The 48,942-nt window shown below is 62.9% G+C and carries 54 protein-coding genes and 1 tRNA gene (1 of these 55 running past the window's edge); 35 read left to right on the top strand and 20 right to left on the bottom strand.

Annotation, left to right across the window (positions count from 1 at the left end; all coding sequences use genetic code 11):
* From KEM60_RS02090 to KEM60_RS02075, 4 genes are all read right to left on the bottom strand, one after another.
* On the bottom strand, positions 1-1,213 hold a 1,213-nt coding region (locus KEM60_RS02090; RefSeq protein WP_219105823.1), incomplete at its 3' end, for a S8 family serine peptidase.
* A 23-nt stretch (positions 1,214-1,236) separates the two neighbouring features.
* Complete coding sequence (locus tag KEM60_RS02085; RefSeq protein ID WP_219105822.1) at positions 1,237-1,644, bottom strand: hypothetical protein; 408 nt, start codon at positions 1,642-1,644, stop codon at positions 1,237-1,239.
* A gap of 13 nt (positions 1,645-1,657) precedes the next feature.
* Positions 1,658-3,202: a hypothetical protein gene (locus KEM60_RS02080; protein ID WP_219105821.1), complete on the bottom strand. Its 1,545-nt coding sequence runs from the start codon at positions 3,200-3,202 to the stop codon at positions 1,658-1,660.
* A 43-nt stretch (positions 3,203-3,245) separates the two neighbouring features.
* Positions 3,246-4,040, bottom strand: coding sequence for an ESX secretion-associated protein EspG (locus tag KEM60_RS02075; protein WP_219105820.1), 795 nt, complete (start codon positions 4,038-4,040; stop codon positions 3,246-3,248).
* Between the two features lie 575 nt (positions 4,041-4,615).
* Here KEM60_RS02075 and KEM60_RS02070 point away from each other — a divergent pair.
* From KEM60_RS02070 to KEM60_RS02050, 5 genes are all read left to right on the top strand, one after another.
* Positions 4,616-5,170, top strand: coding sequence for a hypothetical protein (locus KEM60_RS02070; protein ID WP_219105819.1), 555 nt, complete (start codon positions 4,616-4,618; stop codon positions 5,168-5,170).
* Positions 5,171-5,279: 109 nt separating this feature from the next.
* Entirely contained in the window at positions 5,280-5,879 is a 600-nt protein-coding gene (locus tag KEM60_RS02065; protein WP_219105818.1) for an AAA family ATPase, read from the top strand.
* Positions 5,880-5,908: 29 nt separating this feature from the next.
* Complete coding sequence (locus tag KEM60_RS02060; RefSeq protein WP_219105817.1) at positions 5,909-6,670, top strand: hypothetical protein; 762 nt, start codon at positions 5,909-5,911, stop codon at positions 6,668-6,670.
* Between the two features lie 211 nt (positions 6,671-6,881).
* Positions 6,882-8,126, top strand: coding sequence for a hypothetical protein (locus tag KEM60_RS02055; RefSeq protein WP_219105816.1), 1,245 nt, complete (start codon positions 6,882-6,884; stop codon positions 8,124-8,126).
* Positions 8,107-8,508 carry a hypothetical protein gene (locus KEM60_RS02050; protein WP_219105815.1) on the top strand — a complete coding sequence of 134 codons (402 nt, stop codon included), beginning with the start codon at positions 8,107-8,109 and terminating at the stop codon, positions 8,506-8,508. The genes KEM60_RS02055 and KEM60_RS02050 overlap by 20 nt, the downstream gene beginning before the upstream one ends.
* Positions 8,509-8,559: 51 nt before the next feature.
* On the opposite strand, the gene KEM60_RS02045 is transcribed toward KEM60_RS02050, so the two are convergent.
* The 4 genes from KEM60_RS02045 to aspA all read right to left on the bottom strand — a co-directional run bounded on the left by KEM60_RS02045 (position 8,560) and on the right by aspA (position 12,853).
* Positions 8,560-8,643 (bottom strand) — tRNA-Leu (locus tag KEM60_RS02045).
* A 161-nt stretch (positions 8,644-8,804) separates the two neighbouring features.
* Entirely contained in the window at positions 8,805-9,311 is a 507-nt protein-coding gene (locus KEM60_RS02040) for an excalibur calcium-binding domain-containing protein (protein ID WP_255574133.1), read from the bottom strand.
* A gap of 725 nt (positions 9,312-10,036) precedes the next feature.
* Positions 10,037-11,365, bottom strand: coding sequence for an anaerobic C4-dicarboxylate transporter (locus KEM60_RS02035; RefSeq protein WP_219105813.1), 1,329 nt, complete (start codon positions 11,363-11,365; stop codon positions 10,037-10,039).
* A gap of 30 nt (positions 11,366-11,395) precedes the next feature.
* Positions 11,396-12,853 (bottom strand): aspartate ammonia-lyase, encoded by a 1,458-nt coding sequence (gene aspA / locus KEM60_RS02030; RefSeq protein WP_219105812.1) that lies wholly within the window; start codon positions 12,851-12,853, stop codon positions 11,396-11,398.
* 261 nt (positions 12,854-13,114) lie between these two features.
* Between aspA and KEM60_RS02025 the strand changes: the two genes are divergently transcribed.
* From KEM60_RS02025 to KEM60_RS02015, 3 genes are all read left to right on the top strand, one after another.
* Positions 13,115-13,411 carry a hypothetical protein gene (locus tag KEM60_RS02025; protein ID WP_219105811.1) on the top strand — a complete coding sequence of 99 codons (297 nt, stop codon included), beginning with the start codon at positions 13,115-13,117 and terminating at the stop codon, positions 13,409-13,411.
* 79 nt (positions 13,412-13,490) lie between these two features.
* A complete protein-coding gene (locus tag KEM60_RS02020) occupies positions 13,491-13,808 on the top strand; it encodes a hypothetical protein (RefSeq protein WP_219105810.1) in 318 nt (105 codons plus the stop codon).
* Positions 13,809-14,097: 289 nt separating this feature from the next.
* Complete coding sequence (locus KEM60_RS02015) at positions 14,098-14,541, top strand: hypothetical protein (RefSeq protein WP_219105809.1); 444 nt, start codon at positions 14,098-14,100, stop codon at positions 14,539-14,541.
* 10 nt (positions 14,542-14,551) lie between these two features.
* Here KEM60_RS02015 and KEM60_RS02010 read toward each other — a convergent pair whose 3' ends face one another.
* Positions 14,552-16,051 (bottom strand): hypothetical protein, encoded by a 1,500-nt coding sequence (locus tag KEM60_RS02010; RefSeq protein ID WP_219105808.1) that lies wholly within the window; start codon positions 16,049-16,051, stop codon positions 14,552-14,554.
* Positions 16,052-16,083: 32 nt separating this feature from the next.
* On the opposite strand from KEM60_RS02010, the gene KEM60_RS02005 reads away from it, so the two are divergent.
* The 9 genes from KEM60_RS02005 (at position 16,084) to KEM60_RS01965 (ending at position 24,180) form a co-directional block, all read left to right on the top strand.
* Complete coding sequence (locus KEM60_RS02005; RefSeq protein ID WP_219105898.1) at positions 16,084-16,323, top strand: hypothetical protein; 240 nt, start codon at positions 16,084-16,086, stop codon at positions 16,321-16,323.
* Positions 16,320-17,705 carry a TrkH family potassium uptake protein gene (locus tag KEM60_RS02000; protein ID WP_255574132.1) on the top strand — a complete coding sequence of 462 codons (1,386 nt, stop codon included), beginning with the start codon at positions 16,320-16,322 and terminating at the stop codon, positions 17,703-17,705. The genes KEM60_RS02005 and KEM60_RS02000 overlap by 4 nt, the downstream gene beginning before the upstream one ends.
* Before the next feature lie 16 nt (positions 17,706-17,721).
* Positions 17,722-18,381 (top strand): TrkA family potassium uptake protein, encoded by a 660-nt coding sequence (locus KEM60_RS01995; protein WP_255574131.1) that lies wholly within the window; start codon positions 17,722-17,724, stop codon positions 18,379-18,381.
* Between the two features lie 89 nt (positions 18,382-18,470).
* Positions 18,471-19,472, top strand: coding sequence for a dihydroxyacetone kinase subunit DhaK (dhaK, locus tag KEM60_RS01990; protein WP_219105805.1), 1,002 nt, complete (start codon positions 18,471-18,473; stop codon positions 19,470-19,472).
* Entirely contained in the window at positions 19,472-20,107 is a 636-nt protein-coding gene (dhaL, locus tag KEM60_RS01985) for a dihydroxyacetone kinase subunit DhaL (protein WP_219105804.1), read from the top strand. The genes dhaK and dhaL overlap by 1 nt, the downstream gene beginning before the upstream one ends.
* The gene (dhaM, locus tag KEM60_RS01980; RefSeq protein WP_219105803.1) at positions 20,104-20,520 is read left to right on the top strand and encodes a dihydroxyacetone kinase phosphoryl donor subunit DhaM; all 417 of its coding nucleotides are present in this window, start codon (positions 20,104-20,106) and stop codon (positions 20,518-20,520) included. Before dhaL ends, dhaM begins: the two co-directional genes overlap by 4 nt.
* Before the next feature lie 183 nt (positions 20,521-20,703).
* Complete coding sequence (locus KEM60_RS01975) at positions 20,704-21,474, top strand: ABC transporter permease subunit (protein WP_219105802.1); 771 nt, start codon at positions 20,704-20,706, stop codon at positions 21,472-21,474.
* Entirely contained in the window at positions 21,471-22,628 is a 1,158-nt protein-coding gene (locus KEM60_RS01970) for an ABC transporter ATP-binding protein (RefSeq protein WP_219105801.1), read from the top strand. Before KEM60_RS01975 ends, KEM60_RS01970 begins: the two co-directional genes overlap by 4 nt.
* A gap of 154 nt (positions 22,629-22,782) precedes the next feature.
* Positions 22,783-24,180, top strand: a complete 1,398-nt coding sequence (locus KEM60_RS01965; protein ID WP_219105800.1) for an MFS transporter — start codon at positions 22,783-22,785, stop codon at positions 24,178-24,180.
* Between the two features lie 144 nt (positions 24,181-24,324).
* Here the strand turns inward: KEM60_RS01965 and KEM60_RS01960 are convergent, their stop codons facing one another.
* Entirely contained in the window at positions 24,325-25,200 is an 876-nt protein-coding gene (locus KEM60_RS01960; protein WP_219105799.1) for a DMT family transporter, read from the bottom strand.
* 69 nt (positions 25,201-25,269) lie between these two features.
* Here KEM60_RS01960 and KEM60_RS01955 point away from each other — a divergent pair, with 69 nt between their 5' ends.
* The 3 genes from KEM60_RS01955 (at position 25,270) to KEM60_RS01945 (ending at position 27,410) form a co-directional block, all read left to right on the top strand.
* Complete coding sequence (locus tag KEM60_RS01955) at positions 25,270-26,028, top strand: hypothetical protein (protein ID WP_219105798.1); 759 nt, start codon at positions 25,270-25,272, stop codon at positions 26,026-26,028.
* A gap of 81 nt (positions 26,029-26,109) precedes the next feature.
* Positions 26,110-26,586, top strand: a complete 477-nt coding sequence (locus KEM60_RS01950; protein WP_219105797.1) for a LiaF domain-containing protein — start codon at positions 26,110-26,112, stop codon at positions 26,584-26,586.
* 131 nt (positions 26,587-26,717) lie between these two features.
* Positions 26,718-27,410 carry a hypothetical protein gene (locus tag KEM60_RS01945; RefSeq protein WP_219105796.1) on the top strand — a complete coding sequence of 231 codons (693 nt, stop codon included), beginning with the start codon at positions 26,718-26,720 and terminating at the stop codon, positions 27,408-27,410.
* Positions 27,411-27,443: 33 nt separating this feature from the next.
* Here KEM60_RS01945 and KEM60_RS01940 read toward each other — a convergent pair whose 3' ends face one another.
* Positions 27,444-27,608, bottom strand: coding sequence for a hypothetical protein (locus KEM60_RS01940; protein ID WP_219105795.1), 165 nt, complete (start codon positions 27,606-27,608; stop codon positions 27,444-27,446).
* A 566-nt stretch (positions 27,609-28,174) separates the two neighbouring features.
* Between KEM60_RS01940 and KEM60_RS16370 the strand changes: the two genes are divergently transcribed.
* The 7 genes from KEM60_RS16370 to pknB are packed head-to-tail and all read left to right on the top strand — an operon-like array spanning position 28,175 to position 37,421.
* The gene (locus KEM60_RS16370; RefSeq protein WP_255574130.1) at positions 28,175-29,371 is read left to right on the top strand and encodes a DUF3662 and FHA domain-containing protein; all 1,197 of its coding nucleotides are present in this window, start codon (positions 28,175-28,177) and stop codon (positions 29,369-29,371) included.
* 4 nt (positions 29,372-29,375) lie between these two features.
* Positions 29,376-29,858, top strand: a complete 483-nt coding sequence (locus KEM60_RS01925; RefSeq protein WP_219105794.1) for an FHA domain-containing protein — start codon at positions 29,376-29,378, stop codon at positions 29,856-29,858.
* 3 nt (positions 29,859-29,861) lie between these two features.
* The gene (locus tag KEM60_RS01920; protein WP_219105793.1) at positions 29,862-31,112 is read left to right on the top strand and encodes a PP2C family serine/threonine-protein phosphatase; all 1,251 of its coding nucleotides are present in this window, start codon (positions 29,862-29,864) and stop codon (positions 31,110-31,112) included.
* On the top strand, positions 31,109-32,485 hold the full coding sequence (locus tag KEM60_RS01915) for an FtsW/RodA/SpoVE family cell cycle protein (protein WP_219105792.1): 1,377 nt from the start codon (positions 31,109-31,111) through the stop codon (positions 32,483-32,485). The genes KEM60_RS01920 and KEM60_RS01915 overlap by 4 nt, the downstream gene beginning before the upstream one ends.
* Positions 32,482-33,951, top strand: a complete 1,470-nt coding sequence (locus KEM60_RS01910) for a penicillin-binding protein 2 (protein WP_219105791.1) — start codon at positions 32,482-32,484, stop codon at positions 33,949-33,951. Before KEM60_RS01915 ends, KEM60_RS01910 begins: the two co-directional genes overlap by 4 nt.
* Positions 33,948-35,480, top strand: coding sequence for a serine/threonine-protein kinase (locus KEM60_RS01905; RefSeq protein WP_219105790.1), 1,533 nt, complete (start codon positions 33,948-33,950; stop codon positions 35,478-35,480). Before KEM60_RS01910 ends, KEM60_RS01905 begins: the two co-directional genes overlap by 4 nt.
* A 57-nt stretch (positions 35,481-35,537) precedes the next feature.
* Entirely contained in the window at positions 35,538-37,421 is a 1,884-nt protein-coding gene (gene pknB / locus KEM60_RS01900) for a Stk1 family PASTA domain-containing Ser/Thr kinase (RefSeq protein WP_219105789.1), read from the top strand.
* A 71-nt stretch (positions 37,422-37,492) separates the two neighbouring features.
* On the opposite strand, the gene KEM60_RS01895 is transcribed toward pknB, so the two are convergent.
* The 3 genes from KEM60_RS01895 to KEM60_RS01885 are packed head-to-tail and all read right to left on the bottom strand — an operon-like array spanning position 37,493 to position 39,216.
* Positions 37,493-38,149 carry an aminodeoxychorismate/anthranilate synthase component II gene (locus KEM60_RS01895; RefSeq protein WP_219105788.1) on the bottom strand — a complete coding sequence of 219 codons (657 nt, stop codon included), beginning with the start codon at positions 38,147-38,149 and terminating at the stop codon, positions 37,493-37,495.
* Positions 38,146-38,331 (bottom strand): hypothetical protein, encoded by a 186-nt coding sequence (locus KEM60_RS01890; protein ID WP_219105787.1) that lies wholly within the window; start codon positions 38,329-38,331, stop codon positions 38,146-38,148. The genes KEM60_RS01895 and KEM60_RS01890 overlap by 4 nt, the downstream gene beginning before the upstream one ends.
* A gap of 15 nt (positions 38,332-38,346) precedes the next feature.
* A complete protein-coding gene (locus KEM60_RS01885) occupies positions 38,347-39,216 on the bottom strand; it encodes a class E sortase (protein WP_219105786.1) in 870 nt (289 codons plus the stop codon).
* A gap of 162 nt (positions 39,217-39,378) precedes the next feature.
* On the opposite strand from KEM60_RS01885, the gene KEM60_RS01880 reads away from it, so the two are divergent.
* Complete coding sequence (locus KEM60_RS01880) at positions 39,379-39,648, top strand: cell division protein CrgA (RefSeq protein WP_219105785.1); 270 nt, start codon at positions 39,379-39,381, stop codon at positions 39,646-39,648.
* A gap of 283 nt (positions 39,649-39,931) precedes the next feature.
* On the opposite strand, the gene KEM60_RS01875 is transcribed toward KEM60_RS01880, so the two are convergent.
* Both KEM60_RS01875 and KEM60_RS01870 read right to left on the bottom strand, forming a co-directional pair.
* Positions 39,932-40,765: a rhomboid family intramembrane serine protease gene (locus KEM60_RS01875; protein WP_219105784.1), complete on the bottom strand. Its 834-nt coding sequence runs from the start codon at positions 40,763-40,765 to the stop codon at positions 39,932-39,934.
* Positions 40,766-41,095: 330 nt separating this feature from the next.
* Complete coding sequence (locus KEM60_RS01870; protein ID WP_219105783.1) at positions 41,096-41,614, bottom strand: peptidylprolyl isomerase; 519 nt, start codon at positions 41,612-41,614, stop codon at positions 41,096-41,098.
* 256 nt (positions 41,615-41,870) lie between these two features.
* Between KEM60_RS01870 and KEM60_RS01865 the strand changes: the two genes are divergently transcribed.
* Both KEM60_RS01865 and KEM60_RS01860 read left to right on the top strand, forming a co-directional pair.
* Positions 41,871-42,743: a hypothetical protein gene (locus KEM60_RS01865; protein ID WP_219105782.1), complete on the top strand. Its 873-nt coding sequence runs from the start codon at positions 41,871-41,873 to the stop codon at positions 42,741-42,743.
* Between the two features lie 102 nt (positions 42,744-42,845).
* Positions 42,846-43,529: an HAD hydrolase-like protein gene (locus KEM60_RS01860; RefSeq protein WP_219105781.1), complete on the top strand. Its 684-nt coding sequence runs from the start codon at positions 42,846-42,848 to the stop codon at positions 43,527-43,529.
* An 85-nt stretch (positions 43,530-43,614) separates the two neighbouring features.
* Here the strand turns inward: KEM60_RS01860 and KEM60_RS16365 are convergent, their stop codons facing one another.
* The 3 genes from KEM60_RS16365 to KEM60_RS01845 form a co-directional block, all read right to left on the bottom strand.
* Positions 43,615-43,929, bottom strand: coding sequence for a hypothetical protein (locus KEM60_RS16365; RefSeq protein ID WP_255574128.1), 315 nt, complete (start codon positions 43,927-43,929; stop codon positions 43,615-43,617).
* Entirely contained in the window at positions 43,926-44,276 is a 351-nt protein-coding gene (locus KEM60_RS01850) for a metalloregulator ArsR/SmtB family transcription factor (protein WP_219105780.1), read from the bottom strand. The genes KEM60_RS16365 and KEM60_RS01850 overlap by 4 nt, the downstream gene beginning before the upstream one ends.
* Positions 44,277-44,484: 208 nt before the next feature.
* Positions 44,485-44,664 carry a hypothetical protein gene (locus KEM60_RS01845; RefSeq protein ID WP_219105779.1) on the bottom strand — a complete coding sequence of 60 codons (180 nt, stop codon included), beginning with the start codon at positions 44,662-44,664 and terminating at the stop codon, positions 44,485-44,487.
* Between the two features lie 556 nt (positions 44,665-45,220).
* On the opposite strand from KEM60_RS01845, the gene KEM60_RS01840 reads away from it, so the two are divergent.
* From KEM60_RS01840 to KEM60_RS01820, 5 genes are all read left to right on the top strand, one after another.
* Entirely contained in the window at positions 45,221-45,766 is a 546-nt protein-coding gene (locus KEM60_RS01840; protein ID WP_219105778.1) for a TetR/AcrR family transcriptional regulator, read from the top strand.
* Between the two features lies 1 nt (position 45,767).
* Entirely contained in the window at positions 45,768-46,484 is a 717-nt protein-coding gene (locus tag KEM60_RS01835; protein WP_255574127.1) for an ABC transporter ATP-binding protein, read from the top strand.
* Positions 46,484-47,236, top strand: a complete 753-nt coding sequence (locus KEM60_RS01830) for an ABC transporter permease (protein ID WP_219105776.1) — start codon at positions 46,484-46,486, stop codon at positions 47,234-47,236. Before KEM60_RS01835 ends, KEM60_RS01830 begins: the two co-directional genes overlap by 1 nt.
* Before the next feature lie 257 nt (positions 47,237-47,493).
* The gene (locus KEM60_RS01825; RefSeq protein ID WP_219105775.1) at positions 47,494-47,649 is read left to right on the top strand and encodes a hypothetical protein; all 156 of its coding nucleotides are present in this window, start codon (positions 47,494-47,496) and stop codon (positions 47,647-47,649) included.
* 360 nt (positions 47,650-48,009) lie between these two features.
* On the top strand, positions 48,010-48,312 hold the full coding sequence (locus tag KEM60_RS01820; RefSeq protein WP_219105774.1) for a hypothetical protein: 303 nt from the start codon (positions 48,010-48,012) through the stop codon (positions 48,310-48,312).
* A gap of 480 nt (positions 48,313-48,792) precedes the next feature.
* Here the strand turns inward: KEM60_RS01820 and KEM60_RS01815 are convergent, their stop codons facing one another.
* Positions 48,793-48,942, bottom strand: the 3' end of a protein-coding gene (locus KEM60_RS01815) for a helix-turn-helix domain-containing protein (RefSeq protein WP_219105773.1). Its footprint extends 288 nt past the window's final position; only the last 150 of its 438 coding nucleotides appear in the window; its start codon lies beyond the right edge, outside the window; its stop codon occupies positions 48,793-48,795.

Here is a 48,942-nt window from a genome sequence, read left to right as displayed (position 1 = left end):
CGGGGCTGCGGGGTGCGGCGGCGGTGATGGGTCCTTGGGGTGTGTTTGTGGGGGGTTGGGGCATGGCGGAGGAATATTCAGGGTCGGGTTGATAGGTGGGGTCCCACAGCCCCATGGATTTCACTCCGAAAACGTCTCGTGAGGGGTTGTCGTATCCTTCGCCGATTTGCCCGAGGGGGTTGTCGGTGACGGCGGGGACGTCAGCGGTCAGCGCAGCATAAGCGTCGACGAGGCCCCAGCCGCAGTCAGCGGTGGGGATGTCTCCAGTGCCGGTTTTTTTAGCGGTTTTCAGCACCCGGTTGATGACGCTGGCGGCGTTGAGGTTGGGGTGTTTCGCGCGGATTGCGGCGACGATGCCGGTGACGACGGAGGTGGAGATGGACGTGCCTGCGCCGTCGCGGTAGCCGCCGCCGGGCCAGGCTTGCGGGACTCCCGTGTCCGGGGTGGTCGCGAACGGGCCGCACACGGCCACGCCGGGGGAGCTCACATGTTTTTTCACGTTAATTTGAGGCCTACCCCAGTTGGAGCGAGGGTCGCGGGTAAGGTTTTGATCAAGCCCTGCTACTGAGAGAACGCCGAACATTCCGGAAACTCCCAAGACCGGATCCGACCCATTATTTCCGGCTGCGGAAACTATGACAACGTCTTTTTTTTGGGAGCGAAGGACTTCGCTCTGAGCTTTTTGGCTGTTCGTGCCGAGTGATAAATTGATGACTTTAGCGCCGTGATCAGTGCAGTATCTAATGCCAGTGGCAATGGGATCTTCCACTGAAGAGGCGTTGACTCCGTAGGAGACGCTGGTGATGGTTGCGTCGGGGGCGGCGCCAATGATCCCGGCTTCATCCCCGGGGCGGTGGCCGCGCCCAGCAATGTTGGCGGCCATGGATGTACCGTGATCGAAATCATATTCTCCAGCGACAGGTTTCAATCCGTCGGAAGAGCCTTTGCCAGACAGATCTTTTCCGCCAGTAAATCGGACCCCAACTAGGTCAGGATGGGTGGCGTCAACACCACTGTCAATGAGGCAGACCGTGACGCCAGCACCTCGCGATACTGAGAGGCCGCGGTCGATGCCCATCGGGGTGATCCACCATTGCCGGTCCCGGACCTGGTCCCCTGCATGAGCCGGGACCGCTGCGCTGCACGCCAACCCGCCACTGAGGAGCATGACAGTAGCGACCTGCCACCGGGAGTGGTGGCGTCTCTGAGGCATAGTGGCGGACATCCTTCTCGCAGTCATTTCTGACGAGTGTCAATCTGAGTGAAATCGACCCGGGCTTGATCGTCGCTAGCCAGATAGGACCGATAGGTCTGCTCCATCGAATTCAAATAAGCGCACACCTGTTGATCTAATAGCCTCATGGTTTCCAGGGAAGTTTTGCTCTGAGCGATGACCTTGTCCCAGGCGCATTGAACTTCTAACATGTCGCCTGGAATTTTAGTCATTCCAAAACTATTGACCAAGGATTTCGACCGTTCGATCTGTACAGTCAGGCGTTGATGAGTGGCATATAGTTCGGCGTATGTGGTGCGAAATTGCTCTGGGTCGAAGGTGAAATCGGCGGCGGCAGTAGAGGGGATTCCATCGCGTATGTTCTTTACCAGCGCAGTAATTTCAGCAGGGTTCCTGACGGGTTTTTCCATGGTGGTCTGCTCCTCAGTAGTCGTCATCGTCGTCGTCGAGGAGGTACATGGCTCCTTCGTCGCCGATGATGGGGGGTACGGCGTGGGTGGGTACGCCCCATAGTTCGTCGCTGGTCATGCGGTAGCGGTCTTGGCGGCGGAGGTGTTGTTCTTGGTCGCTGCGGCCGGTGCCGCCGCCCATGGGTCCCATTCCGGTGCCGCCGGTGCCGGTGCGGGTGTGGGGGTCACCGAATCCGGCGCCGTTGCGCAGGTTGGTGGTGCCGCGGGCGGGTTCACCGAGTCCGGGGCCTCCTCGTGGGGTGGCGCCGCCTCCCACACCACCGCTGCCGGTGTTTCCGCCGCCTGCGCTGTAGCCGCCGTTGCTGTAGCCGCCTGCGCTGTAGCCGCTGGTGGTGCTGCCGCGTCCGGCGCTGGGGGTGTTGCCGGGGGAGGGGGTGAGTCCTCGTGTGTTCCAGGAACCAGTGCTTCCGTTACGCGGAACACGTCCACTGCTGTCGGGGGAGCCAGCGGTTCCTGGGGACCACCATCCTCCGGAGGCACCGCCGGGGCCGGGTATGGCACCGCTGGGGTTTGTGGGGATGCTGCTGCCGGGATTGCCTGGGGTTCCTGGGATCGTGGTTCCACCGGGGAAAGAGGGCGCTGCTGGTCGGGTTCCGGTGCCGGGTGTGTTGGGGTCGACTCCGGCCGGGGAGAACCGTGACCCGTCATCAACGCCACCGCCACTGCCACTGCCACTGACGTGACCATCAGGGCCGGTGCCAGGACCACCAGGGTGGCTGCCAGCAGGATGCCCGCCCCCAGTGCCGCTACCGGACCCGGCACCACCGGTGTTTCCTGGCGTGGCGACTCGACCCCCAGGAACGCTCCCCCCACCACTGACATGACCACCGCTGCTAGGGACGCCACCACCAGCACCGCCACCACCCGTGGTGCTGGAGCTACCCCATCCGCCATGACCTCCTGGTCCAGTACCTCCCTCCAGGGCTTCAGGTAGTTTCTCTACAGGAGGTTCGACCTTGATATCTTTAGGAATTGTCGGCCAGGTGATCCCACCGACCTGATCCCGTGACGCCTCCGCCGAGCGCGCCATCTCCTGGACCTTCTTCACAATCTCCTGGCGTTGGCGGTCCGCTTTGTCTTGAGCTTCCTTGTACGCATCCCGTAGTGATCCCATCCCCGGATAGGTCGAGGCACTACCCACTAGGAGCTTCCCCGCAGGATCGTCGTACGGCATGGCGAGGATCCCCTCACGGGAAGTCCCCAACGTCGTCGCCATCACCGCGAGACCGCCACCGACAGATGCCGACGAAATCGCTGTTTTCCCACCGAAATCACCAGCTTTTAAGTTTTCTTCTAAAGCGGCATTCGCGGCGGACCCGGACCAGCCCTCCCCGTTGAGTGACGCCATGGCCTGTTGGAATGACATGAACGCCTTGACTAGATCGTCACGAGATGCCCGGAAATCCCGCATGGCCGTGGCCATATCGTCAGGTTTGACTGACCCCACCAGATCCTTGAGATCTTTGACTTCCATCGCCTCGTACGGGGGCTTTCCCATGCCTACCATCCTCCTCGTCGTACGTCCTGGACCAGATCACTCGTCAGCCGCGCTGGGGCATCGTTCGCGGCACCGTCCCCGGGCAGGTCCGTAAGAGGCGGGACACCACAGCCGCAGTTAACGGTGCGAACGTGATTTCCGGGCCCTGCACCGATCGAATAAAACCGCCGCGCGGCGAGGTGACGAAATCCGCAGACAGCGCACTGGGCTGATGGCCGTGCGCGTCCTCCCGAGCAGCGCCGAGGAAACCTCGCACCTCGGCACGTTCGCCGATATCAACGACGTCTCGGTACAGCTCTGGAGGCATCCCGCACTGGGTGAACATCCGAGCGACGGTGCGAGGGGGTGCGCCAGCAGCGGCTTCACGGCAAGCCCGCTGCAACTCCGCTGCTCGAACGCGGACCGGATTAAACGGCCATGGCGTGGCGGACGGCATGAACTGCATCAGGGTATTTTCGGTGTCCTGCCACGGTACGACGGCGACCTTGACATCCTGAGGCTGGTCGGCAATCACCACCACGGTGTCTGCACCGGTCAAAGCCACTGCTGTTAGCTGTGACTCCGGCTCACCGGAATCGTTGGTCACGGCATGCACATACACCGTGGTGGAGCAGCTGCGTACAGCCTTAGCGAGTTCGCTGAGAGCAGCCGCTGTGTCGCGACCCCAGGTGCGCAGCAGCCGTGGACGATCGTTGAACACCGACACATCTGAACGGGCCCACTGCGGATGCACCCCCACCGGCCCGACCGGGCCCAACCTCAACGGAAACGGCAAGCAAATGCCGTAATCCCACAAGAAGTCCTTGACATCGACGCGCTTCAGTGTGACCCCCACCACGTGCGGCAACCTCTTCCCCGAATCTGGACAGATGACCAGCCACCATCATGGCATGACTGGTCACTCGTTCAAGGACGATCCACAAGACAGCCGCAGGTACGCCGCCAGCTGCTTTACCGTCACAGCGGCGGGTGGCATCACCCACATTGAAGGGAAGCTGTCGAAAAACACACAGCCTCCACCATTCCCAGATTGCGAATCGGCATCGACGATCCAGACGGCATAGGGCATCACTGCCCTCAGACACCCCCCACGACGTACGACGTCCTCGACCCCACCAACCCGACCCATATGTCACTCACGCCAGCCTGACACCAACCAACTGTCAACACACCCCCACATGACCAGAACCGCGACCGGCGCAGCGTTCCCAGAAAGCATTCAGCGACGTCCAGTGAAAAGCACTGGAAATATCCTCCTGGCGCCCAGCTCATCCCCTGCTGACACAGGTACGGTCCCCACATGGTCACAGGGCTACACGGGGACTCAAGGTCAGCACGAGAGCGCCATCAGCGCATCCACGTCGCAGATCACGCCCGACGTGCCACCCGCACCAGCCCCCCTCCATGTCTCCGGTGAGACGACCACTCGCACTCCTCCTCGCCGTAGCGATCGCCGGACTGAGCGCAGGATGTGCAGGAGAAGACCCACCCGAACATGACAACACCCCCGTGGCGACCCGCTCACGATTCGTGGCACCCGAAGGCCGAAACCTCATCGCCGCAGGATCCGTCAGCCACGACGAGACTGCACTGCGAACCCTGATCCCCGCGCTCCCCGACGCCACCCACGTCTCCTGGCTTGCCGGTCGGCTTGAAGGAAAAGGCTTCAAAGGTGACCTGTCACCTGCCGCCACCCACGGACTCATCGCCGTCGTCAGATTGACCCCAGATGCAGCCCGACACCTTCGTGCAGCCACCCTCTCCAAAGGGAGCGTGATGAAAACCCCCGCGCCCTGGGTCCCCGCTGACCTGCAACCACAACTCCCCGCTGGCACATTCCTCCGGCATTATCGGCTCTCCGAATATCTCCGCAAAGACGCCGGAAATCTCACCGTCACCGGTGAAATCGCCGCCAATCAAGACATTCTTGTCGTCACCATCGGCAGCACCCGCGAGTTGGAACTCTGACCACCACCGGCACACCGCAGCACGCGAGCTAGGCACACGCCAGACGAGTCCATGGGGTGTACCCGTGCCAGCTCCAACGTCGTGCTGGATTCTCCGATGTCAGGGGACAGTGACACGCTGCGTGCGTCAGCAGCTACTCCGGGAAGGGACCCTGATGGTCGTCTGGGTCACCGGCCCGTTCGGGGTGGGGAAGTCGACGGCCGCGGCCCTCGCCGTCGCGGCGCGCCCGGCGTGGCGCGTCTTCGACCCGGAAGAGGTCGGGTTCATGCTCCGGGCGAGCCTCGGCGATATTGCCGTCAACGACTTCCAAGACCTCCCGCCGTGGCGCACCCTCGTCCCCGTCTGCATCGACGAGGTCGCGCGGTTCACTAGGAGCGGGGTCCTCGCGGTGCAGACGGTGCTGCGCGAGGAATACTGGCGAGAGCTACGGGCGGGGCTCCAGGCGGCCAGGCAGCAAACCCGCCTCGTCGTCCTGACGGCCGACGAAGCGGTGCTGCGCGACCGGATCCGTCGTGACACCACGCAGCCGCCGGGGGTCCGGGCCTGGCGCGAGGCACACGTCGACGCGTTCCTCGTAGCGGCCGACGCCCGGACCGGCTGGCTGTCGACGGCGGCTGACCTTGTCATTGACACCTCTGCACGCTCCCCGGAGGAGACGGCCGCCGCTCTGCTCCCGGTGCTGGACCGAGAGACGGTGAGCCAGCAGTAACGGCTGGCCGCGAACAGCCCACCCGTCCCGTGTCCTCGAGCTGCCAGAAATGCCAAAAACACAGAGAAGCCTCCATCCTCAACATCAAGCTTGACGAACCGGATGCGCTGTTCGCGGCACTGACTGCCGAGCGGGACCGATCCGAGGACTGGGAAGAGGACCACCGCATCAGAGACGAAGAGCTCGACCGAGCCCTCGCGCCCTACCTCGAACAACCGCCCAGCATCCTCATGCGCTGGCTCGTGGACCACGCCGACGACCTCACGATCATCAATCACGGCTCCACAGCATGGAAGATCATGGTCCGCCTGGCCAGGGGTCCCCACCCCGACACTTGGCTCCGTGCAGCACTTGACCATGGCTTAACCCACTCAACGAGTCCCCTCATCAGCACGTGCGTCAACAACGACGTCATGACTGTTCGTCTTGCCACCGAGCTTCTAGGCGACACAGAAGGTTACGACGACTTCGACGAGTGGGAGGAAAGCGCACGCGAGCTAAGCAACGAGCACCGGTTCGAATTCTGGGAACGTGTGTGGCGGAGCCCGATGGCCAGGAACCTCTTCTGGGGCATCTCAAGCGGAGAACCCGAATGGATAACTGAAGCCGTATCCGACCCGACCTTCCCGATGTCCCTCCCCACACTGTTGCACGCGCCACGCTTCCAGTTCGGCAAGCGAGGTATCGAGACCTTGGAGCCGCGATTGGCTCTGACCAAGACAACAGTGAACCCGAGGGCTGAAGCCGAAACTCTGCTACTACGTGGGAGGAGGAACCTTGGCGAGCGATGATGGTCATGTGCTTGATGACGCTGAGATTCGCCGACGCCTGATATCAGCCAGTGCGTCCGCCTTTGCCGACGACCCTGCTGGCTTGAATGCGGCAGGCGTTTGGCTTTCGGGGCTGACGGCAGCCCAGCTGCTGCGCGTCGACGGCTTGGCCCGGCAGCGGCGGTGGGAGGGCTCTGCCCTTGGAAGAGCGCAGGAGTGGACAAAGGAGGTCATGAACGACCCCACACCTGTGAGCGCCGCCTTAGCGAGCATGCACGCTGATGGCTTCGTGCGAGAGCGGGCCGTGGCCCGACTGGCCGCTGCTGAGGGCTTGCTCGCCGATCGGGCTCTCGCACTGCGGCTGACGGACCACGTGCCAGCCATCCGGGAAGCGGCAGCACGCGCCGTCTTGGTTCGCACTACACAGGCCTCAGCGATGCGCATCATGCCCATCCTCGAGCTCATCCGTGATCGCCTTCGCGCCGGCGATGTTCGAGTCCTGTACCTGCGTCAACTTATCGACGAACATGGCGAAGCGGTCGTATTGGCAGCAATGCGAGAGTCGGAGGATCGAGATCTCAGGCGCGCGGCCTTCCGCCAGAGCTTGGCCAGCGGCCTGCTCGCGGTCGAGGACGCTGTCCCCGCCCTGCGGACCGAGTCCGATCAGGTGGTCCGCAGCCTCTTGAGCCGGGTGATCGCCGAAACCGCTCCTCCGGACATCGTGATGGACATCCTCCTCACGTGCGGGACTGCCGAGGCGCGGGCCCTGGGCCTCGTTCGGCTGACGGCCGAGGAGATCAACCCGGCATTACTGAAGGAACTGCTGGTCGACACCTCGGTGTTGGTTCGAATGTGGGCTCGGACCCGCTGGGCCGACCTTGACCGCGAGGCACTTCCTACATATCGAGCGATGGCGAGTGACCGTGATCTGTCACCCCGACTCCGGGCGCGCGCGTACACAGGCGTCCTCGAGGCAGGCGGGACTATTGACCACGATGAAGCGATCGAGCTCGTACGCCTGGGAAAGCCAGCACTCGCGAAGGTGGGGCTCAAACAGCTCGCGGACGTCGCGGAGCCCGAAGACGTCGTTGAACTCTTCGACGTCATGCGATTCGGATCCAACAAGGAGGCACGGCTCGCTTCCTCTGGCCTTATTCGTCTCCGGCGATTCTGGGCTATCGACGACTTGGCTACGATGAAGCAGTCAGGTGACAGTCGACTCAGGCGTCGAGCATGGTGGCTGCATCGCGGTCTCGGCGGATGGGAGGAGACCTTGGCCGACCTCGAGATCCTGCTAGACCACGACGTCGAGCTCTCCCGATATGGACGAGCTGCATCGCCGCCGATGTACGACCAGCTCGACGAGGAACAGCGGATGCGCCTTCGATCGCTGATTGCCCGCGCCGAGTTGCCGCATGCTCGACTTCTCGACATCGCCGTCGCCGGTGGAGTACGAGATGTGGTTCCCGACAGGTGACCGGCAGCCCAACACGATGACCACCTTCGGCGTGTGCCGATCCATCAAGCGCGTGGTCGAGCGCGGAGTCCTGGCCAAGCACGACCACGCCCTCGACGTTGACCCAGACACCTGCGAGGTGCTCGCCTGCCCTCAAGGTTGCCCCTTCGACGAGGTCGGCCTGGCGATCCGACCGGGGATCCGTGACCGAGCCTGCCTGAACATTGTCGACGCACTGCCGCGACTCGAAGACATCCTGCTCGACCGCGGCTACACAACGGCCAAGGGCAGCCAGCTCACCGGCACGCGAAGATCTCCACGGCCAACCCCGAACAGCCCAGCCCACCCGTCCCGTGTCCTCGAGCTGCCAGGAATGACAAAAACCCCGGCCAGAGTGCTCTGACCGGGGACTTTCGGGAAGAGATGACCCCGATATTCGGGAGCCATCTAAGAGTGCGCGAGGGGGGAGTTGAACCCCCATGCCCTTTCGGGCACACGGACCTGAACCGTGCGCGTCTGCCTATTCCGCCACTCGCGCGCGCTCCCTCATCATGCCAGGACATGCGAGGATCGCCAAACTGAGGTGAAGGGATCACGACGCTGCGGACTCGTGGGCTCGCCTGGTGCCCAGGTGCGGTGAGGCTCCTGGGTCGTCACCGCACCTGAACACTCAGAGGGTCGCCGTCACTGGGCTGGCTATCATTCGCAGGCGATGCCGTCGTTGTCGCGGTCCAAACCTGACCGATAACCAGGCTGTCCACGGCGGATCGGTGCCGCACCTGCCGCGCGGGCTTCCTTGCAAGAGCGGTAATACACCCCTGAAGGGTGTTGCTGATTTGCGCCCGAATGTCCTCCACCCTGTGAATCGGCCTCCTCGTCAGGAGCAGGAGCCGGAGCTGGGGCTTCCGAAGCGGCTGGCGCGGGTGCGGCTGGCGCGGCAGATGTAGTGCTGGCCGCTGCTGAAGAAGCTGTCATCGTCGGAGACATCGTCACGGTACTTGTCACTGTTGCGGTCGATGTCACGGTCACGGTCTGAGCGGCGGACGGTGTCGCTGCCGCCACCTGCCCGGGCCGTTGCTCACCTGCGCCTTGGCTCAGCGACACACAGGACACCAACCCCAACACCGCGAATGCGCCGACTATCCCGATGCGTTTTGCCCGATGGCTGGTGGATTCGCCGCCGTACCTCCCGTAGGGTCCGCGCACCGGCGTACCCTCATCGTCCACCCAAAATCCCCATCCAGCAGGCGCATCCGGCCAATCCTCCGGCGGGACCCAGCCTTTCGGGGGGATCCATTCCGGTGAAGGAGGGCGCGACCATCCAGGTGCCGGATTGAAATGTGCAGCCATGACAACACCCCGTCGTGTGCAGCGAAGGCGAGGATCGCGGCGGACGCCGTACGGCGACCAACGCGACACGTAACCCCCATGCCCAGCCCGCCCCGGACGGTCCCCACGTCCCTCTTGACAGGTGCCACCGTAGCCTCCTGGCTGGGGCTGATGGGGCGAATATGGCCGGTGATTCCAGGGCGACTTTCCTCTAATGTCGCCCGTGGGCGGGATGGCGGGTGAGGTGTTGCGCCCGTGGGCGGGTTTGGTGGGAGTGGTCCTGGGGTTTTGTGCCGGGAAGTCGCCCGTGGGCGGGATGGCGGGTGAGGTGTTGCGCCCGTGGGCGGGGCGTGGTGCGGGGAGAGTCGCCCGTGGGCGGGGTCGGCGGGAGGCAAGAAGAAGCACGTCTCAGGACCAGGGGGTACGACGACCGTGCGGGTAGCCATCGGGCCGACGTCGCCTCACAACGTCGGCCCGATCAGATGCCGCTACCCGATGCGGCGAGACCCAATCTTGGCGTGGGCCTCACCCCGCACCCAGATTGGTATGCACAGGTCATCTGCGGTCTCAACCGTCGCCGACGACCGTGCATGTCTGAAAGATCAGTGGATGATCAACCCCCCGAACAGGAACCCCAACGCGACCGAGAACCCAATCGCGAGCACCCCTGGGACGAGGAACGGATGGTTGAACACGGCTTTACCGATCCGAGTGGAGCCGGTGTCGTCCATTTCTACCGCTGCCAACAACGTCGGGTACGTCGGCAGCACGAACAACGCTGACACAGCCGCAAATGAAGCGACGACTGCGACATTAGACACCCCCAACGCAATCGCGGTGGGCATGATGGCTTTTGCTGTCGCTGCCTGGCTGTAGAGCAGCGATGCTGCGAAGAACAGGATGACGGCCAGTAGCCAGGCGTGGTCTTTGAGCAGGTCACCGGCCAACGTCATGATGTCTTTTTCGTGGGCTTTGACGAAGGTCGTCCCCAACCAGGCGACGCCGAGGACACAGATGGATGCGCTCATCCCCGACTTGAACGTTGACGCGTTCAACACTTCTGCGGGCTGGACTTTGCAGGACAGCACGATGATCGTCGCGACGGTCAACATGATCGAGATGATCGCGGCGTCCCGGGGCATGGGGGCGGTCTTCGGGTCGATCAGTTTGACCTTGTCGCTGATCGCCGTGGCATAGAGCATCACCGTGACCAGTCCGGCCAAGAAGATCAACACGGACCGTTTCGCGCCAGCTTTCAGTTCCCGGCCGGCGTGTGACGTCGTGTCGAGCAGCCCCGCGTCTCGGCGGCGCTGATACTCCGGGTCGAATTCCAGGGCGCTGCGCGGGTTGCGTTTGTCCCACAGCAGCATCAACGCTGCCGTGATCAAACAGGCCAGGAAGGTCGAGGGGATGCACACTGCCAGGATCTGCAGATAGTCCACGCCCTTGTTTTCCAGTGTGCTGGACAAAAACACCACCGCCGCTGAGATTGGCGAGGCAGTGATGGCGATCTGTGAGGACACCACGGCGATCGACAACGGTCGTGCCGGTCGGATGTTGTTTTCCTTCGCAACCTCAGTGATGACAGGCATCGCTGAAAACGCGGTGTGCCCTGTCCCGGCCATCAACGTCATCAGATACGTCATGACTGGCGCTAAGAACATCAAATGCTGGGGGTTACGACGTAACACCTTGTCGACCAGATCGACGAGATAATCCATGCCGCCAGCGACCTGCATCGCAGCGATCGCGCAGATCACCGCCATGATGATCGAAATCACGTCGAGTGGCATGCCAGCGGTGGTGGGTTTTGCGCCGAGCAAGGACAGCCCGACGACGCCGATGCCACCGGCAAAGCCAATGGCGATACCGCCTAAACGGGCGCCGAGGATGATGGCCGCCAAGACGACGGCCAAGTGGAGCCAGACCATTGTTCTCCTCTGTCTGTCACGGTGAGTTCCTCAGCGGGCCGCTTGGGGATCCGGGCGCAGCGCGTCCGCGCCGCACTGCGGTCCGAGGAAGTTGTCGACCGACAGGATCGCATCGAGTCGGGCTTCGTCGATGACACCCATCTCCAGGGCGACCTCTCGCACTGACCGTCCGCTGCGAGCGCATTCCTTGCCGATGAGGTCGCCAGCGTGGTGTCCGATGATGTCGTTGAGGTAGGTGACGATGCCGATGGAGTTCAGCGCGTAATCACGACATACCTGCTCATTGGCGGTGATTCCGGTGACGCAGCGCTCGCGCAGGGTGTCGCAGGCGTTGGTGAGCAGTGACACGGACTCAAACAGGGCCTGTCCGATGACTGGTTCCATCACGTTCAGTTGCAGCTGTCCAGCGTCCGCAGCGAGAGTGACGGTCAGGTCGTTGCCGATGACTTTGAAACACACCTGGTTGACGACCTCGGGGACCACTGGGTTGACCTTCGCGGGCATGATCGAGCTCCCGGCCTGCTGTTCGGGCAGGTTGATTTCGTTCAGTCCGGCGCGTGGGCCCGAGGACAGCAACCGCAGGTCGTTGCAGACTTTGCCGAGCTTGACGGCGATGCGTTTTAAAGCGGCGCTGACGGAGACATAGTCACCGCAGTCGCTGGTGGCTTCGATGAGGTTGGCGGCGGGGACGCAGGGGTATCCGGTGACCTCGGCGAGTGTGGCGACAGCTAGCTCGGCGTATCCGTCGGGGGTGTTCAGGCCGGTGCCGATGGCGGTGGCGCCGAGGTTGACTTCCAACAGCATGGAGGAGGCCTGGTCGAGTCGGATCAGTTCTTCTTGCATGGTCACTGCAAACGCGTGGAACTCTTGGCCCAGCGACATGGGTACGGCGTCTTGGAGTTGGGTGCGCCCCATTTTCAACACTCGGGAGAATTCGATCCCTTTGTCGCTGAGCGCTTCGCTGAGTTCGTCGACCGCGCGCCGGAGGTCACCGATGGCGTTGTAGAGACCGATCCGAAAGCCGCACGGGTAGGCGTCATTGGTGGACTGGCTGCGGTTGACGTGGTCGTTCGGGTTGATGACGTCGTACCTGCCTTTAGGCAGTCCCATCCGTTCCAAGGCGAGGTTCGCGACGACCTCGTTGGTGTTCATGTTGACGCTGGTGCCCGCGCCTCCTTGGAAGACATCCACGGGGAACTGGTCGAGGCAGCGCCCGTCTTGGAGGATCTCATCGCAGGCGGCGACGATCTGCTCGGCGATGTGCGGGTCGAGCGCGCCCAGCTCGGCGTTGGCCAGTGCGGTGGCTTTTTTCACTTGGACCATGCCGCGCACGAAAGCTGGCACATCACTGATGGTGATGCCACTGATCGGGAAGTTCTCCACCGCGCGGACGGTGTGGACGCCGTAGTAGGCCTCCGCCGGGACCTCTTTGGTGCCGAGTAGGTCTTCTTCGATCCGGACGTCCGTGGCGACGTTGGTGGTGGTCATGTCTATCCTCCGGCGGGGGCTGGTCGGCGCATGGTGCGCTCTTGCCACGCTAGACCTGACGTTCAGGCTTAAACATGGCCTTCCGAGCTGGTCAACGGACTGTTTCGGCATAGTCCCTCAGGGCTGGTCATCGGCCGCGTAGATGCCGCCGTGGGACTAGGTCCCTGACCCATCCGATAGGTGGGTGTCATCTCGGGGATTGCGGATGTCGGCCGTGGCATGCTGAGCGTGACATGTGGATCTCCAAGAAAGGACATCCTGGTGCTGGGGATAGTGGTTGTGGCTTGCGCGATTCTTTACGCCGTTTTACCGCTCGCCGTACGTCACGACATGGCATCTGCCCGGATTATGGCGATGTCGTTCTTGCAGACACTATTGTTGATGGCTGCGGTGGCGCTGTCGGTGTTCTTTTTTGAACCTATTGTGGCATTTATAGCGATCATGATCACCGTGTCAGGTCCAGATGTGGTGTCGTTAGCGTGTCGGTTTGTCACACTTCCTGGAGGGCAAACCGTGGAGTCGTATCTGCATGAGAAGGGGTGGGCGCTGCCCTCCTGAGTTTTGTGAATCACCCTCGTTGAGATGTCCACCATGGCTGTCAGGCGCAGCTGACGTCCCACCGTCTAGGGTCGAGGGCATGGACCTGAAAGATGCGACATCAGTGATGACGGCCCCGTTGACCGTGCTGGGTCTCGCCGGGGGATTTTTGGTGGCCAGCCAGACAGGGATTCGACCGTTGGGTGGGGCTGTGCTGGCGGCAGCTGGGGTGTACGCCGGCCGCACCTGGTGGGCACGGGGCGGGGCGACGCAGACGGCGTTGCTGTCGTCGGTATATGTGGCCGCGTTTGTCGGATCGCATCCGTTGGCGAAGCACATCGGGGCCTGGCCTTCGGTGGCGGTGGTGTCAGCTCTCACCGCTGGGGCGGCGTACGTCGTCTCTGACCGGAGTCGCTGAACCATCCCACACAGCTGTCTGCGCCCGATCCATCACCGGGCGCAGACAGTGGGATGTTTTTCAACGCAGAGTGATCTCGGTGGAGTCGGCTGCGGTGATGACGGTCGTCATCGACGGCTGGACGTCAGTGAAAGTGAAGGTCTGTGAGGCGCTGCTCCAGATGTCATGACGCGTCGCCAGCGGAGAGAGCCAGGTGGCGTGGGTGGTGACGATCTCTACGGAGGTGGAGCCAGCTTGTCCTGTCCGTGGTGATGCGTGATACGTGCAGGTGACTGTGCCGCCTAAGAAGATGAGGGGCAGCCCTGAGCAGCGGGTTCCGGTGCTGGGACGGGTGCTTTCCGCGAGGAGGTTTCGCCCGTCTTGGGTGGTGATCTGCGCGATAGTGGCGGGTACGACGGAGCTGTTGCTGACGGTGACGGTGATGTGCGGGGATCCTCCGGTTTCTTCGATGGTCTGCTGCGGTGAGGTCAGCGTGCGTCATGGCAGGACGTGGGGTCAATGGCCCGGACCACGCCAACGGGAAGGACCGCGTGACTCGGTGGCCTTCGTCGTCGACGATGGTCACTCGGACGGTGTCCCAGTAGGTGAGTTTCGGGGTGAGGAAGGCCGTGGTGGTCCAGCGTTCTGCGCAGTCCTGGTCACTGGCGGTCCGGTGGGATCTGGTATGCATCGTGCCGGTGCCGGCCAGGTGATGCAGCCGACACCGGCACGATGTCATCTCGGGTGGTGGTGACTGGTGTGGGTCAGGACAACGTCGTCTCTATCGAGTCGGCACTGGTCATGGAGGTTTTTGCTCCGTCGGTGACTGTCGCCCAGGCGCCGTGTCGGAGGATGTCGCCGGGCTTACCGTCGAGCCGCACGGTCATGGTGCAGCTGTAGCCAGCGGATCCGGACAGGACAGCGCCGGTGCGGCAGGTAGTGCTCAGCGGGGTTTGCCCAGAGGTCAGCCCGATGCCGGTGAGGGTGATGGGTTTGGCGGTGGTGCGATTAAGGATGAGTTTCAGGGTGGCTGTGCCGCCTGCTCGTCCCTGGCTGGGTCCCTGCAAGGTGAGTCGCGCCCCCGGCGGGACCGGGGTGAAAGTGAAAGTAGTCGCCGCGTGCGCAGTGAGGCCGACCGGCCAGGGGTCGTTGAGTTGGTACGACGCAGTGACATCGACAGCATGCTCGGTGGTGCTGCCAGGTGTTCCAGTGAGCAGGGAACTAGAGGTGTATCGGCAGGTGAAGACGTCGTTCGGGGCGACCTCTCGTTTCACCGTACAGGTGACTCCGGCCTGACCTGCGGCGGCTTCGGCGAGCAGGTCACGTCCACCAGTCGCAGTGACCGTGCTGACCTGGAGCGGCACATTGCCGGTATTGCGTAGCGACATGGTCACAGTGGGCCGGTCGCCGGTTTCGGGGAGGGTGGGGCGTGGTGAGCTGAGAGTGACCTTCATCTGGGGGTTGGGAGTTTGCGGGCCGGTCCAGGTGACGCGAATGTCGTCGGTGGCGTGGTTGCCTTCGTCGTCAGTGACGGTGATATGGACGATGTCCTGATAGCCGCCAGCAGGTGCGGGGATCAGTGTTGACGTCCAACTTTCCCCACAGCCATAGCCGGGTGAGTCACTGGGAGCATCAGTTTCATGAGTGGCGATGTTTGGGTTGTGCGGGTCGCGCATGTCGCCCAACAGGTCACTGCGGATCGAGACGATGGTGGTCGGTTCTCGGGTGACACGGGTGAACTTCCAAATCAGACAATAAGTCAGCGGTTTTCCGGCAGTGATAACTCCAGGATAGAACGGAATGATGAAATTCGGATTCTCTGGCAGGTCATCGACGGCGGTGATGTGGTGGGTGTCGGTGCCGGTGACGCTGATGCCTTGTTCGGTACGAGCGGTGACGGTCATCGTGGCGTCCCAGTTTTTGGGGTAGTCGACGCCGTCGAGGCTATAAGCAGATCTGAAGTAGCAGGTCTCGCCAGGCAGGAGGGGCTGTTGGCATGAGGAAATTTCAGTATCTCTGTTGAGGGTGGCGTCATCGATCTTTACCGTGGCGATAGTCAATTTATCGTCGCTGGTATTGGTGATTTCGGCGATGACGTAATCACCTTCTGCAATATATTCGTGTACCGTCTCCGGTGCCTGCCAGGCCACCTTCAGGCTGGGACCGGTGTCAGCTCGAGCTTGGTCGGCGGCGCCGAAGAGGGATGCGACAACTGTTAACACTGACAACGACACGACGAACGGACGTCGGGGTGTGACGCGCATGGCAGCTCCTCGTTGAGCCGTGATGAGCAAAGATGACCATCTCATCTTCGCGCGGGACAGCCGCCCTGACCAGAGATACATCGCGATATGTGCAGGTCACCAGGTTGGTGGTACAAGCGTCCCGGACGGTGTGTCAGTCACCGGGAGGCCAGATGCTCGGAGCGGTGCGCCGTAACGCTGCCGCCGCCACGGGACAATGGTCCCGACGGGCGGGTACGTCGCCGCACGGTGCCCGTCGTACTGGACCACCTCGGGCAGAGGAGAACGTGTGAGGCGCAACGACGCACCGGCCACCACCTGGCGGTACGACGCCAACCGTCGATGGGTGCGCGCCCTGACCCGGCCGGTCCGTCTGGTGCCATTGTCGTTTGTGGCGGCTATCACGGTGGGGACGTTGTTGCTGCTGTTGCCACTGAGCCATGCCAATGGCGAGGTCGATGCGATGGCTGCGGCGTTTACTGCGGTCTCTGCGGTGTGTGTGACCGGATTAGCGACCGTGGACACTGCGACGTACTGGACGCCGTTCGGGCAGGTCGTGATTCTTGCGCTGATCCAGGTCGGTGGATTCGGCATCATGACGCTGGCAACTTTGCTTTCCTTGCTGGTCAGAGGGCGTATGGGAGTGTCAGATCAGCTGGTGGTGCGGGCAGAATCTCGCGCTTTTGAGACCGGTGGCAGCGTCACTGGGTTGATCCGTCGGATCGCGGTGCGGATGTTCGCCGCAGAAGCGATCATTGCGGTGCTGTTAACGCTGCGCTTCCGCAGCAGCTACCACGATTCCTGGGGTGAAGCGGCCTGGCATGGGGTGTTTCATGCGGTATCGGCGTTCAACAACGCCGGGTTCGCGTTATACAGCGACAACCTGACCCGATTTGTCGGTGATCCGTTCATTTGTGTCCCGATTTGCATGGCGATCATCGCTGGAGGCATCGGCTATCCGGTGTATTTCGAACTCGTCCAGCGATGGCGGCGCCCTCGCCAATGGAGCGTGCATACCCGCATCACCGTCGGTGGCACCGTGTTGTTGCTCACCCTGGGAATGCTGTCGTATTTGATCTTTGAATGGACCAACCCCCGCACCATGGGTTCGTTGTCACTGTGGGAGAAGATGATCGCCGCGGGGACGGCGTCAGTGGTGGCTCGCACCGCTGGTTTCAACACCATCGATTACGGCGCCATCACGGGCGCCACCCTCGTCATCACCCTGGTGCTGATGTTTGTCGGTGGTGGTAGCGCGGGCACCGCCGGTGGGATCAAAGTCACTACGTTTTTCCTGCTGGGATTCCTGATCCTCGCCGAAGCGCGCGGCGACCAAGATGTCGTGGTCGGACGCCGTCGGATCGGTCCGGCGGCCCAACGACAGGCGGTGACGGTGGCGCTCCTGGGAGTCGGGGCGGTCACTGCCGGAACGATCGCAATGGTTGTCATCACGGGAATGCCGTTGGACGCGGTGACCTTCGAAACGGTGTCCGCTTTTGCCACGGTGGGCTTGTCCACTGGGATCACTCCACGCCTGGACGTCCCGGCCCAAATCGTCATCATGGTGTTGATGTTCACCGGGCGAGTCGGCACCATCACCCTCGCCTCAGCGTTGGCGCTGCGCAGCCGGCAACGTCACTACCACTACCCTCAGGAGCGTCCCATTGTTGGGTAAATCACGGAGCACCACGGTGCCACAGAATGTGCTGGTCGTGGGGTTGGGGCGATTTGGATGCGCGGTGGCTTTGTCGCTGGTCGACATGGACCGGGAAGTCCTCGCTCTCGACGAGAACCCCGAACTGGTGCAACGGTGGTCATCAGCGTTGACGCATGTCGTCCAAGCTGACTCGACCAATGAAGAAGCGTTGCGGCAACTCGGGGTGATGGACTTCGAACGTGCTGTCGTCGCCATCGGGTCAGACATTGAAGCCAGCGTCCTGACGGTGCTGGCTCTCTCAGAACTGGGCGTGAAGGAGATTTGGGCGAAAGCCATCAGCATCAAACACGGTGCGATCCTGGAACGTGTCGGCGCACACCATGTGGTCTATCCGGAACGAGACATGGGGGAGAAGGTCGCCCACATGATCGCCACGTCGGTCCAGGACTACATTGAATTTGACGGCTACGCGCTGGCTCGGATCGCCGCGCCGTCGTTCACCTGGGATGTGCCCTTGGGAAAATCCCGGGTGCGTTCCAAACACCGCATCACGGTGGTCGGCGTCAAATGCCCCGACACGGCCTACACGTACGCCGAACACGACACCATCATTCAACGCGGTGACGAACTACTGATCGCCGGTGCAGAGAAAGACGTCGAAGCTTTCGTGCAGCTCCCCACGACCCACGGATGAACGGTCGTGCACATCAGTGACCAGCCCTGACCGAATGTGCGATCCGAAGCTCTTCCGCCACGACCAGGGCAAATGATGGGATAGCACCCATGAAGAAGCTGATCAACGACGACGGCTCCGTCGTCGCCGACGCACTGCGGGGCATCGAACTGGCCCACGGCGACCGCCTCCGCGTCGACCACGACAACCGTATTGTCTTCCGCAAGACCGCACCCCGCCGGGGCAAAGTCGGTCTCCTCTCCGGAGGCGGCAGCGGTCACGAACCGTTGCACGGCGGATACGTCGGCTTAGGAATGCTCGACGCTGCCTGCGCTGGAGAAGTTTTCACCTCTCCAGTGCCCGACCAACTGATGGCAGCAACCCACGGCGTCGACGGCGGCGCTGGAGTCCTGCACATCGTGAAGAACTACACCGGCGACGTCATGAACTTCGACATGGCCGCCGAAATGGCTGAAGCCGAACACGGCTGCCGGGTGGTGTCCGTGGTCACCGATGACGACGTCGCCGTACAAGACTCGCTCTACACCGCCGGTCGACGCGGAGTGGGCGTCACTGTCCTCCTGGAAAAAATTGTCGGCGCAGCCGCCGAAGCAGGCTGCGACCTGGACACCTGCGCCGACCTCGCCCGCGTCGTCAATGAGCAGGGACGATCCATGGGCATGGCTCTCACCTCCTGCACCGTGCCCGCCGTCGGCCGCCCCACCTTCGACCTCGGCGACGACGAGATGGAACTCGGCATCGGCATCCACGGCGAACCTGGACGCCGCAGGCTCCCCCTCGCACCCGCCCGCGACGTCGCCGACATGCTCGTCGAACCGATCCTCGCCGACCTCGGCCCTATCGACGGCCCCACCATTGTCATGCTCAACGGCATGGGCGGCACCCCCCTGCTTGAGCTCTACATCATGTACGCCGAAGTCGCCCGCATCCTCACCGGCCACGGCATACGCATCGCCCGCAACCTCGTCGGCAACTACATCACCAGCCTCGACATGGCTGGGTGCTCCGTCACCGTCCTCCGCGCCGATGACGACCTGATCCGCCTCTGGGACGCCCCAGTGAACACCCCCGGACTACGGTGGGGATGCTGATGACCACCACCATGACCGTCACTCAGGCAGCCGCCTGGATGCACGCCTTCGCCGCCGCTGTCCACACCCACGCCGACCAGCTCACCGATCTGGACCGACTCATCGGAGACGCCGACCACGGATCCAACATGGACCGTGGCATGAGCGCCGTCGACGCCCTCGACCCCGCCACCTTCACCCAGGCCGCCGACTACCTCAAAAAAGCTGGCATGACCCTGGTCAGCACCGTCGGCGGAGCCAGCGGGCCGCTCTATGGCACCTTCCTCATGCGGTTCGCCGCAGCCCTCGCCGGTGACCACACCGACGGCACCGAAGAATTCGGCCGCGCCCTCCGCGCCGGAGTCGATGGCGTCATCGCCCGAGGCAAAGCCGACACCGGTGACAAAACCATGATCGACGCCCTCACCCCAGCGCTGACCGCCTACGACGCCCACCACGCCGACGGCCTCACCGCCGCCCTCAGTGCTGCCGCCGACGCCGCCGACGCTGGCCGAGACCACACCATCCCGCTCACCGCCCGCAAAGGCCGAGCCAGCTACCTCGGCGAACGCAGCGTCGGACACCAAGACCCCGGCGCTACCTCAGCGGCACTCCTGATCCGCGCCGCCGCCGACACCATCGGAACACCCGCATGATCGGCATCGTCGTGGTCTCCCACAGTCGACCCCTCGCCCGCGCCGCCGTCGCGCTCGCCGCGCAGATGGTGCCCACCGACGGAGCGCCCGCCATCGCTGTCGCTGCCGGCGTCGACGAGGACACCCTCGGCACCGACGCGACCGCCGTCGCCGAAGCCATCGCTCACGTCGACTCCCCTGACGGTGTCCTGGTCTTCGTCGACCTCGGATCAGCGCTCCTCTCCACCGAGATGGCGCTCGAGATGATCGAGCCAGACCTCGCTGCACGCACAGTGGTGACCCCCGCGCCACTGGTCGAAGGTCTGTTCGCTGCGGTCATCACGGCATCCACCGGAGCGCCCATGGACGTCGTACGCCGAGAAGCCGAAAACGCCCTGTCGATGAAAACAGGACACCTAGCCGCCGGGAACTGACCGCCCCACCACCCCGGCACTCCACTGCCCCAGCCCTCCCCGGGGTCGTCGCGCGCCCCGGCACTGTCGTCGAAAACGAACTCTGCCCAGACCCGCCGTGCTGTCGGAGCACTTCGACAAAATCGCCACGGGCGTCGCTGTGCGGAGTCCCGGCGGCCTCCCCGCGGCTGGGGGTGGCTGACGGTGGCTCTTCATCTGGGGGTGGGGGCGGCCAATGTGTTGGCGGTGTTGATTGTGTTGGTGGAGGCATTGGGGGGGTGGGATCTCTTTGGGATGACTGGCCGACATGTCATGGCGGTGTTGACGGGTTCGCAGAGCGCAGCGTTGGCGGACACGGTGCTTGCGGCACTAGTGAGCACCATGGTGACGGTGTCTTTGGCCTGGTGGTGGGGGGTACGCATGGTGGCGGACACCATCGAGTCTCGGATCTCGATGGGTTTCTGGCAGGCCATGCCGACGTTGGTGTGCGGTCTGGGTGCATGGGTGGCGGTGACTCGGTGGACGGGTCCATTGATGGAGATCTCTCCATGGGAGCTGCCGGTGTCCGAGCTCATGACGTGGTTTTTCTTGCTGGTGGTGATGGTGTTGTCGTCCTTGCCGGGCCTGACTGGCACGATCGCTGACCGGGCGTCGACGGTGCCTACCTCGCTGGTGGGTAGCGCCCATGCCTTAGGGGCTGGGGCGGGTGCTGTTCGCCGCGAAGTGGTGTTTCCGCATGTCCGTCCGGTGTTGGCGGCTCAGCTCCCGGTGACCTTGGCTCGGTCGTTGGGGGCGTTGGGTCCGGCGGCGTTGCTGGCGACACCACGCACACCGTTGTTGCCGGTGGAGATGATCACGGCTGCGGAGGCCGGTCGGTTGAGCGATGCCTGTGCGATGGCGCTGGTCACCGGGGTCCTCGTGGCGGCGTGTATCTCGTTGACGATCAAGACTGCGGCGGTGGTGGTTGACCGGTGAGCGGGCGGGTGCAGTTGAGCGCGGTGACGATGCATTACCCGTCGTACGGTCGTCCTCCGGTGGACTCGGCGCGACCTGCGGTGGACGCCGTGGACCTGGACATTCCCGAGAACTCGCTGGTAGCGATCGTCGGTCCGTCCGGGTCCGGCAAAACGTCACTGCTGCGTCTGGTCGCGGGCTTGGAGTGTCCACAAGAGGGTCGAATCCTCGTTGACGGGGTCGACGTGACGGAGGTGGCCGCGGCAGAGCGTCCGAGCGCGATGGTGTTCCAAGGGGACACGTTGTTTCCTGATCTGACGGTTCGGGGGAACGTTGACTATGGGTTGTCGTTGCGGGATGTCCCCGTAGAGGTACGCCGGGAGCGGGTCGACGTCGCCATGTTGCAGATGGGGTTGACCGGTATTGAGGAGGCGTTCCCGGCGGAAATCTCTGGGGGGCAGGCCCGGCGGGTCGCGTTAGCGCGTGCGTGGGTGTTGCGGCCGTCAGTGTTGTTGCTGGACGAGCCGTTGCAGGGGTTGGAGGGGCCGTTACGTCGACAATTGCTGGAGTTGGTCGCCAGGACCCGGCAACGACTGGGTGGGACGGTCTTGCATGTGACCCACGATTTAGGTGAGGCACTGTCCACGTCGGACCTGTTGGTGGTGTTGCGTGACGGCGCGGTGCGTCAGGTAGGTGCCCCGCGTGACATCTATGAACGGCCAGCAGATAGTGGGGTCGCGGAGTTCGTGGGTCGGTGCACTGTCGTCCCGGTGGAGGTGTCTGGGTCGGTGGCGCAGCCGTGGCGGGGTAGCTGCGGAGTCGGAGGGGCTCGACGTACGGCGACGGTGCGCATTTTCGGTCGGACCCATCAGGTGCCGGCACATCCAGATACTCCAGCTGGCGCCCATCGGGGCGAGTTGTTGGTGCGGCCGCATGTGTTGTCGATAACGCCATTGCCGCCACGTCGACCGCGCCCGGAGATCCGCGACGATGTGGCGATCGTGCAGCAGGTGCGTTATTTCGGCGATCATCTCGATTGTCTTGTGGAAACTGAGTGGGGATCAGTGCTGGTGAGTAGCCCCGCGGATGGTCCATGCCTCCGGGTGGATGACTATGTGCAGATCGCTTTGACCGGCACGTCCTGGTTATTGCCGCTGCCATTACGTAGCCGGTGATCATTGCAGTAGTGACGCACTGGTAACAACAATGTCACCGGTCGTCACCAGGCAGTGATGTCGGCGGGTCCTCAGACGCCGACGATGGGTGGTGCCGACGGAGCCGCGCAGTCCCGTTGGCACGGATCTGCCCTCCTCCCTCGGAAGTGACTTCATGACCACCACTGTCCGGCCACCACGGCGTTCGCGCTGGATGGCCGCTCCACCACCGGCGCCACGTCTGCCGCAGAACGAGGTGAATCGCCGTTACCCGCGTCTGCGGCTTCAGGTGTTCACCGGGATTTTCCTCGGTTACGCCGGGTTTTATCTGATCCGGAACAACATCCCGCTGATCGCGAAGATCTTGCTGGATGAGGGCCATATCGACAAGGTCGGGATCGGGTACATCGCGAACGCCGCGTTGATTGCCTACGGATTCAGCAAGTTCTTCATGGCCATGGTCTCTGACCGGTCCGATGCGCGGTATTTCTTGCCGATCGGGCTGGCTTTGTCGGCAGTGGCCAACCTGTTTGTCGCGTTCGTGCCGTGGGCGTCAGGCAGTTTGGCGACGTTCGCATTGGTGATGTTCGTCAACGGCTGGTTCCAGGGCATGGGGTGGCCTCCTAGTGGCCGAGTGCTGGTGCATTGGTTCTCCACCAACGAACGTGGCTGGAAGACGTCCATCTGGAACTGCGCGCACAACGTGGGCGGTATGGGTGTCGGCGCGGCTGCGGCGGCGGGGTTGAGCCTGTCAGGCAATGCGTGGCAGTCGGCGTTTTGGTTCCCGGCGTTGATCGCCTTGGTCGTGGCTGCGGTGGCGTTTGTGATGATCCGGGACACGCCTGAGTCGATGGGGCTGCCCCCCATCGAGGAATACCGCCACGACCCGGCAAAGGTGGATGCAGACACCAGCGAGTTGGAGCAACTGACCACGTGGCAGTTGGTGCGCAAGCACATCTTGTCCAACCGGGCGATGGTGTTGTTGGCCTTCGCCAATGTGTTCGTCTACACACTGCGGTACGGCATCCTCACGTGGGCACCGACGTACCTCTCCGAGGTGCACAAGGTGTCTGTGACCAAAGGCATCGCTGGGTTCTCGCTGTTCGAGTTGGCGGGGATTTTCGGCACTTTGGCGTGTGGCTGGGTTTCTGACCGCGTGTTCCGGGGCAATCGAAGCCGCACCGGCATCACCTTCATGCTGGGGGTCGGCGTCTTTGTGGTGCTGTACTGGTTGGCCCCGGTGGGGACGCCGTTCTGGTTGTTGATGGTGTACCTGTTCTTTATCGGCGCGTTCGTCTACGGCCCGGTCATGTTGATCGGTTTGCAGGCCTTGGACATGTCTGCCCGTCATGTCGCCGGTACGGCGGCCGGGTTCACCGGGCTGTTCGGGTATGTCTTGGGCGCGACGATGGCATCGACCGGGGTGGGCTACGTCGCCACCACTTTCGGCTGGGATGTCACCTACGCGATGCTGACCGGCTTCACGGTCTTGTCGATCGTGTTGTTGGCGATGGTTGGGCCGGAGGAACGCCGGCTCCTGGAAGCGCACGAGGAACGCTCTGCGCAGCAATGACCTGAGCGGGGCGGGAATCCCCCTACCTTGTTTCCCGCCCCGTTCAAGGATGGAGCTCAGTTGAGCTCCCCCACAGCCCACGGCCCGGCACCTCTGTCCCCTCCCCTTGGTGCCGGGCCGTGGCACCACGATGTCCGGGTGTTGTCAGGCAGGTGTGACGGGTCCGCGACGGTGCACCAGGATCGATCCGCCCACGATGCAGACAAAACCAGCGATCGTCCATCCGGTGATCGGTTCGGCCAGAAAGACAGCACCGGCAATCACCGCGACTGCAGGGTTGACGTAGGTGACGACAGTGGTCCGCACCGACCCCACTTCAGCGACCAGAGCAAATAAGGCCAGGAAGGCCACCGTGGTGCACAACACGGACAGCACGAGGACAGCGACTAAGGCGCTGGGCTCGACATGGTCAGGCCATTGGGCCAGGCCGACAGGCGCGAGGACCACTGCGGGGCCAAGGAGGCTGGTGACGATCACTCCAGAGCTAGGGACGTCCTGAAGGTGGCGGGCGATGATCATCGGGCCGATGGCGTAGCCAAGAACAACCAGGACCATCTCGGCGAGCGCGGGGATGGCATCGGGGCCGGTGGGGGCTTGAATTTCTCGTCCGACGAGGAGAGCGACCCCGATGAGTCCGATGGCTAGGCCGAGGGACCCGGTGACCCCGAGGTGTTCTCGATGGCCGGTGGCGGCGGACAAGATGACCCCGACGACGGGGACTGCGGCGATGAGCAGGGCGGCCAGTCCGGAGCTGAGGGTGTGTTCGGCGTGGGTCAGGGCCAGCCAGGGGATGCCGATCTCGGCGATGGTGTAGGCGACTACGGCCCGACGGTGGTGGCGCAGAGGCCGGAAGGCGTTCTGGCGCAAGGCTAAGGGGAGCAGGATGAGCCCACCGACGGTGGTGCGGATCATGACGAGGGTGGCCGGGGTGAAGGAGACGATGGCGTATTTGATCAGCAGGTAGGGGATGCCCCAGAGCACTCCGAGGGTGAGGAAAAGCATGAGCGCGCGACGGTTCACTAGGTCAGTCAAGCAGTTGTGCGGATCCCGGCGTGGTGGGCACCACGGCTGCTGGGGGACAATTCAAGGATGAGTGAACAACCCTCGCTGACTTCTCCTGATCGTGTCCCGTCGTCGCAGGAGGCCCGAGTCGAGGAGGTCGTTCCGATCGATCAGCCGCCAGGGGATCGGGCGGCTGAGATGTCGTCGCCGGGGTTGGCAGCGGCAATCGCTGCGGCGCAGGCTCGGGGCTATGAGGTGGAGGTGCTCAGCGGTCGGGCCTTACGGGTTGTGGGGCGGTTTGGGGAGCCAACGCTGGGCGCGCTGGAGTTGTTGATCGGCGCCCAAGCGCCGGTCGGGGTGTGGGCTGAGGGCGAGTCAGGTAGCCGCAGCGCGTTGTGCCTGTGGACGGGGACCGATTTCTTTGCGGTGACTTTGGGGGTGGGTGGCCGGTGGGAGCATTTCCGGGCGCCGCAGGGGCTGGGAATGGTGCGGGACAGTTGGCGTGCTGGGGACCGGGGCCGGTATCGGGTGCCGCGGGGTCCGTTGATGCAGCGGATGCCTGAGGTGTTCGACATGGCGTTGGAGTGGGGTTTCCCGCCACCGGTGACGACGAATCCACAGCAGGCGCGGGTGACTCCGGAGCCGAAGCCATCGCGAGGGGCCGGGGCGACGCGTTCGCGCGTCGGATCGTCAGGTCCCAGCAAAGGGCGGGCCGCATCGACGAGTTCTGTACGTCGACAGACTGATTCCACCAGTTCGCGAGGTGAGGAAGAGGCTCCACCCAAGGTATGCCCGTCATGTTTCATGGTGTTGCCAGCGACGGGTCGTTGTGACTACTGCGCATGAACGTTGTTGATCGTTCTCCGGGATCACTTGTGCTGTGATGAATCGCGTCGTTAGCGTGGTGATATGAGGCAGCAATGGGGGATGAGGCCACCGCAGGACAGGTCTGGGCGGCATCGACCCGAAGAGGTGTCGGCACGTTTTGAGATTCCGGTCATCGGTGAGGACGGCTCGTTGACGACGCCGCCACCGGTGACACCACAAGGAAGTCAGGGGCAGCGTGCCGCTCTGGCTTTCTTTGGCGAGGTGACGCGTCAGGGCCCCTGGACTATCGCGTCAAAGCTGCGCGTGGGTGCCTTGTTTGGTGAGGTCACTCTTGACCTGAGAGATGTGACTTTTACGGCGCATCTCACCAGAATTGTCGGAGTATCACTCTTTGCATCAGTGAAGGTCCTCGTGCCCCCGACCGTGGAGTTGCGGGTGACTGGACTGGCGGTCTTCGGAGAGCATCAGGTGACGGGTTCGCTGTCAGCGGCTCCTGGGGCACCGATCGTGTGTGTGGATGTGGTGCCCGTGTTTGGCGAGACCACGGTGACTCAAATCGAGGGCTCGTCAGCGTGATGGCCTGGTCGTGAGGCGACAGCTAGGGACGTGATGGCGTTCGATGAGGTCGACGCGCTGGGAGAGGGTCACCGCCGATAGAGTGGTGTCATATCGCGTTGATGCGATGGACCGGGACGAGCAGGAGAGTCATGACGTCACAGGAGCCGCCGGAGGGGCACGCTGTCCCCATGCCGTCACCGGCCCTGCCCACGGCAGACGTGGAAGAGATGACCGGGTCGAAGACCGCCAATCGGGCGGTTCCCGTCCCGAAGGAGCCGGGTTACCACCCCACCGACCGTGAGTTGGCGGATGTGGATATGGCGTTGTTCCATGGGCCGCAGCATGTGTGGCGGCATCTGCGCATGATTAGCGTGACATTGCTGGTGCTGGGCACCCTGATGACCGGGGCAGGCGCGACACATCTGGCCACGATGTCGTCCGGGACGATTGACACCGCCAACACCTTGCCCCGCAACACCCCGGTAGCGATCCACCTGAATGCTGGTGAAGAACGCATGCTGTATTCGCAGCGGGGCTCTGGAGAGGCCTCTCAGTGCATCGTGACCGGACCGGACAAGACCACGGTCCCTGTGGTGCGGACCGGACCGGTGATTTTGCAAGGATCAGACCTGTTGTGGAACGGGTCGTCGATGTTCACCGCACCGCAGGCCGGTGATTACACCGTGCTGTGCAAGGGGGGCACGGAGACCCGAGCAGGCCATCCGGTAGGCACCTGGGATGTGGTGTTGACTCTGGTCGGGACCGGCTTGGGGGGGATGTCGATCCTCGGCGGCCTGAGCTGTCTGTGGTGGGCATACCGCAGTCGTTCCTCAGCTGCCTAGATCTTCCCACGCCGATCAGGATCCGCGCGTGATTCAGGCGCCAGCGATGAAGTAGTCGTGCGGATGCAGGTTGATGTCAGCTTCTGGAGCGGTGACGTGGTCCGCATTCTCCGTGTGCGGCGTGGTGAACAAGTCAACGCCGTGGGTGAGGAAGAATTCGAGGTCATCGGTCAGATTTGTGTCTTCAAGAGTGAACATGGCCCCAGCCTCGGTGTGACCGGTCAGTATGGGAAGCCTTACCCGCAGGTAGTTCCTTCAGAGCTCTGACGTGCAGTGCCAACGGCAACGTTCTCCGGTCTATCAGGATCAGGCGGGCCGAGGCGCATCGACAGCTATTCATGATGTGGGGAAACAGCACGTCGTCAACGAAGAACGGGAGGAGATCATGCCGGTTGATGCGCGGTGTCAGTGTCTCCAACTACGCTGCGGACATCTGCGAGAGGTGATCGAGGCCACCGGGGTCATCCCTGGGAGTCACACAGATCGAGCTACATCCGGCGTTCCCGCAGGTCGAGATGATGGCAGAGCATGATCCTTGTGGATGTCAGCTCACTACCCTCAGGTCGCCCTGATTGCACCATTGGGCCGATCTGACCGTCGTCAGGGGGGATTCGACCCGAATCCCCATGAGGAAATGTGAGTGACAGGTGAGATGAGAGGGCCGTGTAAGCACCGCTCTTGGGCACTGGTCCAACCGATGCCCAGGGTGAGCAGATACGCTGACCGTGACGTGTGTGTGACCGTGAGAACCGAGGAGGGAGTCCGTGGGCCTGTTCGACCGTGTTGAGCGAAAGCTCGAGAGCGCCGTCAATGGCGCATTCGCGCGGGCGTTCCGCGCCGAGGTCCAGCCCGTCGAGATCGCGTCGGCCATGCGCCGAGCGATGGACGACCGTGCCGCTGTGATCAGCAAGGGACGCACCGTCGTACCCAATCTCTTTGTGATCGATCTGTCGCCGACCGACCACGAACGCTTGACCAGTTACGCCGACATGCTCTCGGACGAACTGGTTGCCAGTGTCGCCGAACATGCCGACCAGCAAGGTTATGTCCCCGGCGGCCCGTTCCATGTGGAGTTCCGAGCCCGGGAAGACCTGGAAACTGGGGTCTTCCGGGTCCGACCGGCCACATCCAAGCAACTTCCTGGTGGTGACGAGCCCGGCGTAGCCGATCACGAAGCCGATCGCCGCCGCCGTGAGCACTCCGAAGAGCTACGTCGGGCCCACCCGTTCCGCGTGAACGAGGCGGAGGCGGCCGCCTCAGGTCAGGCAGGGCTGGCCAGCCACGCCGCGAGTGCAGCTGCGGGATCTTTAGCGGGCACGGCAGCGGCTGGCCGGGAAAGCGCCCCCGGGCTGTATGGCGAGTATGGGGGCCGCGGCCCTGGCGGTAGCGACCCGTACGGTGACCAACGGTATGACGCACCGTCGTACGGCCCAGCAGCCTATGAAGAGCCGCGACGCCCCGCTGAGCCGCCTCGGGAGCAGTGGGAGTACGGAGCCAACCCGTACGACGCCGCCGGCCAGTATGACGCGGGCGCCGCTTACCACGATCGGGGTTCTGAGGCTCGTCGGGGCGGACGATACGGCGAGGAGTATGGCGACCAGAGCTGGCGTGAACCTGCCGCTGCTGCGGGGGCTGTGCGTCCTGATCCGCCGCGACCTGCTGCCGATGCGCGTCCGTGGCTGGAGTCCAAGCATGGCCATTACCCTCTGCTGGGTGCGATTACGGTGATGGGTCGAGACCCGGGGGCGGACATCACCTTGGAGGATGCGGGGATTAGTCGTCGCCATGCAGAGATCCGGGTCACCAACGATGGCCGTCGGTTTTCTATCAGCGTGCGTGACTTGGGATCGACCAATGGCACTTTCGTCAACGGCGACCGGATCAGCAGCCAGTATGTCGAGGATGGCGACCGCATCACTTTGGGACGGCTCAGCTTGATCGTGAGAGAAGCAAGGCGGTGAACGAGTGGGTGAACTGACCCTCACGGCCGTACGCCTGGGGTTGCTGGTTCTGCTGTGGCTGTTCGTCTTCAGCATCGTCGGGGTGATCCGTGGTGACCTCTATGGCACCCGCATCGTCAGAAGGGGACCGAGCGGACGTGCCACTGTGCGCCCGACCTCGAATGTCCCTTCAGGTGTGGAGCGTCGAGCCAGCCACGGGTTGCGGAGCCTCGTGGTGGTGGAGGGTCCGTTGCGTGGGACGAGTGTTCCTTTACGGGCGTCAGGAGTGCTGCTGGGACGCAACCCGGAATGCACCCTGGTCCTCGACGACGATTTCGCGTCGGGGCGCCATGCCCGTGTCTATGAGGAGGGTGGGCAGTGGTTCGTGGAGGATCTCGGTTCGACCAATGGCACGTTCATTGCCGGTGAGCGTCTCGTTGATCCGGTGCCTGTGAGGGATTCCTCGCAGCTTCGGATCGGGACGACGGTACTGGAGTTGCGACGGTAGCCCATGACGTTCGCGGTGGATTTTGCGGCCCGGACCGATGTCGGGCTTGTCCGGTCACGTAATGAGGACTCCGGGTATGCCGGTCCTCACCTCTTGGCCGTCGCTGACGGCATGGGCGGGCATGCCGGTGGCAATGTCGCGTCCTCACTGGTGTTGGCACGATTGGCGCCATTGGATGGCGACAGCCACGGTTCTGACACGGCATTAGACATCCTGTCTGCGGCCATCGCGGAGGCCAATGCTTCGCTCGCCAAAGAGATGGAGATCGATCCCGAGTTGGGCGGGATGGGCACGACCCTGACAGCGTTGATGAAAGCCGGGTCGCATGCCTTAGCAGTCGTCCATATCGGTGACAGTCGGGCCTACATGCTGCGCGGAGAGACGTTCGCGCAGATCACGAAGGATCATTCGTTCGTCCAGACACTGGTCGATAGCGGCCGGATCACCCAGGCCGAAGCCGAAAACCATCCGCAACGGTCGTTAGTGACCCGGGTGTTGACGGGTTCCCCTGATGATGAGCCGGACTTGTCGATGCGCGAGCCGCGCATCGGTGATCGGTATCTGATCTGTTCGGATGGTCTTTCCGATTACGTGGCCTTCGACACCATTGCCGAAGTGATCAGCATGGGTTTGACCCCTCGGGAAACGACCCAACGTCTGGTCGACTTAGCTATGAAAAGCGGCGCACCAGACAATGTGACCTGCGTCATCGGGGACATCGTCGATTCATCGCGTGATGTGTCATTGAAACCGGTGATCGTGGGCGCTGCCGCAGATCGGCAGACGCCCGGTGGCACGGGTCGTTCCCCGGCGGAGAAAGCTGCAGCACTGGCGCGTGCTGCCGTGGGCGGCGACGAATACGACGATGACGACAGTGACCTCTCTGGTCGGCGACGTCGTCCGTGGCTGCGGCCGTTGCTGCTCTTCGTGTTGTTGCTGGCTGTCCTGAGCGGCGCGTCGTACGGCGGGTGGCGGTGGACGCAGACTCAGTTCTACGTCGGCCAGCAGGATGGCAAGGTCGCCATCTATCGCGGTGTGCCGCAGGTGTTGGGTCCATTTTCGTTGAGTGGAGTGGAGCAGCGCACCGACATCATGGTCAGTGATCTGCCCGAGATGTGGCGGACCCGGTTGGATGGGGAGATCCGCACCGGTGATCTCGCTGTCGCGAAGGCCAGAGTGCAGGAGTTGCAGTTGGTCGCCGAACGATGCCGTTCGGGTGGGACCGACATTTCCTGCCGGACGGGCGCATCGTGAGCACGGTCAGCACGTTCCAACCCCGCACCCGCCGGAACGTCGAGCTGCTGCTGTTGCTGTTTGCCATCGCCGTGATCCTGCTGGCATACCTCAACGTTGGCCTGGCCACGAAGGGCGAGGTCCCGGTGGACCTGGTCACGCAGGGCTTGTGGATGTTGGTATTTGCGGTGTCACTGCATCTGGTGGTGCGTTGGCGGGCGGCCTACGCCGACCCGTTCATGTTGCCGATCGCCACTTTGTTAAACGGCATGGGCATCGTGATGATCCACCGCTTAGACATCGCCAGGGGCAGCACCACCCCGACCGCACCCCGGCAAGTCATGTGGGCGGGACTGTCCATCGTGACCGCAGCTGTCGTGCTCTTCCTGCTACGGGACCATCGCATCCTGCGCCGATACACCTACACCACCATGGCTGCCGGGTTGGTCTTCTTGCTGGTGCCGCTCCTCCCGGTGATCGGCAGTGAACGAGGCGGCGCCCGCATTTGGATCGAGTTGGGTCCGTTTACCTTCCAGCCCGGTGAGATCGCCAAGACCTTGCTGGCGATCTTCTTCGCTGGCTATCTGATCCAAGCTAGAGACGCGTTGTCCTTGGCAGGTCCAGAGTTCCTGGGGATCCGTTTCCCGCGGGCTCGCGATCTTGGGCCGATCCTGCTCGCCTGGGGCGTAGCGGTGGCGATCTTGGCTTTCGAAAGTGACCTGGGACAGTCGTTGTTGTCCTTTGGGATGTTCGTTGCCATGTTGTATGTCGCGACGGAACGGACCAGTTGGATCGCGATCGGATTAGGGCTGTTCAGCTCGGCGGCAGTCGCGGCGTACTTCATCTTCCCGCACCTGCAACGCCGGGTACACATCTGGCTGGATCCGTGGGCTCCTCAATACCTCGACCAGAGCTACCAGCTCAGGCAGGGCCTGATGGGGTTGGGATCCGGCGGGATGTTGGGCACCGGCCTAGGCCAAGGCCGCCCAGATATCACCCCGCTAGCGGATAGCGACTTCATTTTCGCCAGCCTCGGCGAGGAGCTAGGGCTGGTCGGTGCCTTCACGATCTTGTTGCTCTACGCACTCTTCGTCGAGCGCGGCTTGCGCACCGCCTTGGGAACTCGGGACGGTTTCGGCAAACTCTTGGCCGTCGGCTTGTCCTTCCTCCTTGCCCTTCAGGTATTCACGATCATCGGAGGTCTGCTGCGTGTGGTGCCGTTGACCGGTCTGACCACCCCATTTATGTCGGCGGGCGGGTCTTCACTGCTCGCCAACTGGACAATCGTGGCGATTTTGTTACGCATCAGCGACCATGCGCGTCGCCCCCTCCCCGACCCGGCTGAACTGGAAGCTGCTGCTGCAGCCCCGACTAGCGTGGTGAATACACGATGAACGCCCCGATCCGTCGGCTCTCCATTTTGGTGTCCGCGATGTTCGCGATCCTGCTGGTCTTTGGCTCCTGGGTGCAATTCGCGGATGCGAAGTCGCTGCGGGATGCCCCCAACAACAGCCGAACGCTGTATTCGTCGTATGAGCAGGAGCGTGGTTCGATCCTGGTCGACCAGACCACGGTGGCTCGTTCAGAGAAAACGAACGGTCCCATCAAATACATGCGCTCCTACCCGCAAGGTTTGCTCTACAGCCATCTGACTGGCTGGTTCTCGATGAACCACGGCTCCAGCGGATTGGAAGAAACTGACGACGAGCTCCTGTCCGGGCAAAGTGATTCCTTGTTCTATCGCCGGCTCGGCGACATGATGACCGGTAAACGCCCCACTGGGGTCAACTTGGAACTCACCTTGGATGCCAAGACCCAGCAGGCCGCAGACAAGGCTCTCGGTAACCGCAAAGGCGCGATCGTCGCGCTCGACCCGAAGACCGGGGCCATCCTCGCGATGGTCAGTCACCCGCAGTACGACCCCAACGCCATTTCTAGTCTGGACGCCACCGCGTCCTCCAAGGCGTGGCAACAAGTCAGAACTGACCCCAACGAACCGCTCATTAACCGCGCTATCACCGGCAAACTTTATCCCGCAGGGTCGACATTTAAGGTGATCACGTCGGCTGCAGCGCTCAACAATGGTCGCACCGAGAACAGCACCTTGACCGGTGTGGAGCGCTTGAAAATGCCGGGGACCTCTGTGACGCTGCCGAACGACTGGAACGGTCCGTGTGGCTCCGGACAGGTGACCTTGACCCAGGCTTTAGCCATGTCCTGCAACACGGCTTTCGGCCAAGTGGGCATGGACATGGGAGCCCAAGTCATCACTGACCAGGCAGCAAAGTTTGGCTTCGGCAAGCCGTTGTCGATCCCCATGCGGGTCACTCCGGCAAGCGCCGGACCGATGCAAACTCCGCCTCAGATCGCGTTCACGGCGATTGGGCAGCAGGACGTGCGCGTGTCCCCGTTGCAGATGGCGATGGTTGCCGCCGGGGTCGCCAACAAAGGCGCGGTGATGAAACCATTCTTGGTGAAGCAGACTCGGGGTTCGGGTCTGGACATCATTGACACGACCCGTCCGCAGAAGTTCTCTCAGGCAGTGAGCGAGGATGTCGCTGCCGCTCTCACCCGCATGATGGTCCAGGTCACTGAGTCCCCCCAGGGTACGGGGCATGCTGCGCGCATTCCCGGCGTCCAGGTGGCCGGTAAATCTGGTACCGCTGAGCACGGCAGCAACGCTGCAGGGCAGGAGCTGGCCCCGCATGCATGGTTCATCTCGTTCGCCCCGGCCGACGACCCCAAGGTCGCCGTGGCCGTCCTCGTGGAGGATGGCGGCCTGCCCTCACCGGGCCCCGGACCCGCATTCAACGCCGCCCCGTTGGCGCAAGAAGTGATGAAGGCAGTGATCAACCGATGAGCATGGAGCCCGGCAACGTCTACGGCAAGCGTTACACCCTGGACTCTCGTATCGCCGTGGGGGGTATGGGTGAGGTCTGGCGTGCGACTGACCAGGTCCTCGGGCGGACCGTCGCGATCAAATTGCTCTCACCGGGTTTGGCTGAGCAGGCAGGTTTCGCTGAGCGGTTCCGTGAGGAGGCTCGGCACACAGCGTTGTTGGGGCATCCCAACATTGCAGCGGTGTATGACTATGGGCAGGACGATGGGGCGTCCTGGCTGGTGATGGAGTGCGTTGAAGGTGAGCCGCTCTCGTCGATCATCCGGGAAGAGGGGGCTCAGTCTCCTCGTCGTACGGCGATGATCATCGGCCAGTGCGCAGACGCCTTGCAGGCCGCGCATGAGGCGGGTGTCATTCACCGTGACGTGAAGCCAGCAAACATCCTGGTGCGCCCGGACGGCATGGTGAAGCTGACTGACTTCGGGATCGCCCGGGCGAAGGATGCCGCGCCGATGACCCGCACGGGCGAGGTGATGGGCACTGCCCAGTACATCTCCCCGGAGCAGGCGATGGGCAAGACACTGTCTGGGAGTTCGGACATCTATTCGTTGGGGTGTGTGGCTTTTGAGTTGCTGACCGGTGAACGGCCCTTCGAGGAGGGTTCGGCGGTAGCTACTGCGATGGCGCATGTGCATAAGCCGCCGCCACCGCTGCCGCCGACGGTGCCTGCGGCCATGGCAGCGGTCGTCGCCAGCTGCATGGCGAAGGATCCAGAACAGCGCCCGGCGAGCGCGAAAGCCGTTGCGGCAGCGATGAAGGGCGGCCCTGCTGCGGCAGCGGCAGCGGTTCCGGCGAGCTTCGACACGACGAAGGTGTTGCCGGAACGCGCGGTCGGGACGCAGCAGTTGACGGCTCCGACTGGCTATGCGCAGGAGCCGGTGCGGCGGGCGGCGCCAGTGAGCCGGACCCCACGCCGGGAGCCGGTGGCGATCGAGGAGCAAGAGGAACGACGCGGCACCTCACCCTGGTTGATCACCGGGTTCGGTGTGTTGGGTGTGGTGGCGTTGGTCGCGGTGTTGTTGATGAGTGGCATTTTTGACTCGAAGGAGAAGTCGAAGCCGTCAGCGTCGTCAGCTGGTCCGACGATGTCAGCCAGTTCTGGTTCGTCGTCGTCAACGACCTCGGAATCATCGAGCAAGTCTTCTAGTGCAGCGCCGCCGCCCTCGTCGGCAGCGCCGTCGGTGGGTCAGATCAACCCGGACATTTATCTCAAAAAAGACGCGCAGCAGGTGCAGCAGGCCTTGCAGGCCCGTGGTTTCACCAGTGTCAGTTTTGAGAACGTCGATTCGGCGCAGCCGAAGGGCACTGTCGTGGAGATCTCGCCGTACGGCAGTGTGCCGTTGAGTCAGTTGATCACGATCAAGGTTTCCAATGGTCCGGCGCCGACTCCGACCCCGGCGGATCCAACCCCTATTCTTCCGACATCACCGTCGAAGACTCCGGGTGGTTTCGGGAACATCCGGGTCCCCGGGTTTGACGATCATCTCTGATCCCCTGGCTCCTCGTCCGTTGTCCTCCACTGATCCGAGAAACTGAGGTATCTCACCATGTCCGAAGGGAGCGAACCGGCGACGACGACCCCCCGTGTCTTGGTCGGTCGCTACCAGATCGGTGAGTTGATCGGTCGGGGCGGCATGGCTGAGGTGCATGCCGGGTGGGATACCCGGTTGGGCCGGGAGGTCGCTATCAAGGTGTTGCGTTCCGAGTTGGCTCGGGATGCGACGTTTTTGCAGCGTTTCCGTCGGGAAGCGCAGTCCGCGGCAGCGTTGAACCATCCGTCGATCGTGGCGGTGTATGACTCCGGTGAGGACCGGACGGTGGAGTTGGGCGGCGCGGATCTGGCTGTCCCATTCATCGTGATGGAGTATGTGCACGGGCGGACGTTGCGTGAGGTCTTGTATGACCACGGTGAACCGTTGGAGCCGGACGAAGCGTGTCGGATCATGGCGGCGACCTTGCGGGCGTTGGCGTTTAGTCACGCCAACGGGTTGATTCACCGGGACATCAAACCGGCGAATGTGATGGTCACCGACGACGGTCAGGTCAAGCTGACCGACTTTGGGATTGCCCGAGCTATCGCCGACTCTGCGTCGACGTTGACGAATACCTCCGTCGTGGTCGGGACCGCTCAGTATCTTTCCCCGGAGCAGGCTCAGGGGCGGGCCACGGACGCTCGTGCCGACGTTTACGCCTCTGGTTGTGTGCTGTATGAGTTGTTGACGGGCCGTCCGCCGTTTATGGGTGATAGTCCGTTGGCGATCGCCTATCAGCAGGTCGGGCAGGCGCCGGAGCCACCGTCAACACATCAGGAGTCTCTGAGCCACGAACTGGACGCAGTCCTGTTGCACGCGTTGGCAAAAAAACCTGACGAGCGTTATCGCAGTGCCGGTGAGTTCGCTGCGGATTTGGAGGCTATCGCCGCGGGCCGTCGACCTAGCGCTCGAGCGCTGGCGACGATCCCAGCGGCCGGTCAGCTGGGTGATCCGGGTGCTGATCCGGGTACGGCGGAGCTTCCGCAACCTGACGGTGCGGGAACGGATGGCGATGGGCCCGAAGGTAAAAGCGACACCAGTACGCTTCCGGCGGTGACTGGTGCGTCGACGTGGTCACGTCGACGCATAGTGATGACTTCGCTCGCTGCGGTGATGGCTCTGCTCCTGCTCGTGGTGGGGGTGTGGGCTCAGGGGTCGATCGGCGGCGGTAACGGTGTGACGGTCCCTGATGTCCGCCAGAAGACGCTGAGTGAAGCCAAGGACGCGTTGAGTCAGATCGGTTTGGCTACTGATGTACGAATGGTCCCCAACACAGCCCCGCAGGGTGTGGTGGTGCGGCAAAGCCCGGAACCGGGTGAGGAAGCAGACCCCAATAGCAGAGTGAAGTTGGAGGTCTCTTCCGGTCCTGGAAATGTGGAACTACCTGACTTGACGAACTATTCGATCAACGACGCCGAGTCGATGCTGCGTGATCGGAAGCTGGTCTATGCGATCGAGTATGTCGACAGTTTTGAGATCTATCAGAACAATGTGGTCTCGACCGATCCCAAAGCAGGCACCACCGTGAAGGAAGGGTCGACGGTCAAATTGCAGGTCAGCACCGGCAAAGTGACGGTGCCTGATCTGCGGGGCAAGTCTGAGAGTGACGCGCGGTCAGTGATCACGAAGTATGCGCTGCGGATGGCAGTGACGTATTCAGATTCTGGGGGTTCACCTGGCACGGTCATCGCGAACGACTACATCGGGGTGAGTGTGCCGTGGAACACCGAGGTGAAAGTCACGGTGGTCCGGGAGCAACCTCGTCCGATCCCCACCACCACGGTCACCCGCACGGTGATTGCCACCCCACAACCGCCTGCTGTCCCGACGGTGCCCTCGCCAACTCCACCGCCGTCACCGACCGCGACGATCACCCCCCTGCCACCGGTTCTGCCCTGAGTTAGCGATCATCTGTCGCCAACCGGGTCGCCTTGACCTGCGGCGGGATACCCCAGGTCAGACGTCGATGGTCACCCTTGCAATGACCGCGTCATTCCCTGTGCTGAGCCGCCGACCAGGGGGCTGAGGCTCTCAGCGCGGTGGCGGGCCTCGGCTAGACCACACCTGCTGAGCCAGGTAGCCAGCAAGGCATGTCCCCCTTCGGTCAGGACGCTTTCTGGATGGAACTGGACGCCGTACAAGGGCAATTCACGGTGAGCGATGCCCATGATGACCCCGGAGGGTGTGCGGGCGTGGACCTGCAACTCAGTGGGGAGATGCTCCTCGACGACAGCCAGCGAGTGGTAGCGGGTGGCGATGAACGGCGACGGGAGGTCAGAAAATACCCCGGCATGGTTGTGATGCACCGGTGAGGTTTTGCCGTGGAGGAGTTCTGGCGCCCGAGAGACCACACCACCGAATGCGACCGCCAGCGCTTGATGGCCGAGGCAGACTCCCAACATGGGGGTGCCATGGTCGGCGCACCAGCGGATCATGTCGATGCTGACTCCGGCGGCTTCGGGAGTTCCGGGGCCAGGGGAGATCAGCACGCCGTCATAGTCGGCCGCGGTGTCAACGGTGATGGTGTCATTGCGGTGGACGACGCATTCGGCCCCCAGCTGGGTCAGGTATCCGACGATCGTGTAGACGAAGCTGTCGTAGTTATCGACGACGAGGATGCGAGTCATGGCAGGAAGGTGGGGTCGATGGCGAATGCTCCCACGCTGGGGTCGTTCACCGGGAGATGTTCGGCGACCCACGGGAAAAGCCAGGTGAAGCAGGCTGCGACGAACCCGGCAAAGAGGACGAGGCAGATCAGCAGCCGCACGATCAACGGACCGGGCAGGCAGCGCCACAGAGCGGCGTACACGGATGTCTCACTTCCTTACGGAGCGCGCAGGGCGGCCTGGACCTGCGGGTTAGTTTCTACGGTGGGTGCCGCAGAGGTTCGGGGGACCCACAATTCCAGTTTGGCGTGGACCACCCAGCGTCGCTGCGCCGTCCAGTGCGGTTCGCAGGCGATCAGGGTCATCCACGCCTCGGTCGGTTTCTTGCCGGGCTGGTCAGGCACCGGCGCGTAGACCTCGACCTGCTTGGGGTCGACGATGCGATGCTTGGCGTAACGATAAATGGCCCACCCGTCAGCGACTTCCACCACGATCGCATCGTTGGGTTGGAAAGCGTCGATCTTGTTGTAGGGGTGGCTGTAGGTGTCGCGGTGACCGGCGGTGGCGAAATTCCCAATCTGCCCGGGCATCACCGATTTCGGCTCATGTCCGACGCCTTGGTCGAGCTGGGCGATGGCGGTGCCTTGCAGGATGGGCTGGGGGCCATTGCCAAACCGAGGCACAGTGACCAGACCGAACGGGGTGCCAGCGGGGATGGTTTTGCTCTGTAACGAGCTTCCTTTGGCTGCGCCTGGCGTGGCAGGGGCGGTCGAGCGGGGGGCATGGGAAAACTGGCGACCGAGTTCGTTGACGACTTCCTGAGAAGCATGGGTCGCTTCTTGGGTGACCCACCACACCTGCCAGGAGACGAACAACAGGACGACGACCCCGAGGGTCACCAAAAGTTCACCGAACACACCAAAGAAACGGCTCGCTGCTGAGCGCCTTGGCCTGGCGTTTCGTTGCTTCCGCCGTTGTCGTCGAGTCGGAAGTTCAGATCCCTGACCGATATCGTTGAACTCTCCAGAGTCATACACGGTCTCGGCGTAGGGAATCGATCCGGTGTCAGTTCTATGTCTGCCTGCCACGGGTCCACCGTACGGTGTTCACCGAAGGAGCTCAGCCTCGGCCATAATTCTGAGCTATAGGCTGGACATCTTGACTCATCGTTGGTGAGCATGTCCTGATGTCCCCTCGGGTTGGGCACTCCGACAGGAGTCCTCGACCGTCCCCCTGAACAGGAGTGAGCAGTGACCGAGTCTCGACCGGCCAAGAAGACGCCACGTCCGGCACCGACCAGCGTGCGGCGGACGGTCGGGCCGAAGAGCAAGAAAAAGGAAGCCAGCCCATCCTGGTATGCGCCGGTCATGCTGACCCTCATGCTTGCTGGCCTGTTGTGGATCGTGGTGTATTACCTCAGCCAAGGGCAATACCCGGTGCGTTCCTGGGGCAACTGGAACCTCGGCGCGGGCTCTGGTCTGGTGATGGCCGGATTCTTGATGACAACGAATTGGCGTTGACACGTCATCTATTTCAGGTGGTTCTTTCCTGATCTTTGAGGCATCTGCACGGGAGATGCGACGGGCAGTCGTGTCTCCACGACAGCCCGCACTGTGACCGGATCCCTGTTTTCACAAGATGTGTGGAGAACGATGTGGATATGTCCCCATGTGTGGACATCTCTGCAGATCACAACGGTGTAGTTTTCATCCCCACCTGTGGAAAAGCCTGTGGATATCTCTTGGTGGGCTGCCCCCTATGACGGCGAGTACCGACGTACACCAGCAAGGTCGGCACCTCTAGTTACACCCCGAACCCACCCCACAGCGGCGCGACCAAGGCGTAGCGTCCGACCACAGCCGCCCCGAGCAGACCGACCATCAAGATCGTCCACACCAGGGTCCACCCCAATTCGGACAAGCCCTGGGCGACCACAGTGCCGGTGGTGTCCGAGATGATCCGCCGAAAAATCGTCGTACCTGACCCTCCAGGTTGCCGCGACGTGGATGGCCTAGTGAACACCCAGGTGGCGAGCAGGCCGGCCATCCCCCCGCCGAGATGCCCCTGCCAGGAGATGTTCGACACTGTCAATGAAAAAGCGACGTTGATCATGATGAGCACGGCGATGCTGCGCACTTCCCCGCGACGCCTGATTTCCAGGATCAACAAGGCACACATGATCCCGTAGCCGACTGTGGAAATGCCGAGATAAGTGGAGATCCAGCCGGTATCAGTGAATCTCACTCCTTCCGGCGGGCTTGTCGTCCACAACACGCCGACCGTGCCACCCAATGCGCTGATCAGACACATCATGGCGTAGCGGAGTTTGCCTAAAGCGGGTTCAACAGCCCGACCAAGCAACACCAGAAGCAGGACGTTTCCGATGATGTGCAGCGGGAAGTTCGGGTCGTGGACTAAGGCATTCGTCACCAAGCGCCACGGTTCATGCCACGACAACAGCGGCACCAATGCCAACGTGGCGGTGACCTCGTCTGATGCCAACTGTCCCAGATAGATCACGCTGATCAGGGCGATCATCCCGTAGGTCACCCAGGGTTGGTCGTGAGCCCGCAAAGCGCGACGTACGGCGGGGGGCCGGTTGCGATGTGCTGCGGCAACACAGTCCGTGCAGTGCACCCCCACGGACGCTGGGCGCTGGCAGGAAGGGCACGTGGGTCTGCCACACCGTTGGCAGGTCACATAGGTGACAGTGTCGGGGTGGCGGGGACAACGAGGACCGTCTACTGGTCGTGGGGCACCGTAATCCATGGTTTTCCTGGTTCCTCCTCGTCCTGAACGCCCAACCGAGCTAAGCCCTGGGCGAGCTCCGTCGTGGCGGTTGGCCCGTGGACGGACGACGCCCCCCGGAGCCCGGGAGGCGTCGTCGACCGGTCACGGCGAGGCCTCACAGCTGAGGCGCTCGTCGTGGATGGACCCGTCGACAGGTCATGTCGACGGATGTGCACGTCACTCCGAGACAGTGACCCTTTCGATCACGACGGGCTCGACGGGCTTGTCGCCGCCACCGGTGCGGACAGCAGCGATAGCGTCGACGACCTTGCGGCTGGCGTCGTCGGCGACCTCACCGAAGATCGTGTGCTTGCCCTGCAACCAGGCGGTCGGAGCGACAGTGATGAAGAACTGGCTTCCGTTGGTGCCGCGCCCACCGCGCTTGCCAGCGTTCGCCATGGCCAGCACGTACGCCGAACCGAAGGTCTTGTCCGGGCTGATCTCGTCATCGAAGGTGTATCCGGGGCCACCGAATCCCTCGCCGAGAGGACATCCGCCCTGGATCATGAAGCCAGGAATGATCCGGTGGAAGGTCAATCCGTCGAAGTACGGGGTCGGGTTGGTCCGGCCCGCGTCGTCCTTGTATTCCTTGGTGCCCTTGGCCAGTCCGACGAAGTTGTCGACCGTCTTCGGCGCGTGGTCGGGGAAGAGGACGACGTCGATGTCGCCGTGGTTGGTGTGCAACGTGACGTTCATGTCCGTCATCCTCCCATGTCTGTCGTGACCGTCATGGTGCGACATCCGCGGTCGCGCACCCCTGGTCGAGTCCGGCATGCACGAAACCTCCGGCATGAAAAGATAATTCCATCTGTGCCCTCGTTGGCGGCCTGCGCATGTCTCACGGCAGGATGGGCACTGAGCGGCATGGTGGGGCGTGTTACAGGATGTGGACACGTCACCCATGACGTGCCCGGCGAGGCCGTGACGTACCGGCCAGAGAGCGAGGAGTGCCGTGTTCAAGTGCAAGAAGAAGAAGGTCGCTGCCGGGAAGGCGTCGGCCGTTGCGGCTGTCGCCCCCAAGTTGGAGGAGGCAAAGGCTCGACTGGAGTCCGATGTGCTCCCCAAGGTCAGCGAAGCCACCAGCCATGTGGTGGACGCCGTGTCTGACGCGGTCGCCAAAGCTGATGTCGCAAAAATGACCAAAAAAGCCAAGAAAAAATGTCACGGCTCGCAGGTGGCTCACCGCGCACAGGACGTTGTCGCCGCAGTGACGTCCGGAACTCCGGCCGCCCCGAAGAAGCGTCGCCGCGGCCGCGGCCTGATGACCGCTGTGTGCCTAGCAACGGTCGCTGGCGGCATCGCCTGGTACGTCTCCAAGAAAGCCGCTCCGGCGGATGACCCGTGGGCACGCCCGTTGGCTGACCCGTACGTCCCTCCGACCACCGGTCGGGAATCCACGGTGGCTCCCGTGGCAGCTTCTCCTGCCGTGGAAACCCCCGCGCCGGTGGCAGCAGTCACCGAGCCGGAGGCACCTGCGGTGACCGAGGAACCCGCCGCAGCCCCAGCGCCTGCGCAGACCACCACGTTCAGCGCACTGAGCGAGCACAGCAGCTCCTACACGCCGTACAGCACCCCGGCAGCTCCGGCGGCCGAGTCAGCAGCGACGGCGGAGACCACCACGTTCAGCACGCTGAGCGAGCACAGCAGCTCCTACACGCCGTACAGCAGCCCGGTGAGCTACACCACCCCTGCGGTGGAGGAGCAGACGCCGGTCGCTGGCACCGAGGTCCTGCCGACCATTCAGAGCAGCGACCCGGAAACCAAGCCGACCCAGGTGATGAGCCAGAAATCGGAAAAAGACGACCCGGAGAAGAAGACGTTCTGATCCAGGCGGTGCAGCCCTCGTCCCATCTGGGCGGGGGCTGCACCATGTCTTGTCGGGGGCATCATGGTCATTCCTGATACATGCCTGCGAAAGAGGATGCCTGTGCTGTCTCACACCCCCGTGCCGGTCACTGCGGTCTTGTTCGATCTGGATGGCACCATCAGTGATTCAGGGGCAGTGATTACGTCGACACTCGACGAAGTCCTCACCTCCCGGGGCTGGCCAGGACTAGCAGCCAACCAGACCCGGCAGGTGGTGGGCCCTCCCCTTGGGGTGACCTTGCGTGACTTGGTGGGGGTGCCAGAACCGGAGATCCCCGAGGTGGTCACGCAGTACCGCTCGTTATTGCGGTCGCGGTTAGCGTCGACGCCGCCGTACGACGGAATGCTAGACGTCATCCGGGATTTACACCGTGAAGGCATGCCACTGGCTGTGGCCACATCAAAGGTCGAATGGATGGCTCAGGAAGTGATCGCGTCGTACGGTGTCAGCGACTGCTTCGTCGCGGTGTGTGGATCACCCCAAGACGAGACCACCGGATCGAAGGACGCCGTAGTGGGCGCGGCACTGTCCGCGCTGATCCAAGCCGAGGTGGACATCTCCGCTGCCGTGATGGTCGGCGACCGGCATCATGACATCACCGGTGCCGCCGCGCATGACCTCCCCACCATCGCGGTGAGCTGGGGTTACGGCGAACCAGCAGAGTGGGGTGACGCCGTCGCGGTAGTGGACGACCCGGAGGAGCTGCTGCAACAGCTACAAGCAGGGGTACGTCGACGCCCCTGACCGGTGCGATATAGAGAGGACCCGCCATGTCTGGCAGGTCCTCTCCAGAGGTGTCTCACTATGAGACGCGCGACAGCGCTCGCTGTCAGGCGGCGTGCTTGCAGGTGGGGCAGCTGCACTCGGTGCACTCGCAGTTAGCGCACGAGTCGGAGCAGTTGCCGCACTGGCAGGTGTTGTGGTTGCAGGTGGGGCACTTGCAGTCGGTGCAGTCGCAGGTGGCGCACAGGTCTGAGCAGTTGCCGCACTGGCAGGTGTCACACTCGTCGACGTGGTCCCCGTGGATCTTGTGAGCGTGACCGTCGTGCAGGTAGTCGACGTGGTCCTCGTGGACGATGGCCTGGTGACCGCAGTCAGCGCCGTGGGTGTGGTCGGTGTGGGGCTCGGCGAGCGTGTGGCTCATGGTTGATCCTCTCCAGTGATCTCTCGGTGATCAGGAACAGCGGGGTGGTTGTGCTCAGCGGTATGGGCGACGGCATCACGCACGATGTGGGCGATGTGCTCGTCCATCAGGCGGTAATGCATCTCTCGCCCGTTGCGTTCGGCCTCCACCAGGCAGTGCTGGCGCAGGACGCGCAGGTGCTGTGACACCAAGGGTTGCGGGACTCCCAAGGCGTCGACGAGCGCGGTGACAGTGTGTGGCTTCGTCACCAACAGCTCGATGATGCCGATCCTCAACGGCGCTGAGAGACACTTGAACAGGTCCCCAGTGGCGACCCAATGACTCCGTGGCTGCTGCCTCTCGACCATCACCCCTCCACAATGCATGCGCAATCGCGCATATGTCAAGAGTGAGTGTGTCCTTACTTCCTGGCACCGACTCCAGCCGCGCCCCCTACCCCGTGTGCGTCTGGTGAGGTGCCTGTCACACCGTCAGATGCTTGGCTCTTGGCTCTTGGCTCTTGGCGTGACAGTGCGGCAGGAGCCACCAACCGTGTGACCGGGACTGGCGTTTTGGCTAATCCTCGTTGCGATCAACAGGTCGGCTGCTACTCCACACCAAAAAAGCCCCCCACGAGAACGCTGCCGCCACCACTCCGGTGATGCTGCGCTGTCGAACGAATCCCGCAACAAAAAGGCCCACGCTCAGCGCGATCAAGGCCACCCCTCCAGCCAATTTCCATGCGCGCGTAGACATGCCGTGATGCTAGCACTGTGGCTTGGCTGCCTTGACAGAGCTGACCTTCGGCATACGAGCTGCGGGGATATCACCCCCTTCTCTTTCCCTCTTCGCCCAGCGGCTGACGTCTATGCTGACGCAGCGTTTAAACGTCGTATCCACACTTGGCTTTCTCGACTCATTCCTGGATTTGCAAGTAGAACACCCCGCGGGACGGGCTCGCGCCATTGGTGATGACCGTCTTGATGAGCATCTGTCTCAGCGAATCGCAGACTGCTCCCCTTTTAATGGCTGCAGACGATTCCGCACCTCGTCAGTGACTTCGGAGTGGAAAAACATTGAGCATTGCGACGTTGCTGGAGTGGATGATCATGGCCGAGCAGTGCGAGTTCGGCACACTGCTTCCGGCGCGTCGGAGCGTGCTCGCTGCCGGCAGTCAGACGATGGCCGTCCTGGCGACTGAATCACATCGCCGACACCGACCTGCTCGTGGGCGGACTCCCACCGGATGATGTGCCGAGCGGCCCTTCGACGCGGGCTTGCATCCAAATAGTTAGTTACTAACATTTGAGGCATGGGTCGATGGGACCAGACGCACCAGGCGCTCAAGCGAGCGGCATTCGCTTTGTTCACTGAGCGCGGGTATGAGGCGACAACAACCGCTCACGTCGCGGAGCGTGCCGGAGTGAGCGAAATGACGCTATTTCGACACTTCCCGACGAAGGATGCACTGTTACTTGCTGACCCGTTCGATCCGCTGATGGCGGAGGCGGTGCGAGCACGTCCAGCACCCGAGCCCCCGATGCACGCGTTAGTGCAAGGCATCCGGCAAGCGTGGGTGCATGTCGATGCGGAGAGCGCCCGGGAGCTGCGCGACCTGCTGCGGATCGTGGCGCAGACTCCGGCTTTGCGGGGTGCTATCGAACGCAACAGCAACGACACTGCTGCTGCGTTGACGGTCGCCTTGGTCGATCGTGGCGTGCCCGAGGCGCAGGCGAGGGTCGCGGTAACCGCGGTACTCGCAGGACTGAGCACGGCTCTGCTGGATTGGGCGCAGTCGGAGCAGGACCCGCTGGACGCCGCCCTCAGTTCCGCCCTAGATGTGCTAGGCGGTGAGTGACATGCTCACCTTCGAGAATGTCACCCGCGTGTTTCACGGCGGCGCCGGCGTGACCGACCTGACGTTCGCCGTCGAGCCGGGTGAAGTGGTCGCCCTTATCGGATTGAACGGTGCCGGCAAGACAACTCTGATGCGTCTCGCGCTCGGGATGCTCCGTCCGCAGGCCGGTACGGTGCGCGTGCTCGGGTACCCGATGAGTGAGCTACCCGCCGCGCGGTGGGCGCAAGTGGGCGCGTTGATCGAGGTGCCCTTGGCCTATCCCGAACTGACCGTCAAGAAGAACCTGCACCTTGCCGCGCTCCTGCATGATGCAAACCCCAAGTGCGTGCACAGTGCCATCGAGACGTGGCGGCTCACCCCGGTCGCTGATCGTAGGTTTCGTCACCTTTCGCTAGGCAACCGGCAACGCGTCGGCCTTGCGGCCGCGGTGCAGCACGATCCTCGGCTGATTGTTCTGGACGAGCCAAGTAACGCGCTTGACCCTGCGTCGGTGATCCTGCTCCGCGAAGAACTGATCAGGCGCGCACGGGAGGGCGCGTCAATCCTGGTCAGCAGCCACCATCTCGATGAGGTGGCGCGGATCGCGGATCGCGTGCTGCTGATGAACACGGGCCGACTGATCGGGTCGCTCGACACGACTGGACACGACCTCGAACGTGTCTTCTTCGAGCGCATCCGAGAAGACGACGAGCACAATCAAACCTCCGAGGTGCTCTGATGAGAGCGGCTATGCGCGTCGAGGCGCTGAAACTGACACACTCTCTGGTCGGAGTGATCGCCACCCTGGCTGTGGTCGCCGGCATGCTTGCCCTGCTCGGCGGCATCACCGCGGGCGTAGCGGGTGGGAACCCGGAACTGATTTCGAAGGCTGGGCCTGCGGGAGCTTTGAACTGGGACGGCCTACTCGCAGGAGCCGCCCAAATCACCGCGGTCGCCAGCATCCTCGGCTTCGGAATCGTACTGGCCTGGATGTTCGGCCGCGAGTTTACGGAGGGCACCGTCACGGGACTGTTCGCACTGCCCGTCAGCCGCACCCGGATCGCCCTCGCCAAGCTCACCGTCTACGCGCTATGGGCCACCGTTGTCAGTGTCGCGCTCACAGCAGGCGTATTGGTCCTCGGACTCACGCTCGCCTATGGTCCGCCGAGCAGTCAAACCTGGGGCGCGCTTGGGCGGGTACTCGTCCTGGCTTTGCTCTCCGCGGGAATCGCCGTACCGATCGCATGGGTCGCGACGTTCAGCCGATCACTGCTCGCCGCGGTTGGATGCACGGTCGCACTCGTGGTGATCGCCCAAGTCGGCGCCCTCGCGGGAGCCGGAGGCTGGATGCCGCTGGCTGCGCCGGCGCTGTGGGCCATGTCCGGCGGGACCGCCGTGACCAGCACACAACTCGCTCTTGCACTCGCAGTGCCAGGTGCATTCACCGCATTGGTATGTGCGTCGTGGTCCCACCTTCAACTTGACCGTTGACGTTGATGGCTGATCCCTGTGCGCGATTTTCAACCGATAGTGGCGCACACACGTACTGTTCACCGGCCTATCGGAGTCGATGCCGCGGCGGTGCCTGTGGTGGCTCATGCGGGCGGGGTGTTGTTGACGCGTACGGTGAGGGCCCCGGGCATCGACCGGTATCTGAGTGAGGCGTCCGTGGGTAAGCCAGCTGCCAGGCACGATCCCGCGAAGGTGCTGCTGGATGAGGCGGTGTCGTTGGCACCTGGTGAAGATGCTTGTCGCGGGATGCAGTCTTGCTACGGGCCGAGCCGGGCCTTTGCGGGTTGGTGGCCTCGGATGCCACGATCTCCCGCACCATCCCGACCGAGAACCAGAACCTCGGTGACCGGTCCGGCCTGCAGTGGGGGATCATCACCACGGCGGGAGCATAAGCACCGCACGGATCGGCCGCATCAGCGCGTCCGTCCCCGTGTCCACCACCACCGCCCGCATCGCCCACCTCGACGTCAGCGTCCCCCAGTGATCGCCACCGCCCGCATCGGCAGGATCGAGGTCGAGGCGATCCCACACCAGACCTGGGTGCGCACCACTACCGGGTGGCGCAATATCGGCACCGGCCGCCTCGTCACATGAAAGCAGCCCCTCGCCTTGACGTGATATCAGGGCGAGGGGCTGCTTTCTGTTTCCACCAGAGTGCCCACTGGTAAAAACTGGGTGTTGCTTGACATCGCCCAGAAAGGAGCTGCAAACTGGAAACAACCCGGGAAAGTCCCGGGATGTTGAAAGGAGCCATGATGGCGCCATATAAGAAGCTCAAAAATGTGGATGCCCTCATCGATCTATATTGGGGCAAGCCTGCGATCCTTATGCCATCACAAGGATACGCTGGCGTTTTTGCCTACGTGAACGGTGACGGCTACCTGGTGCCTGAGCAGGAGATTAGGCAGCGACACGCTGAGTTGCTGGCTATGCAGGAGCATGACAGTGAGTCCATGACTGACCTAGAGAAGGACGTCCTCAGGGGGTTCAGCAGATGTATCGATGACATCGACGAAGTTCGGCAAGAAGCAATGGCAGAGTTTGCACGTAGATGACACAGTCGACGAACGTCACATGAAACACGCATTCCCGCGAACCAAGTAAAAAACCTGACATGAACTTAGGGCGTTATTCACGAGCGATTCACCCCTTGAGTGAAGATCTGCAAACCTGCATGTCACGAGCACCTCCGGCGCACATGTCGCGCAAGATATAATCGCTTGTGAATAACGCCCTTATTTCAAAAAGTATTCATGAAAACAAGTAATAGCTGGAACGCCTGGAATGCCGAAGCGCCGCCCCTCACAGTGAGGAGCGGCGCTTCGTTGTCTCTCAGAGCTGGTGGGCTGCGACGACGTCCCAGTATCCCTCGTCCTCGGTCAGGAGGCGGAAGCCGCGGCCATCCACCCATGCTGAACCCCAGGGGCGAGCCCGTGGCGCTCGTGCGCGACCTAGTTCCCCCGGCAGCAGTGAAGGGCCCCAAGTATGACCCTGGAGCCCTTCGCTGCTTTCTCCTCGATGGCGCCGAGATAGCTTCACCGAGTACCACGCGCTTCCCGCAGTGCGCCAAGGGATGACTTGGCAACAACCCAGGTCTTGCCAACTTTTTTCGCTGGCACCTTACCTGTGTCAATCATGACCTGCACCCTCTGACGTGAGACGCCGAGGTCTTCGGCAACCTCTGT

This window comes from Austwickia sp. TVS 96-490-7B, from assembly GCF_019331795.1.
In the GTDB taxonomy this organism is placed as follows: Bacteria; Actinomycetota; Actinomycetes; order Actinomycetales; family Dermatophilaceae; genus Austwickia.
This window is presented reverse-complemented; position numbering and strand designations above follow the sequence as displayed.

Coding starts and splice junctions, on each gene's coding strand:
- KEM60_RS02085 (WP_219105822.1), bottom strand. CDS start 1,644: ATGGAAAAACCCGTCAGGAACCCTGCTGAAATTACTGCGCTGGTAAAG.
- KEM60_RS02080 (WP_219105821.1), bottom strand. CDS start 3,202: ATGGGAAAGCCCCCGTACGAGGCGATGGAAGTCAAAGATCTCAAGGAT.
- KEM60_RS02055 (WP_219105816.1), top strand. CDS start 6,882: ATGAACGACCCCACACCTGTGAGCGCCGCCTTAGCGAGCATGCACGCT.
- KEM60_RS02050 (WP_219105815.1), top strand. CDS start 8,107: ATGTGGTTCCCGACAGGTGACCGGCAGCCCAACACGATGACCACCTTC.
- KEM60_RS02035 (WP_219105813.1), bottom strand. CDS start 11,365: ATGGTCTGGCTCCACTTGGCCGTCGTCTTGGCGGCCATCATCCTCGGC.
- aspA (WP_219105812.1), bottom strand. CDS start 12,853: ATGACCACCACCAACGTCGCCACGGACGTCCGGATCGAAGAAGACCTA.
- KEM60_RS02020 (WP_219105810.1), top strand. CDS start 13,491: ATGGACCTGAAAGATGCGACATCAGTGATGACGGCCCCGTTGACCGTG.
- KEM60_RS02015 (WP_219105809.1), top strand. CDS start 14,098: ATGAGGGGCAGCCCTGAGCAGCGGGTTCCGGTGCTGGGACGGGTGCTT.
- KEM60_RS02010 (WP_219105808.1), bottom strand. CDS start 16,051: ATGCGCGTCACACCCCGACGTCCGTTCGTCGTGTCGTTGTCAGTGTTA.
- KEM60_RS02005 (WP_219105898.1), top strand. CDS start 16,084: ATGACCATCTCATCTTCGCGCGGGACAGCCGCCCTGACCAGAGATACA.
- dhaK (WP_219105805.1), top strand. CDS start 18,471: ATGAAGAAGCTGATCAACGACGACGGCTCCGTCGTCGCCGACGCACTG.
- dhaL (WP_219105804.1), top strand. CDS start 19,472: ATGACCACCACCATGACCGTCACTCAGGCAGCCGCCTGGATGCACGCC.
- dhaM (WP_219105803.1), top strand. CDS start 20,104: ATGATCGGCATCGTCGTGGTCTCCCACAGTCGACCCCTCGCCCGCGCC.
- KEM60_RS01965 (WP_219105800.1), top strand. CDS start 22,783: ATGACCACCACTGTCCGGCCACCACGGCGTTCGCGCTGGATGGCCGCT.
- KEM60_RS01955 (WP_219105798.1), top strand. CDS start 25,270: ATGAGTGAACAACCCTCGCTGACTTCTCCTGATCGTGTCCCGTCGTCG.
- KEM60_RS01950 (WP_219105797.1), top strand. CDS start 26,110: ATGAGGCCACCGCAGGACAGGTCTGGGCGGCATCGACCCGAAGAGGTG.
- KEM60_RS01945 (WP_219105796.1), top strand. CDS start 26,718: ATGACGTCACAGGAGCCGCCGGAGGGGCACGCTGTCCCCATGCCGTCA.
- KEM60_RS01940 (WP_219105795.1), bottom strand. CDS start 27,608: ATGTTCACTCTTGAAGACACAAATCTGACCGATGACCTCGAATTCTTC.
- KEM60_RS01920 (WP_219105793.1), top strand. CDS start 29,862: ATGACGTTCGCGGTGGATTTTGCGGCCCGGACCGATGTCGGGCTTGTC.
- KEM60_RS01910 (WP_219105791.1), top strand. CDS start 32,482: ATGAACGCCCCGATCCGTCGGCTCTCCATTTTGGTGTCCGCGATGTTC.
- KEM60_RS01905 (WP_219105790.1), top strand. CDS start 33,948: ATGAGCATGGAGCCCGGCAACGTCTACGGCAAGCGTTACACCCTGGAC.
- pknB (WP_219105789.1), top strand. CDS start 35,538: ATGTCCGAAGGGAGCGAACCGGCGACGACGACCCCCCGTGTCTTGGTC.
- KEM60_RS01895 (WP_219105788.1), bottom strand. CDS start 38,149: ATGACTCGCATCCTCGTCGTCGATAACTACGACAGCTTCGTCTACACG.
- KEM60_RS01870 (WP_219105783.1), bottom strand. CDS start 41,614: ATGAACGTCACGTTGCACACCAACCACGGCGACATCGACGTCGTCCTC.
- KEM60_RS16365 (WP_255574128.1), bottom strand. CDS start 43,929: ATGAGCCACACGCTCGCCGAGCCCCACACCGACCACACCCACGGCGCT.
- KEM60_RS01850 (WP_219105780.1), bottom strand. CDS start 44,276: ATGGTCGAGAGGCAGCAGCCACGGAGTCATTGGGTCGCCACTGGGGAC.
- KEM60_RS01845 (WP_219105779.1), bottom strand. CDS start 44,664: ATGTCTACGCGCGCATGGAAATTGGCTGGAGGGGTGGCCTTGATCGCG.
- KEM60_RS01840 (WP_219105778.1), top strand. CDS start 45,221: ATGGGTCGATGGGACCAGACGCACCAGGCGCTCAAGCGAGCGGCATTC.
- KEM60_RS01835 (WP_255574127.1), top strand. CDS start 45,768: ATGCTCACCTTCGAGAATGTCACCCGCGTGTTTCACGGCGGCGCCGGC.
- KEM60_RS01830 (WP_219105776.1), top strand. CDS start 46,484: ATGAGAGCGGCTATGCGCGTCGAGGCGCTGAAACTGACACACTCTCTG.
- KEM60_RS01820 (WP_219105774.1), top strand. CDS start 48,010: ATGATGGCGCCATATAAGAAGCTCAAAAATGTGGATGCCCTCATCGAT.